Genomic DNA, 57,486 nt, shown 5'->3' on the forward strand with positions numbered 1-57,486 from the left:
ATACGATAAACAGGCCCTTTCCAATCTAAGGCATCAATGACCGCCTGACAGCGCTCTTCACGCTCCTCTTCGGTCACCATATCAAGCTTATTTAACACCAACCAACGGGGCTGCTCTGACAAAGTCGCACTAAATTTAGTTAACTCATTCACCGCCACTTCTGCCGCCTGTGCGGGTGTTACATCATCCCAAGGCGCCATATCAACCAGATGCAATAACAAACGGTTACGGGCAAGATGTTTAAGGAAACGAATCCCTAAACCTGCACCTTCAGCCGCGCCTTCGATAATGCCCGGAATATCAGCAATAACAAAGCTACGCTCCTGTTCAATACGAACAACACCAAGGTTAGGCACTAAGGTGGTAAAAGGATAATTCGCCACTTTAGGCTTAGCCGCAGAAACCGCACGAATCAATGTAGACTTACCCGCATTAGGCAAGCCCAACAGACCAACATCCGCCAACACTTTAAGCTCTAACTTAAGGTTACGAATTTCACCCATTGACCCTTTCGTTGTCTGACGAGGGGCGCGATTCACACTGCTTTTAAAACGGGTATTACCTAAACCATGAAAACCGCCCTGAGCAACCTTTTCTAGCTGACCAATCTCGGTCATATCAGCTAAGATCTCTTCAGTATCCGTATCAATAATAGTCGTACCTACAGGAACCTTTAAAACAAGGTCTTCGCCTTTAGGACCGGTGCAATTTCGGCTTGTACCATTCTTACCATTATCCGAACTATAATGCCGGGTGAAACGGAAATCGATTAGCGTATTTAAGTTCTCATCTGCCTCAAAAAAGATAGAACCGCCATCACCGCCATCACCGCCATCAGGGCCACCCCGGGGGATATACTTCTCACGCCGAAAGCTCATACAACCGTTGCCGCCCTTACCGGCTTCCACCGTAATGACCGCTTCATCGACAAATTTCATTTCATCTCCCAAAAGTTATCACTAGGATAATCTACAATTAAGCCCTGCCTTTATTCTCAAGACTCAGCGGTAGATACCCTAAATTTTATAAAAAAACATCATAAACAAAAAAGCTCCGCCATAGCGGAGCTTTTTAAAAAGCAAAAACCCTTACTTACGCATCTACAACAGAGATGTATTTGCGTTTTTGTGGGCCTTTAACTTCAAATTTAACAACGCCATCTGCTTTCGCAAACAATGTGTGGTCTTTACCACAACCTACGTTCGCACCTGCATGGAATTTAGTTCCACGCTGACGAATAAGGATGTTTCCAGCAATTACAGTTTGTCCGCCGAAACGCTTGACACCAAGTCGTTTCGACTCGGAATCGCGACCGTTCTTAGTAGAACCACCAGCTTTCTTATGAGCCATCTATCTGTCTCCCAGATCGGTTATAGTTAGGCAGAAATGCCAGTAATTTTAACTTCAGTAAACCACTGACGGTGGCCCTGACGTTTCATGTGATGCTTACGACGCTTGAACTTGATGATCTCAACTTTCTTAGCGCGGCCATGCTGAACAACTTCAGCAGTCACTTTAGCACCTTCTACAACAGGCGCGCCGATTTTTAAATCGTCGCCATTGCCTACTAATAGAACACGATCAAAATCTACATTTGATCCTGCATCTACTGGCAGCTTTTCCAGTTTAAGGGTTTCACCTTCCTGGACACGGTACTGTTTACCACCGCTTACGATTACTGCGTACATGTCTTTCTCCGTTTATTGCCCAACCAGCTACTATGAAAAAGGCCTACTTCTAATGGATACACCATATGGTAGGGAGCCATTTTGGATGGGTCAGGGCGCGCGATTATAATTCAAACAGAAAACAGACACAAGCAGGAATCTACCGTAAAAGCCAATCCATACCGCAAACACCATGTCGTCAAAATCAATACAGCAAAGGTTTACTGGAGCATTTCTTGACAGTATCCGGCCCGCCCCCTAGCATTCGCGCTATAATTCCAATATTCGCCAAGTAAGTAGCAGCCAATATTATGCAGCCACACCAACTCAATCCAGCCATTGAACCACAATTTGAAGCCGTTAATGATTTTATTATCAACCACTTAGGTTCCAATGTGCCGTTGGTGGAAAAAATTGGCCACTATATAGTCGAAAGTGGCGGAAAAAGAATTCGCCCACTGCTCGTTTTGTTAGCCGCTAATGCTGCAGGCTATCAAGGCACGGCTCACATATCTCTGGCCGCGATAATTGAATTTATCCACACTGCAACACTACTCCATGATGATGTTGTAGATAATTCTGATTTACGCCGAGGCAAAGACACCGCAAACGCAAAATGGGGCAACGCTCCTAGCGTTTTAGTGGGTGACTTTCTTTACTCTCGCGCTTTTCAAATACTGGTTGATATAGGCTCAATGGAGATCATGTCAGTTATCTCTAATGCAACCAACGTCATTGCTGAGGGCGAAGTATTACAGTTACTCAACACTAAAAATCCTGACACAACCGAAGAAGCCTATATGCAGGTCATCCTCGGAAAAACTGCCATGCTATTTGAGGCAGCAACTGAAGCGGGTGCCATTCTAGCCGAAAGCACGACTGATGAACGTGAAGCATTACGCTTATATGGGCTCCATTTAGGCATAGCCTTCCAGCTTATTGATGATGTCATGGATTACCTATCCACAGCAGAAGAGATGGGAAAAAATGTTGGGGATGATCTAGCCGAGGGAAAAGCAACTCTACCTCTTATTCATGCCATGCGTGCAGGCTCGGAAGAACAGCGGCTCTTAGTTCGCCAAGCGATCCGCAAAGGCGGCCTAGACGATTTACAACCCATCATGAATATCGTCAAAGAGACTGGCGCCATAGAATACACTCAAGAAAAAGCTCAAACTGAAGTAGACGCCGCAATTGACGCCTTATCAGCTTTGCCTGACAGCTCATTTAAGGAAACGCTTATTCAATTAGCTAATATAGCTGTTAAGCGGAAAAACTAATTAGTTGCCTTATCGGATAACAACCAAACCACCTCGGTACGCCCAGCATCCTTAGGATCAGTTGGGCGCTCTTCATGCAACCGATTTATATGAAATCGAGGAGCAAAGAGCTCATTTATCTCGTTCGCAGGCACATTAAAAGGCGGGCCTTGTTCACCCTCAAACTCCAAAGTAATTAGTAAGATTTTTACCCCAGCCGGCAAAATATCCAATAACCGTTGCACATAGCGTAATCGCATCTCTTTTGGCAACGCAATTAAAGCAGCCCGATCATAAACAGCAGAAACTTTCGCCAATTCATCTGCAGTTAGTCTAAAAAAATCACCACATAACAGTCTGATGCTATCCACTTCTCTAACTGAAAAAGCCCCATGAGGGTAAGCTTCAATATCAATACCGTTTTCTGAAAAAAAACCAGTACAGGCAGTCTCACTGATTTCAACACCTAAAACACTGCAATCTTGCTCTCGCAACCACAGCATATCTAAACTTTTTCCGCATAAAGGCACAAAAACCTGCTCAAAATCGGCCACATTCAGCCTTTCAAAAAACGTTTGTAGATATTTATTTACCTCTGGCTGATGAAAGCCAATACGCTGTTCAGCCCAGCGCTCATGCCAAAATTCGTGTTCCATAGCTACTTTTACACCTTAAGTCGCAAGCTTTTTACTCAATTAATATGACACAGATCGTGCCTCAAGCCGATCAAGTCTGTATAATCACGCGATATTTTTACTATAACTTCCGGATAAACAGAAGCTAATGACAAGACCTTCCTCTTTTAATCGCGACGAGCTGCTCTCTTGCGGCCACGGCGAGATGTTTGGACCAGGTAATGCACGCCTTCCTGTTGGCAACATGCTAATGATGGATCGCATCCTGGAAATCACCGAAGATGGTGGAGAGTTCGGCAAAGGCGAAATTATCGCTGAACTGGATATAAACCCTGACCTTTGGTTCTTCGGCTGTCATTTTGAAGAAGATCCGGTTATGCCTGGTTGTCTAGGGCTAGACGCCATGTGGCAGATCGTTGGCTTTTTCCTAGGCTGGAAAGGCAACCCTGGTCGCGGTCGAGCACTAGGTTCAGGTGAAGTAAAATTCTTCGGCCAAGTGCTACCAACAGCGAAAAAGGTTACTTATCGCATCCAACTGAAGCGTGTTATCGAACGTAAGTTGGTTATGGGTATTGCTGACGGCAGCATGTCAGTTGATGGCCGTGAAATCTACACCGCACAAAACCTGCGGGTAGGTCTATTCACCTCTACTGACAATTTCTGATCAGAATAGACCCTTAAATATAAGGGTCTTCTCCTATTTTTCGTCGAGTTTTTTAATAAATCCGCTAGCCAAACGCTGCCGATTCACGGAAAATAAGTACCTCAATTTAGAATAAGAGAGAGAAGCATATGCGTCGCGTTGTTGTTACCGGTATGGGAATTGTTTCTTGTCTGGGTACAGACAAAGAAACTGTTCTGGAATCACTGCAGCAGGGTCGTTCTGGCATCAAGTTCCAGGAAGATTACAAAGAGCGCGGTTTCCGTAGCCAAGTGGCCGGCAGCATCGATATCGATTTCACTGATAAAATCGATCGCAAACTGCTACGCTTTATGGGTGATGCTGCAGCATACACTTACATTGCTATGCAAGAAGCTATAGCTGATGCAGACCTAAGCGAAGATCAAGTTTCCAATGAACGCACAGGCTTAATTGTAGGTTCTGGTGGTGCATCCGCTGACAACATTGTAGAGACAGCAGATATTACCCGCACTAAAGGCGTAAAACGTGTTGGCCCTTACCGTGTTACTCGCACAATGGGTTCAACCGTTTCAGCTTGCCTAGCAACACCTTTTAAAATTAAAGGCGTTAACTATTCAATTACCTCTGCATGCGCAACAAGCGCTCACTGTATAGGGAATGCCGTAGAGCAGATCCAACTAGGCAAACAAGATATGGTTTTTGCTGGCGGTGGTGAAGAACTACATTGGGTACAAACAGCAATGTTTGACGCAATGGGGGCTCTATCTAACAAATATAATGAAACACCTGAAAAAGCATCACGCGCATACGACGCAAACCGTGATGGGTTTGTTATCTCTGGCGGCGCCGGCGTCCTCGTGGTTGAAGAGCTAGAACACGCTAAAGCACGCGGCGCTAAAATCTACGCTGAAATTGTTGGCTACGGTGCAACGTCTGACGGCTACGATATGGTTGCCCCTTCAGGTGAAGGTGCTGCACGCTGCATGAAGCAAGCTATGGCTACAGTTGATGGTGGCATTGATTACATCAATGCACATGGTACATCAACGCCTGCAGGCGACATGCAAGAACTCAAAGCGATGAAGGAAGCCTTTGGCAACAACATGCCAACAGTCACTTCAACTAAATCACTTTCCGGTCATTCTTTAGGTGCAGCTGGCGTTCAAGAAGCGATATACTCTCTGCTTATGCAAGAAAATAACTTTATCGCTGCATCCGCCAATATTGACGAGTTAGATGATGAAGCAAAAGGTCTACCGATTGCTGTTGAGAAACAGGATAATGTTGACCTTAAGCGAGTAATGTCTAACAGCTTCGGCTTCGGTGGTACTAACGCTACATTGGTATTTGAAAAACTTGATAGCTAATTACATCAAGCATAAAAAAACCGCCATATGGCGGTTTTTTTATGCTTTAAAAACAGATGCACGGATTAAACTAAATCTAACTCTTTCATATGCTTTTCAAGCCAATTCACTACATCAGTATGCACTTCATCAACTGTCCGTCCTTCAACAGGAATAGGTTCACCTACATGCACCTGTACAACCCCTGGAGTTTTAGTGAAACTTTTGCCTGGCCAATAAATACCTGCATTATGAATTATAGGTACGACAGGCACCCCTGCACTTAAGGCCAGCATAGCGCCACCTTTATTAAATTTTCCCATTTCCCCTACTGGAACTCGTGTTCCTTGCGGAAATATCACAACCGGAATACCCTCTTCTAGACGCGACTTACCTTCAGTAAGCAGCTGTTTAAGCGCGCCTCTACGTTGTTTACGATCAATCGCGATAGGCTTTAGCAACCCGAGAGCCCAACCAAAAAAGGGTATACTCAGGAGCTCTTTCTTTAACACTGCACACTGAGGTCGTACAAATGTTTGTAAAAACAGGGTTTCCCATTCACTAGAATGATTAGCTACAGCGACATAAGCTCCATCTTTAGGTAAGTGCTCACGACCTGTTATTTTTACATCTACACCGCAGCAAATTCTCAACCAAAAGATATAAAAGTAGTTAATTAAGGTAATAAATTTAAAGCGCTGCTGAAAGTTAAGCACTGGACTAACAATTAGACTCAACGAGGAGTGAATAATCGTTAGCGGATAAAAACCTAAATAGTAGATAGAGGCACGTATATATTGCAATACACTCGTTTTTTGCTCTGACATGTTAGCCCCCCGTTACCGGTGGGAAAAAGGCCACCTCATCATTATCTGAGACAGGCTGCAGAAGATTACACATCTCTAAATTAACCGCAGTCAATACCTGACCCTCTTTTAGTATTTTTTTCCATTGATCGCCATGTCGGTCCACCAACCTATCAATTACGCCGGCAACTGTAGCCTCCGCAGGTAGCTCTAACAGCTCCTGCTCAATACCTAAACGTTCTCGCAAACTAGCAAAGTATAGAATTTTTATCATTTCTACTTCTCTACCTTCCAATCACCGCTTTTACCACCCGACTTTGCAAGCACTTTTACAGAGCCAATAACCATCTCTTTATCAACAGCCTTGCACATATCATAGATCGTCAAACCCGCAACCGAAGCAGCAGTTAGTGCCTCCATCTCAGCACCAGTTTGCCCTGACAGCTTACAAGTTGCAGTGATTTCTACTAAATTACGTTCATAATTAGGTTGCAAATCCACAGCAACTTTACTCAACATCAAAGGGTGACAGAGAGGTATAAGATCACTGGTTCTTTTCGCTGCCTGAATACCCGCGATACGTGCAACAGCTAACACATCGCCCTTTTTATGCCCTTTATCAACAATAAGTGCCAAAGTCTCTGGACGCATCTGGATTTCTGCATAAGCGACAGCTTCACGGAATGTAACCTGCTTTTCTGAGACGTCCACCATATTTGCATGACCTTGATCATCCAAATGACTCAGCTTACTCATGTTTACTCCTGGATTTTTCTTTGATTAAACACGGGGTTAGCGTACATTTTTCGCAAAATATCTTCCGCGCCTTTAGCTGTATTATTCAATCGCTCCTCCAGCCCTTGTCGCGTCTCTTCTGTCACTTCACAATCTTCGCCCGCCGCTAACAAATTAGACGGATGCAAATAATAATTAGAGATAATTTGGCGATCGATCTCTTCAGCTAATGCTTCAGGTGTTTCAAAGTCTCCCTCTATTGGATCACCAAACGCCACATGAACATGTCCTTTGTGGCCGGTAATCCCTCTCACAATGCTTTCAATATCTTCAAACTTAGATTTTTCATAATTTCCTTCCGCTTCTTTGGCATATAATTCATTTGCCTTCAGCGAATCACAAGGATCATATTCATAAGAGATTGAGACTGGAATAATATTTAAGCGTTTAGCCTGTTCAGAGAAGCTTCTAACTTTACGGTGCGCCATATATAGCATTTTTAAAATGGCGGGATCAGTTGTATCGTTACCATCTTTTGCGCGCCCCTCCCTCTGAGCCAGCCAAATAGAGTGACCGCTTTGAATACTATGATCAATATAAGAGGATAACTGAGTTAAAGCCTTCATCATCTCACGGCCTGTTGCTGAGCGATTAACAATGAAGCTTTTGTTCAGGCGCATAATATCAGAGACATAAGGCTTACTGAGTAAGTTATCGCCTATTGCGATACGTACAGTATCCATTCCATACTGATAACGCACCCAGTTAACAAACGCTGGATCCATTGCGATATCACGATGATTAGAGATAAAGAGATAGGAGTCTTCGGGATCAAATTGGTCAATCCCACTACAGGTTAGCTTAGTCGTACTACGAGCGATCATCTTTTTCATATAATCACCCACCAGTGCCTGAAAATCAGCAACACTTTCCACATCACCCACTTTACGGGCAAGGGCAATTCGCACAAATGGCTTAAGTAACCAGCCTAAACGCTTAGACAGATTAGGAAACTGGTATCGCGTAACCGCTGAGATGAACTCATCATCATGTAATATATGAGTGAGGGCACCGGCTACTTCAGTATCGTTAAATGGTCTTATATCTTTATACGGATCCTGCTGGTCTGTCATGTGTTCCTCAGCACTGCGCTTAATGAAGCGCCATATTTTACAGTTTTCCCATCGACTCTGCAGGAAAATTAAGTAATGCCCACAATAAACTAAGTCAGTAATTCTGAGAAAGAAATAAAACCAATACTATCGTCTATTTGAACCCGTGTATTCGGCGGTACAACCGCTAAACCGTGAGCCCAGCTTGCTGACGCTAAAACGCCTGAGCTCTGATTCACGTGCGGGATCAGTTTTCCATCCTCGAAACGCACTCGGAGATATTCTTGACGCTGAATCGCTCTATCCCGGACAAAACCGGAGGGCACAGAAAGCATTATAGGTGATTGATAAGCCGCTCCCTGTAATCCAAGTAGACAGGGCCTAGCTAATAGACAGAATGTAATTAAGGTAGAGGTAGGATTACCCGGTAACCCTATAAAGGGAGTGTCTTTTACTCGGCCATAAGCAACCGGCTTACCGGGCTTGATACGTATTTTCCACATATCAAGTTCACCTAAGGCTTCAATACAACCTTTAACATGATCCTCTTCACCAACAGAGACGCCTCCCGTACTTACAATGGCATCCGCTATATTTGCTGCTCGTTCGAGTGCTTCTAATGTCGCTTCTCGTGTGTCCGCAATACAGCCTAAATCGACCACGTCCATACCTAGGCTTTGCAGCAAGCCGGTAAGAATATATCGATTAGAGTTATAAATTTGCCCTGAAGCTAAAGGCGAACCAGGCTCTACCAACTCATCTCCGGTGGACAAAATAGCCACTTTTAAGCGCTTATAAACATTAACCTCGGCTAAACCCACTGAGGCTAAAACACCGAGATCAGCAGGTTGTAAACGAACACCCTCTGCCAAAATAGAATCGCCAGTTTTTATATCTTGCCCTTCTCGGCGAATATTACTCCCAACAGAGACCCCTTCAGGAAACACCGCAACATCACCGTCGAGCGTAACATTCTCTTGCATCACAACAGTATTGGCTCCAGCAGGTATTTCCGCACCCGTAAAAATGCGAGCACAACTTCCCGGCTTTATAGGCTGAGGAGATGAACCAGCAGGAATCCGTTGGCTGACCACCAGCCGAGTAACCCCATCTGTGAGATCTGCCGTATTCAGTGCATAACCATCCATGCCACTATTGTCTGCAGGTGGTACTGATACTGAAGCTATAGGTGATTCTGCAAGTACACGGCCCAATGCTTCCGTGATGGTAATAGTTTCAACGCCCGCTATTGGTTTGGAATTTTCAATCAAGCGCTCTAATGCGGTTTCAATAGGTAGTAAACCTGATTGTGTATCACAACTATTCATACCCTCACCACCTACTGATTATCCGCACGGTGCTTCATGAGCATAGTAACAAAGTTACAGGGTCTATGGCGGCTATCCAGTTGATCAGAAATAACATCATCCCAACCCGTCCGACAAGCGCCAGTGGAACCCGGCAGACAGAAGATAACAGTACCATTGGCCAAGCCACCTAGTGCTCGTGACTGAATAGTAGATGTGCCGATTTGTTGGGCTGAGATCTGACGGAATAATTCACCAAATCCCTCAATCGTTTTATCAAATAATGGCTGCATCGCTTCTGGTGTAGAGTCACGTCCAGCGAATCCCGTTCCTCCAGTTGAAATAATGACATGTATCTCAGGATCTACGATCCACTTGGAAGCAATCGCCCGCATCTCATAAACGTCATCAATAACAATCTGGCGTGCTGCCAATTGATGGCCCGCGCTCTCTAAGCGTTCAATTAAAGCCTGCCCTGATGTATCTGTATCAATCGTTCTTGTATCAGAGACAGTCAGTACCGCTATATTTAACGGTGTAAATTCAGCATCTTTAGGTGTATGTGACATTCGGGAATAATCCTAAAACTAAATTATTAAAAATAGGGGACGGTCTAACCGCCCGTCATATTCATAAAACGGACAATTTGGGGCTCTTCATCCAGATCAAACTCATGTTTCTCCGGTTTTAAATCCATCGCCTTCACAATAACCTGCTGCAAACGCTCTATATCATCCGGGTATTGACGTAGGGTTTCACGCAGATCAACTGAGTGTTCATTACCTAAACAAAGTAACAATCGACCTTCAACCGTCACTCTAACGCGATTACATTCTGAACAAAAATTATGGCTATGGGGGGAGATAAAACCAACTCGACTTTCCGAGTCTTGCATACGGTAATAACGGGATGGACCAGCGGTTCGCTCAGTGGTTGGCTCTAGCTGATAACGCTCACTAATAAGTGCGCTTACCTCATCACTTGAGCAATACACTTTGGCACGATCATGCTCAGAGATATTACCTAGCGGCATCTCTTCAATAAAGCTGATATCAACTCCAGCGTCGCGCGCATATTCAACAAGATCCAGCACCTCGTCGTCATTGCGACCTTTCATCACGACTGTATTCAGTTTTATACGGTCGAAGCCAATTTTTACAGCAGCATCAATACCCGCCAATACTTGAGCTAACTTGCCGGTACGGGTCATCTCTTTAAAGCGGTCGGCTCTAAGGCTATCGATACTAATATTTAAGCGATTCACACCTGCACTTTTCAGATCCGTTGCCATATCTAATAATTGCGAGCCATTAGTGGTGATGGATAACTCCGCATCGAGCTGCCCAACCCCACGAATCAGTTTTATAACATCCCTACGTACAAGCGGTTCACCTCCTGTCAGGCGAATTTTCTTTACACCTAACCCGACAAAAGCTGCGGCAACTTGCTCAATCTCTTCTAAAGATAAAACCTGAGCATGGGGTAAAAATGTCATATTCTCAGCCATACAATACACGCACCGAAAATCACACCTATCGGTAACCGATAAGCGGATATAATCAACAGTGCGTCCAAAACGATCGACGAGAGTAGTGTGTTTTGAAGTATTAGGCATGAATCTCTTGCATACGCAGTATAAAGCTTTATTTTAGAGGCCTAAAATAGCATAGAATGCAGGAAAGCTGTGAATAAGTCAGGCACTACGCCTATTTATTCAAATAAGGCGCGAACAGAAAGCTTTCCCTTGTAAACTTTGTTATACAAAACACTACAGAGAAGATAAACACTATTATGTACATAGCAATAAAACATATACACCTAACAGCCGTAGTATTAAGTATTAGCTTTTTTCTATTAAGAGCTTTTTGGGTTTTTCTAAAACCTAAAATGATGGAAAAACGTTGGGTAAAAGTTGCGCCCCATATTATTGACTCTGTATTGCTTATTAGTGCAATAACGCTAACCATTTTACTACAACAATATCCCTTTGTGGATCACTGGCTAACCGCAAAATTACTCGCTTTAGTCTTATATATAGTCTTAGGCACAATCGCATTAAAAAGAGGGAAAACAGCACTCATCAAACTAGGGGCCTTCTGTGCTGCTGTTGCGACATTTGCGTACATACTGACAGTCGCTTTTACACATTCAGCAATACCTTGGAGCTAAAAGCTCTAAGGCTTTGATGAACTGTAGATAATACGCATCAGCCATTTCAACTCTTGTCGCCATGGCCGTTGCCGTATACCAAAAACGCTCAAAAGCTTTTTACAAGTCAGCACTGACGTATTAGGCCTTTGAGCTTCAGTTACATAATCTTTACTTGAGATCGGCACTAGCGTTTCAACTTTGAAATTTTCATAGCTACCCGCGGTGATCAAAATTTCTTTGCAAAAGTCATAACGGTTTGTGATCTCTGCGCCACAGTAATGATAAGTGCCCCAAGCCTCAGCTCCACTATGAACCTGTTTCAGCATAGCCAAAATAACTCTAGCGACATCAGATGCTGATGTTGGGCAGCCCCGACGATCACTTACCGCCTCAAGGGCATCCTGTGTTCTAGCCGCACCTAAGGTTCTTAGTACAAAGTTATTCCCTTGCTCACTAAACAACCAGCTCACCCGCAAAATAAGATGCTTTGGTAATACCTGTCGCAGAAGCTCTTCACCTTGCCACTTACTATCACCATAGATACCTAGCGGCGCAACCTCATCATCTTCTGTATAGCCACTCGCATAGTGGCCATCAAACACATAATCGGTTGAGAGGTGAAACATTGGAATGGAAAGATCACCACAGGCCAAGGCTAACTTCTCTACACCTTTTGCATTAACCGCATAACATAAATCAGCTTTATGCTCCGCCTCATCAACATGATCGAATGCAGCACAATTAATAACGTAATCAGGTAGATAATGCGCTAACTGATCTCTGATCTGCTCTTCGTTGGTGATATCCAAAGCAGACTTATCTAACGCAATAATTTCAAAAAATGAATCCGTTTCCCCTAAGCGAGTAAGACCCGTGCCAACTTGTCCTTTAGCACCGGTGATTAAAATTTTGACAGGTTTAAGAAGTAATTCCAGATCCATTCGTTTATTTAGACAATACCTACTTGTTAGGTAAGTACTGCTGCACTGTAGATTGAAGACAAAAAGCTATTCCATAAGATCGCTAGGGAATAAGTAAAAGATATACCTTAATCCGCTCATTAGGCTAGCGAAACTTTCCACATTGACCAATAAGGAATTAAAAGATCTTATACATATACAGTAACAGCCCCTAGAAAAAGAAAACCTCGCAATGCGAGGCATTCAATCTAAAACTGATTTATGAGTTTCGAGTTTATGGAAAACAATTAATGAAAGCAACGAAGTAAACCGCTCAATCGCGCGTTACTGAATAATCATACTTTCAAACAAACAGATCCAACCCAAAAGTCCATGATCTATACCGCAGCCCCACTAATCGGTAGAGCAAAAAACGGTTTATACTTAACCTTTTTATATTGAATAAAAAAGCCCCTATTAAGGGGCAAATATAGCAATACGGACGGCACAAGCTATAAAGTTAAATCAACTAATCCCCATGCAGAGATACTTAATCTCAACATAGTCATCGATACCATACTTAGAACCTTCACGGCCTAATCCTGATTCTTTAATACCACCAAATGGCGCGACTTCTGTAGAAATGATACCTTCGTTAATACCCACCATACCGTATTCCAGTGCTTCAGAGACGCGCCAAACACGTCCTATATCTCGCGAATAGAAATACGCAGCCAACCCAAATGGTGTGTCATTAGCCATCTGTACTACATCTTGCTCTTCAGTAAATGGGATCAAAGTCGCCACTGGGCCAAAAATCTCTTCCTGAGCAATACGCATATTATTATCAACGTTACTTAAAATCGTTGGGCGATAGCCGTTTATTACAGTCGTAAAGCGTTCACCACCACTCAGCAATGTTGCGCCATTATCCAACGCATCATTAACTAGGCTTTCAACTTTATTCAACGCACGGTCATCAATAAGTGGGCCTATTGCGACACCTTCATCAAATCCATTACCTACCGCTAGCGCTTGTACCGCTGTCTTTAATTTCTCAGCAAAAGTGTCGTAAACCGCTTCATGAACAAAGATCCGATTAGTACAAACACAAGTCTGCCCCGCATTACGGAATTTTGAAGCAATCACTCCGCTAATCGCTGCATCTAAGTCAGCATCATCAAAGACAATAAAAGGTGCATTACCTCCCAACTCCAACGAAACCTTCTTAACATTGCTAGCGCACTGCTCCGCTAATAACTTACCTACAGGTGTAGAGCCGGTAAACGATAGCTTACGTACACGAGAGTCCGCACACAGTACTTTGCCCACTTCCGGTGCATTCGTGGATGTAACAACATTAAACACCCCTTTAGGGAATCCCGCTTCGAGTGCAAGCTGAGCAAGTGCCAGCGCTGACAAGGGTGTAAGCTCCGATGGTTTAATGACTACCGGACAGCCCGCCGCTAGGGCCGGAGCCACTTTACGAGTAATCATCGCTATAGGGAAGTTCCACGGCGTGATGGCTGCAGCAACACCAATCGGCTGCTTAAGTACTAGCAGACGCTTATCACGACCATGTGGCGGAATAATATCCCCATAGACACGCTTCGCTTCTTCGGCAAACCATTCAACAAACGATGCGCCATACAGCACTTCACCACGTGCTTCATTAACCGGTTTGCCTTGCTCTGACGTCATCAAAACAGCAAGATCATCTTGCGCTTCAATAATCAGATCAAACCATCGACGTAGCAATGCGCTGCGCTCTTTACCGGTATAAGCACTCCAATCGGAACGAGCCGCTTCAGCAGCGGTAATCGCACGACGAGTATCATCAGCACCTAAGTCCGCGACTTCTGCAAGAACATCCCCTGTCGCTGGATTCTTAACGACAAAAACATCGCCGTTACTTGCATCACACCACTGCCCATCAATAAAGGATTGCTGTTGTAATAAAGTAGAATTATTTAATTGCATTTAAAGGCCTCATACGGCAATTTTCTGTAACCTTGAACCTAACACGAACAAAGTTACTGGCATTTAGTTGGCTCTATCAATATAGACATGAATAAGCTGTTTTTAAGACGAAGTTTTTACCCCCCCAAAAAAAGCACTCCAATTTCATATCAAAATGAGCTATCACCACGCCGCTTGATAGATAGCTGTTGCATCCTCAAGGCTAACTTCACGTGGATTATTGACTAATAAACGAGTCTGCTTCATGGCATCCCGGGCTAAAGTAGGTATTGCCGACTCTTCGATATCGTAATCACGTAGTTGCGGTAATATTCCTAGGGAGCGGTTTAGCTTATCTAGCGCTTCGATGAATGCATTGCTTCGCTCTACAACATCAGCAATTTCTGCTAACTGAGGAAAAACCAACGGCGCTAACTCAGCATATTGCTCAGCACACTCAGACTGGTTAAAACGCATCACATGCGGTAACACTAGCGCATTGGTCAAACCATGAGGCAGATGATAGATACCACCCAATGGATAAGCCAATGCATGGACAGCAGCCACTGGGGAGTTAGCAAACGCTTGCCCAGCTAGCATTGATCCCAATAACATATTTGAGCGTACTTGAAGATCCGTACCATCATGAACCGCCGACTCAATGTTAGCACCTAAGAGCAGTAAGGCCTCTTTGGCGGAAGCATCAGAAATCAAATTATGGTTAGGACTTGCAGAGGTATAAGCTTCAATAGCATGCACCATCGCATCGACACCAGTTGTAGCAGTCACCATCGCCGGTAAGCCTAAGGTCAATTCAGCATCCAACAGAGCCAGATCAGGTAGTAATTGAGAGGAGACAACCCCTTTTTTCTCCCCTTCCCCAACCGTAATGATAGATACAGCAGTCACTTCAGAACCAGTACCAGCCGTCGTAGGGATCTGAATCAGTGGAAGGCGCTGACCTTTCACCATATTAACCCCATAAATATCAGCTAATGATTCTTCGCCTTTTGCGAGTAATGCAACAAGCTTAGCAACGTCCATCGAGGAACCACCACCTAAACCGATCACACCCTCAACACCGGCATCTACAGCTTGCTGAGTTGCGGCTAGTACAATCTGTTCCGCTGGATCCGCTAGAACCTGATCAAAAACTAAAGCTTCAACATCTGCAGCTTTAAGCGTGTCCAATATAGGTGCTAGCAAACCAGCATTAACAATTCCTTGGTCAGTAACCACCATCACCCGCTGACCTATAGTACGCAGGCAAATCTCACCCAGCTCTTTTGCTGCACCTGGTTTACAAATCAGTTGCTTAGGAAAATTAAAAACAAAATCAGTCATTACTCTTCTCCTACCTGCTTCTGTGCAGATACTTCGCCACGCTCTATAGTGTAAATTTTATCGACCAAATCAGCCGAGTGACTATAATCCGATTCAGACAGTAATACCGTTAGACCTTCATCTTTTAAGGTATGTAAAACACTCGCCAATCGACGGGATAACGCCGGCGCTACACCTTCAAAAGGCTCATCTAATAGTAATAAGTGGCTACCCGTCATCAACGCCCTAGCAAGAGCTACCAATTTTTGCTGGCCACCGGACAACTGCAGTGCTTTTCGGTCTGCAAATGCTTCTACTTCTGGCATCAACTCATAAACCCAAGCCAAACGCGCTTCAGCGCCTGGTAAAGTATTAGCCCAAGCAGGAATAAGAATATTTTCCTCTACCGTTAGCGTTGGCACGAGCTGTCGATCTTCAGGCATGTAGCCCACTTTCGCCTGCGATCTGAAATGAGGCGCTAACGTCGTCATATCTTGACCGTGGATCGTAATACCGCCCGACTCTGGCGCAAGCAAGCCCATTACGGTCCGCATCAGTGTCGTTTTACCTGCACCATTGCGGCCAATCAGACCCACAAGCACACCAGGCTCAATGGATAAATTAACGTCACGCAGTATTGGCGTACCGGCAATATTCGTGTTGATCGAGGACAGCTTAAGCATGTTCCACCTCTCGTTCGTAATCGATATCTAGGTGATGCCCAGTAACCAGTTCTTTTACCTTTTCATCACCCATAACTTCACTTACTGCGCCATCGGCTAATACTCGGCCGTCATAAAAAGCAATAAGGCGGGTTGAATAACGCGCAATCACTTCCATATCATGTTCAACGAACAACACAGCCGCCCCTGACTTACGTACAGCACGCATCACGGTATCCATCAACTCAAACTTATCATCAATGGCCACACCTGAAGTCGGCTCATCAAGTAGCAAGATTTCAGGTTTACGCAACATCGCTAAAGCAATATCAAGTAACTTCCTAACACCCTGAGGCAAGGTCACAACCGTTTCAGCCATATAGCTGGTAATGCCGTACTCTTCCAATAACTGCTCAGCCTGCTGAATATTGGCTTTTGTTGCTAAGGGGCTCATCAACGGTAAAATCTTGTGCTTCATGATGCCGTAAGCGATCAAGACATTATCGAGTACCGTCAATTCAGGAAATAGTTGTGCAACCTGAAACGAACGGCAGATACCCGCACGCATCACTTGCCGAGGGTTTTTCCCAACGATGCTTTTTCCTTTAAACAATATTTCACCGCTACTAGGTGCAAGATAGCCAGTTACCATATTGATAAAGGTTGTTTTACCCGCGCCATTTGAGCCAATGACACCGACTATTTCACCCGCATTAATCGTGACATCGATATCTGCAGCTGCTGTAACAGCGCCAAAATTACGCGCTAATGAACGTGTTTCTAATAAAGCATTCATAATGGCTTACCTTTCGTTACGCGCTCGACCAGAGACCAAACACCTTTAGGTAGATAAAGAATGATGACCAGTAACGCTATACCTAAAATCATCTGCCATGTGTAAGGGGATATTTGGAATGCATAAGTTCGCAACAACTCAAATAGCACCGCGCCAATAACGGGACCCGCAGCATGACCAACGCCACCCATTAAGGCAATAAAGACAAACTCACCGGAAGTAGTCCAATACGCCATTTCAGGATCTATATGACCCGCTGCTAGCGCTGTAATACCACCACCAAGTCCAGCCATTGCAGCAGCTAACAGGTATTTCGTATAGATAATCCTACGCACTGAAGCACCTAGATATTCGACACGAATTTCATTCTCACGAACCGCCTCACCAGCATAACCCATTGGAGAACGAAGATAGCGCCACACAAAGATACCTACCCCAACAAGCGCAACTACGGCTAAACCGTAAGCGAGGAAGGGGCCGCTTTCACCTGTAGGCGTCCAACCGAATAACAATGGAGGCTTAACATTAAAGCCATCGGATGAACCAAAGGCAGAGCTTTTAACCAGCACACCATAAAGGATCATCGAGAAAGCCATAGAAAACATGGCGAAGAATATATCCCTGTAACGGCATAGCAGCAGCCCAATAACTGCCGCTAAAGCGACACAAACCACAATCGCAAGTAAGAGCAGGAGCAGTGCATTTTGGGTTTCAAAATAATCGCCCGCGATACCAACACAGTAAGCACCTAAGCAGTAATACAAACCTTGCCCGAAAGAGACAAGCCCCGCACGCATCAGTAGCAAGAGCCCCATCACAACAAGCCCTTTAGCGAATGCCAAGGTCAATAAAAAGGTCAACCATCCAGGCATAAAGAGGCCAGCCGCTAGTAACGCGATACCTGCCCCTACAATCATCGTCGTTGCATATTTCATGTTAAATTTTCCTCGCGGTAGCAATGGCAAAGAGACCCTGAGGACGGAACGCAAGTACTAAGCCCATCACACCATAAATAACAAACAACTCAGCATCAGGATAAAGATGTACCGCCGCAGAACGGGCCAGTCCAACAATTAAGGCGCCCAGTAACGCGCCCCCTACACTACCCAAGCCGCCAATTACCACAACAGCAAACGCCAAAATAATTACTTCAACACCTATGCCCGGCATGACAGAGATACCTGGAGCCGTCAACGCACCCGCCAAGGCACCTAAAACAGCGCCAATAACAAAGGTGACAGTAAACATACGTGTGACGTTAATACCGAGGAAAGCAGCAGTATCACGGTCATGAATAACCGCTTGTAATAACTTACCTTTGCGGGTTCTATTTAGGCCCCACCAAAGTACAAAACAGATCAGTGCTGATACAAAAATCAACAATATGTCATAATTTGCAAACGACAAGCCCGCCAGCTTTGTTCGTCCTAAAAGGGTATATGGCTGATAAGCGAAATACGCATCAACGCCCCAGATCAGCTTAATAACATCTTCCAGTATTAATAAAATCGCATAGGTCACTAGAATCATGACCACTTCGTCACGACCGTACATCATCCTTAACAGACCGCGCTCGATCAGAAGTCCTACTACGGTTCCGCCGATGAGGGCAGCCCCTAGCAGCATAAAATAAGCTCCCCAAGGTGGATAACCACCCGCTAAATAAAACCCCACCAGCGAGGCACCGCCGTAAGCACCAATGGCGTAAAAACTACCATGGGCCATATTAAGAATTCTCATCACACCGTAGATGAGAGTTAGGCCGGCTGCGATTACAAAAAGCCAGGAGGCGTAAATAACGCCATCCATCAACATCGCAATTACCAATTTCATGAGCAACGCTCCAGATTTACAAAAAAAGGGCAAAAAAAAGACAAGCCAGCGTGACGCCAGCTTGTCGGATGCGCATTTAGTTACATTTAGCGCCAGGCATGCCTTTTTCAATCCATTCATTGGCAGGCATATCATCGGAAGGGTTAACACATTCAGCTGCATAGCGACGAACATCAGTTACAGCAGGTTTACCATCTTTAAGCGCATAACGGCCATAAACCATTTCCATGCTTGCCTGATGGCCTTTACCCATATTCATCGAAACCTTGCCGCCCGGACCTTCATATTCAAGGTACTCAAACGCGGACACAACATCTTCGGTTGTCGGCTGGCCAGAAACCTTAGCCGCTGCTTGCTCTGTCGCAAGTTTCAAACCAAGAATACCTTGCACCATTTTATAAGCTGGGTAGGTTGGCTGAGTGCCGAAACGTTTACTGTAAGCATCACGGAACCAACGGTTCAGCGCATTATCCGGTGCATAAATACCAAATGGACCACGGCCGCCTAAAATCGTGCCTTCAGGGATCTGATCAGACAAACGGTACATCGCACTTTCACCGGTTGTCAGCAGGGCTGTCTGATCTTCAAACAAACCACGTGCAGCACCCTGAAGTAGGAAGGCTTCCATATCACCGCCCCAGAAAGAGGAGTGAATAACATCAGCTGAGTTCACCATCAGTGCAGAGATCTCTGCACCATACTGGCCTGCGTATATTTTAGGGAACTGCTTAGTTGGAACATCTATATCAGCCTGTAGACCTTTTAATGAACCGTAGAAATCAGCCCAAGACTCATGCCCAAACGAGTAGTTCTGGTTAATACCAGATACCGCGTTTAAATTAGGGAAAATATCTTTGATATAGTAGGACGCAGCTACGCTATCCATCGTTGTTGTCGGACCCGTACGGAAAACGTATTTGAATGAGTTATCTTCAAATACACGCGGCGTACCACAGTCAAACAATACCGTTAAGGTTTTTAGCTCTTCTGCAACCGCAGGTACCGCTAGGCAATCCCCTGATGAGATATAACCCACAACCGCATCAACACCTTGACGCTCAACCAAGTTGCGATATTCTGAAGATTGCTTAGTTGCACCACCCGCTTCATCTACATAGATAGGTTTAATGGTACGACCATTAATCCCTTTAGCGTTATACGGCGCAGGTAAGGCCCCTTCATTCAACGTTTCTAATAAAAGGTTCGCAGCGTTCTGCGCTGGTACACCAAAAGGTCCGGCAGCACCGCCAGAAAGAAAAGTAACCAAACCTAATTTGTATTCATCAGCAGCCAGAACAGGCTGAGCAACGGCTGAGGCTACAAGTAACCCCACTAAAGCAGACTTTTTAGCAAATGGTATAAACATTATTTTTTCGCCTTTTCATTCTTATCGTTATGGTTGTGAATAAAATGAGCGGCTTATGCGCGCCCATTCACTGCACTACTCGACAGGATTGAGCAAGCCATGTGCCAAGAAAAAACAAAACACCTAACCATTTGTTTAAAAAGGAAATTTTATAAATAAAAAGGGCAATTTCGATCACAGCAACAAGCCAATGATCGCTACCCGCTCAATCATGAGCGCTTAAAAAAGACGCTACCGATCAAGCAAAGGCTAATTAAGGGAAGCCCAAAAAAACGGATAGAACACAAAGAAACGGGGGCAAGCCCCGCAAAAACTACTTAGGCTCAGCTTGCTCTGACAAACTAGGATGATAAATCATCCAATTTCCCAGCATCATGCGGGCGGGTAAGAATCGATGATCAGGTATAGTTTCACCTATGGCTATGACCTGCTGCAATTGGTGATTAAGTGGATTCATAAATGAAACAAAACCATCAGGATCTTCCGGCAACTTAAGCCGCAAAGAACTAAAAGCCTTCCTTACATCTTCATCACTTGCCTCAGGTCCCGCTAAACGAAGCGCTTCAGAGATAGCTAAAATACCGGAATATGCTCCCTCTGCAGCGTAAGAGGGATAACGCCCTGTTAACTCATGGAAACGCTCAACAAACCATCTGTTGTAATCTGTTTCCGGCCAGTTATTATGATGCCTCGACGATAAAATAAGCCCTGCAGGCATATCCTCCCCTAAGGCTGCTAGCACTTCATAATTACCACCCGTATCAAAATTAGCAAAACGAGCATGCTTAAACAGTGTTGTTTGATTCGCCTGCTGAATGAATGCAACCAGATCTCCACCCCAAAGGGCATTGACGACTAAATCAACTTTCTTATCAACAAGTGCTCTGAGGTAAGAGGAATAATCAGGCTCATAGAGCTTAGGCCAAAGAACAGTTTCAACTTGATAATTAACACCTTCATAATCAAGCCGATCTCGTAAGTCTCTCCATGCCTGATAGCCATAGTCATAGTCCGGACCTATATAGGCAAGACGTAAGGGCTTAGCACGCGCATCCTTATTAAATTTTTCCTTAATATAGAGTGCCGCAGCCTGCATCGATTGCTGAGCATTATTGCTGACACGAAAATAGTAATCCCGTGCCTTTCCACTTGTTAACTTTGAGGACGCATGGTCAGTCCCAATAAAGAAGATTTTTTCCTCTTCAGCCACTTCCGCCACTTGTAAAGCTATGGAAGAATTCACGACACCACAAATAAAACGCACACCATCTTTCCGAACGAAATCCCGCACCTGACGCGCAGCCTTTGATGCTTTAGAACTACTATCTGCTACCAACACGCGAATAGGTGGATAAGATATAGAGGGCTGTTGTAAACGCTCAAACGCGAGCTTAATACCTACAACGCTATCTTGCCCATAAATACCTCCTCGCCCCCCCATAGGAAAGAGACAACCTACGCTAGCTTGAGCATCAGCCTTCGATGCACCCAATACCAACTCCCCAGCTTCGACTCGGCTAATGAGTAACAAACAAACACAGATAAGCCTGAGCATCATGCCCCATTCTCCAGATTTAAGCGCTGTATTCTTCGCTTGAGTGCATGACGAGAGATACCTAATTTCTCTGCTGCTAATCCTTTTCTCCAATCGGACTCTTTAAGTGCATCTAAAATCAACTGCCGTTCATGATCCTCAACAGCCTCACGATAATCATCTTTAACCACTGGCGCTATATGTGAACCTTCATCAAACTCTGCCGGAAGCATCTTGACCGTAATACGCTGGCCAGAATAGAGGATGGTTAATCGCTCCATCAAATTTTTTAACTCTCGAATATTACCCGGCCAATCATACTTCTCAAGCACACCAAGAACCTCGTCATCAAGCTCAATCGGATCGCAATGCTCTTGACGCGCAAACAACTCACTAAAGTGGGCGACCAATAAAGTCACATCTCGGTCCCGCTCAGACAACCCCGGAATATCTACAGGTAATACATTTAAACGATAAAAGAGATCGGCTCTAAAAGTACCGGCCTCGACATTCGCTTTTAAATTACAGTTAGTAGCAGCCACTACAAATACATTCGCCTGCCGCTCACGGCCAGCACCAACTGGGCGATAATTACGGTTTTCTAAGAAACTCAGTAATTTGGCTTGTAGATGAAGAGGAATTTCACCAATTTCATCTAAAAATAACGTACCGCCGTCCGCTAGATCAATCAAACCTGCGCGACGCTGATTCGCTCCCGTATAAGCGCCCCGCTCCGCACCAAACAACTCAGCCTCAATCAATTGTTCCGGCAGTGCTGCACAGTTCACTTCAATAAAGGGTGCATCAGTAAAGCGAACATCATGTAACGCGCGCGCCACTAGCGCCTTACCTGTACCAGAAGGCCCTGTTATCAACACCGTTTTCCCCGAACTTTGCCCTACACGCTCAATCGCATCGCGCAAGGCGGTCATCTCTCTACTACTACCCACTAGAGGACCCGTTTCTGTACTTTTTTCTCTTAAAAAACGGATCTCTCGCAGCATACGAATACGCTCAGTGCTACGACGAATGAGTAAGATCAACTCCTCAATATCAAACGGTTTAGTTATATAATCTATAGCCCCCTCTTTGACCGCCTTAACAGCCGAGCGTGTATCCCCATGGGCTGAAATCATAATGACAGGAAGATCAGGGTTCTGTGCTCTCAGTTGTACGAGCACTTTTATACCCGATATATCCGGTAAGCCTAAATCTAATAGCACAACATCAGGGTTTAATATTTTAGCTTGCTCTATCCCTTCGTTACCGGTGTAAGCTCCACTGACAAGCATCCCCTCATCACGGAGGGAAAAACTGATACTACGAACTAAATTACGTTCATCATCAATAACTAGAACTGATATTGCCTTATTCATAACTACTCCTGAGCCTCTGCAACAGGTAAAAACACGGTAACCGTTGTGCCTTCACCCTTGGTACTCTCAATGCTCATTCGCCCGCCATTACTTTTAATCAGCGTATTACAAATCGCTAACCCTAACCCTGTACCGGCAGATTTCGTTGTATAGAAAGGCTCCATAATATGAGCCAAAATATCTTCTGGCATTCCTTGCCCATTATCTCGGACAGATAACGCAATTTCTGCACCCTTTTGACATCCATCCAGTGCGATCAAATCACCTTGAACAGACATCGCCTCGAGCGCATTCAATAACAGATTCATTAATACTTGCCGAACATGCCCTTCATCAGCTATCAAAAACATAGATGGAGGACACTGCATGCGTAACTCTATATTTTGATTGCGAGCAGATGCTCCAACCAATGCAACAACACTACTAAGTAGCTCCTTCGCATCAATTCGGCTTGCTAAAGGGTCCCGAGGTCGAGCAAAGTTAAGTAGATTTTCAAGCACATAGTTCACACGATCGATCTCTTCCTCTACGAGGCTCATCATCTCTTTATTTTCTGGATTTTTTTCTCGTCGAGAGAGCGCTGCTACAGTTGTGCGGATAGTCGTTAAGGGGTTGCGTATATCATGCGCTAGGCCTGCCGCTAGCTGGCCCAAAGTCGCCTGTCGCTCTATAGCTAAAGTAGACCGAATGAATTTTTTCAATTGAAGTCTCATTCGCTCAATCGACTGGGTGAGGCGCAGCATCTCCATCCCTTGAACATGGGCAACTGGCGCCTCCAAATTACCAAGGGCCACCTGCTCAACACTATCAATCAGACTTTCAACTTGTCGATTTAAACGCCGTGAGATGCTCATATGCAACCAAAATAACCCAGCTACGGTGAATATCATCAGAAGAATTAGCCAATAACGCATCCTTTCAACCGGCGACATGACCAACTCTCGATCTTGTATTACCTGTAACGACCATCCCGGTAGCAAACTAAATTTTTGCACTGAATTTTCAGTAACGTTTACCGGCTGACCAACCACATCGTAGGTATTGCCATCCCCAGCCTTTAGCAAAACCCGAAACGTGGTTCCCTGATCCAAACCATGCAATATCTCTGTAAATGAATTGAATCGAAGAACCAGACCAATACTACCCTTTTGATCTGTATTAACATTCAGCTGTCGTGAAGTCCGTAAAACAACGCCCGAAGGCCGCTCAATAGAGTATGCTGACGGACCTATCAATTCTGCACCTTCAAACTCATAAACATTATTCTTAGAGATTAAACCTATTTCCCGTTTATCCGGAAAGCTCCACGCAACTTCACCCTTCTCATCGAAAAAGACAACCCCATAGACACTTCTCGCATCCACTTGCAGCCGCAGGAAGCTCTCAAGCTCAGAGGAGATATTCTGTCGACCCTCTGGAACAAAGTATTCAGGACTATCAAATTGATCCGTCAATGACTGAATTTCAAATTTACGTTCACGAATAAAAACACGAAACTCATTTTGAGTAGCAGCGACCCTTGTCGCCAGTTGCTCTTCCGTTAAGCGGGTGACTAATTGAGAGAAGTAGGAATCGTACAGGCTCGCAAATCCAATCAAAGGGATTAGCGCAACGAGAAGAGATAGCCATAGATATTTCGATGTAAGGCGATTTTTTGAAACCCCATGGGGTAACATTTCAACTTCAATTGCCGTTTCACTTTCTTGTGATCTTATATGCCGAACTACTGAATGATCACTGTTCAAAGAAATATCCTATTATTGGACAATATTATTTTTATCGATCAAATGTGTAAGCAAGAATAACACCATGCCATAGAAAGAAAGGAACAGGCTTATAAGAGTAGCTCATTTAGGCGCGATGAGCGAAAAGCGATCAAAAATACATCTTTGAGCGATCGAAAACCGCTCAAGACTATCAGGCAATAATTACAACGCAAAAAAACAAAAAGCCCCGCAATAGCAGGGCCTTTTGGAGTCATACTTATATAAAACGTTACATTTTACACAAGTGGTATCCTAAAACGGAATATCATCATCAAAGTCATCAAACCCAGGAGCGGCTTGCGGTGCCGGAGCTGGTTGTGGCGCTGGCGCTGCAGAACGCTGAGCAGGTTTAGATTGCTGAGGCGCATACTGAGGCTGAGATGCTGGTTGTTGAGGGGCCGGTGCAGACTGCTGAGGCGCATAACCACCTGCTTGCGGCTGCTGCTGATAGCCACCGCCATCTCCAGCACCACGACTATCAAGCAACTGCATTTCGCTGGCGACGATCTCAGTCGTGTAACGATCAGCACCACTTTGGTCCTGCCATTTACGCGTTCGCAAAGCACCTTCGACATAAACTTTACCGCCTTTGCGCATGTACTCGCCGGCGATTTCAGCTAAGCGGTTAAAAAAGACAACACGGTGCCACTCTGTACGCTCTTGCTGCTGACCTGTCTGCTTATCTTTCCATGATTCAGACGTTGCAATTGTTACGTTAGTTACAGCATTACCGTTAGGCATATAACGTACTTCTGGATCCCCGCCCAGATTACCGACCAAAATTACTTTGTTAACACCACGTGCCATTTTTCTCTCCAAAATCTTTGTTCGCGTAAGATGCTAAAAAGCTACGCATATAACAGCAAAGCTTACCACGCGATCAGTTGAACTCCCATAGCAAACAGTAATCATAATTTATCTATCTGTATAGAAATAAAGATAGAGCTTCAGGCAACCGCAAAAGTCTTTATAATGATATGTTTGCTCGGCCTTAGGTATACACTAAGCAAGTAAATATTGAGTAAGATTTAGCTAAATAGCTCACAGTAACAAGTGGTTTGCACCGTTACTGATTCACTGAACAAAAACAGGCGTAAACATGGATAAGATTCTGGTCCAAGGTGCTCGCACCCATAACCTGAAAAACATTAATATTGAAATACCACGCGATAAGTTAATCGTGATCACTGGCCTTTCAGGTTCTGGTAAGTCTTCTCTTGCTTTCGACACCCTATATGCAGAGGGACAGCGCAGATATGTAGAGTCACTATCAACTTATGCGCGCCAATTTCTATCGATGATGGAAAAGCCTGATGTTGATCATATCGAAGGGCTATCGCCCGCCATCTCTATCGAGCAGAAATCGACTTCTCACAACCCCCGCTCAACAGTAGGCACTATTACAGAGATCTACGATTATCTACGTTTACTCTTTGCCCGCGCAGGCGAACCGCGCTGCCCCGATCACAATCTTCCTTTGGCGGCTCAAACAATTAGCCAAATGGTTGATCAAGTTCTTGAAAAAGAAGAAGGCACTAAGCTTATGCTTCTAGCACCTGTAGTTCAGGGCAGAAAAGGTGAGCAGCTCCACACGATTAGCAACCTGCGTGCAGAAGGCTTTATCCGTGCCCGCATCGATGGCATAGTCGTAGATTTAGATTCAGCGCCCGAATTAGATAAAAATAAAAAGCACGACATTGAAGTCGTTATAGACCGTTTTAAAGTACGTCCTGATTTGCAAACTCGTTTAGCAGAATCTTTTGAAACCGCTCTCAATTTAACTGACGGCATTGCAAAAGTAGCTAACATGGAAGACGAGACAGATGAACTGATCTTCTCAGCTCGTTTCGCATGCCCCACCTGCGGACACAGTATCCAGGAGCTAGAACCCCGTTTATTCTCTTTTAACAATCCTCACGGTGCTTGCCCAAGTTGTGATGGTTTAGGCGTAAAGCAATATTTTGATAAAAGCAAAGTAGTGCATGATGCCAGCTTAACACTATCAGAAGGTGCTATTAGAGGCTGGGATAGAAGAAGCCTTTATTACTTTCAACAGCTTAAAGCCGTAGCAGAGCAGTATGGTTTTGATATGGACACACCGTTCAATAAATTAAAACCAGCGCACCAAGACCTGATTCTTGAAGGAACAGGTAAAGAGACGGTCACATTTAAATATCTGAATGACCGTGGCGATATTATTAATAAAGCGCACCCTTTTGAAGGCGTCCTCAATAATCTACAGCGCCGATACAAAGAAACAGAGTCAGATACCGTTCGTGAAGACCTTGCTAAATATCTAAATATGCAACCTTGCTCCTCCTGTGATGGCAGTCGTTTACGCAGAGATGCTCGCCACGTTTTTATTGATGAACATACATTACCGCAGATAGTCAAAAAACCTATCGGCGACAGTTTAGATTATTTCAATCAACTAGAATTAGTTGGAAAACAGGGCGAGATAGCAGACAAGATACTTAAAGAGATTCGAGAGCGTCTAAGTTTCTTGGTTAACGTAGGTCTTGAATACCTCTCTTTAGATCGTAATGCAGACACTCTTTCTGGCGGCGAAGCACAACGTATCCGATTGGCCAGTCAAATTGGCGCAGGACTCGTTGGGGTTATGTATATTCTAGATGAACCCTCTATAGGTCTTCATCAGCGTGATAATGAGCGCTTACTTAAAACTCTGATTCACCTTAGAGATCTTGGAAACACCGTTATTGTGGTCGAACATGACGAGGATGCAATTAGACTAGCAGATTATGTAATTGATGTAGGTCCCGGTGCGGGCGTACATGGCGGTGAGATTATCGCACAAGGATTGCCAGACGAAGTGATGAACAATCCAAATTCAATTACAGGCCAATACCTCAGCGGTGTCAAAAAAATAGCGATCCCCGAAAAACGGGGAACCTACAATCCTGATAAAGTACTTGAACTTGAAGGAGCAACAGGGAATAACTTAAATGAAGTGAATTTAACTATTCCTGTAGGCTTACTCACTTGTATTACGGGCGTATCCGGTTCCGGAAAGTCGACTCTGATCAACAACACTTTATACCCAATTGCTGCAACCGAGCTAAACCGTGCAACAACACTTGATCCTGCCCCTCATAAGGCGATCAAAGGTCTGCAGCACTTTGATAAAGTAATCGATATTGATCAGAGCCCTATTGGTCGTACACCAAGATCAAATCCAGCAACATATACCGGCATATTTACACCCGTACGCGAACTCTTTGCCGGCACACAAGAAGCCCGCTCTCGCGGTTATAAACCAGGAAGGTTTAGTTTCAATGTTAAAGGCGGCCGTTGTGAAGCTTGCCAAGGTGACGGTGTTATTAAGGTTGAGATGCACTTCCTTCCGGATATCTATGTCCCTTGTGATGTATGTAAAGGTAAACGCTATAACCGTGAAACCCTCGAAGTAAAATACAAAGGGAAAAATATACATGAAGTGCTCGACCTTACCGTTGAAGATGCACGTGTATTTTTTGACGCAATTCCAGCCCTAGCTCGTCGCTTACAAACCTTGATCGATGTAGGTCTCTCTTATATCCGATTGGGGCAAGCAGCTACCACACTATCAGGTGGCGAAGCCCAACGTATCAAATTAGCTAAAGAGCTATCAAAACGTGATACAGGCCAGACGCTCTATATACTCGACGAACCAACTACAGGGCTTCACTTTTATGATATCCAACAACTTCTCAATGTGCTCAACCGCTTACGGGATCACGGCAATACCATTGTCGTTATTGAACATAACCTTGATGTCATAAAAACGGCTGACTGGATAGTAGATTTAGGCCCAGAAGGCGGGATAAAAGGAGGTTACATCATCGCAGAGGGCATCCCAGAAGATGTAGCCAAAAACAAAAATTCCTATACCGGACACTTTTTGAAAGCGATGCTTAAATAGAAGAGGATTTGATAAGCGCCTGCGGGCGCCTTGAATATTTGAATAAAGGCACCTATTTTTAAAATAGTATAGGTAATAAAAAACCCGGCAAAAGCCGGGTTTTTTTGATCAAGAAAACTTAACCTTCTGACGCATCTTCAGCTACAGCTTCAGGGCGGTCAACTAATTCAACATAAGCCATTGGCGCATTGTCACCTGGACGGAAGCCACATTTAAGAATGCGAACATACCCACCAGGACGACCGTTATAACGCGGGCCTAATTCATTGAATAGTTTACCAACAGCAACTTTGCTGCCAGTACGTGCGAATGCCAAACGGCGGTTCGCAACAGTGTCGTTTTTAGCTAGAGTAATCAGTGGCTCAGCATAGCCGCGCAGTTCTTTCGCTTTAGGCAGAGTTGTACGAATCAACTCGTGCTCAAACAAAGAAACTGACATGTTTTTAAACATGGCTTTGCGGTGCGCACTGGTACGACCTAACTTACGACCAGATTTACGATGACGCATGATAAATACCTACCAAACTAGTCAGTTTTATCGCCGAATCAGGAAGCGACTTTATCGTCGTTCTTAAGGCTAGCCGGTGGCCAGTTCTCAAGACGCATACCAAGAGACAAGCCCTTTGATGCCAAAACGTCTTTAATTTCTGTCAGCGACTTCTTACCTAAATTCGGAGTCTTAAGCAGCTCAACTTCTGTGCGCTGAATCAGATCACCAATATAGTAAATCTGTTCTGCTTTCAGACAGTTGGCGGAACGTACAGTCAACTCCAGATCATCTACAGGGCGCAGAAGAATTGGATCAATTTCCGGTTCTTCTGGAACATCCTTAGCCTGATCAGCACCATCTTCAAGGTCAACAAATACAATCAATTGCTGCTGCAAGATAGTAGCTGCGCGACGGATAGCTTCTTCTGGGTCGATCGTACCGTTAGATTCGATGTCGATTACCAGTTTATCCAAGTCAGTACGCTGCTCTACACGTGCGCTTTCTACTACGTAAGAAACGCGACGCACAGGACTGAATGTAGCATCCAGCTGTAGACGACCGATTGCACGAGTCTCTTCTTCTTCAGAAACACGAGAGTCTGCTGGAACATAGCCACGGCCACGTCCAATAGTCAGCTGCATGTTAAGACTCGCACCTTCATTTAGGTGAGCAATCACATGGTCCGGATTAGCAATTTCAACATCCTGATTCAGTTGAATATCACCAGCAGTCACAGGACCTGCTTCAGATTTGCTCAGAGTCAGGGTAACTTCGTCGTTGTTGTGCAACAACACAGAAACCCCTTTAAGGTTCAGGAGGATTTCAATCACATCTTCCTGAACACCTTCAATTGTGCTGTACTCATGCAATACGCCTTCAATTTCTACTTCTGTTACGGCACAACCCGGCATAGAAGATAAAAGAATACGGCGTAATGCATTGCCCAGCGTATGGCCAAATCCACGCTCAAGTGGCTCAAGAGTCACCTTAGCACGCGTTTTGCTGATTTCTTGTACGTCGATATGACGTGGACTTAGAAACTCATTTACCGAACGCTGCATATTTCCACCAAATTAAAGTTAAAATTACTTCGAGTACAGCTCAACAATAAGCTGCTCGTTGATATCTGCAGATAGATCAGAACGCTCTGGAGTGGCTTTGTAAGTGCCTTCCATTTTAGCAGCGTCGACTTCGACCCATTCAATTGCTGTACGTTGGCCAGCTAATTCAAGTGCGTTTTTAATACGCAACTGAGCTTTAGCTTTTTCACGAACCGCAACAACATCACCTGCTTTAACTTGGTAGGATGCAATGTTCACAACCTGGCCATTAACAGTGATCGAACGGTGAGATACGATCTGACGAGCTTCAGCGCGAGTAGCACCAAATCCCATACGATATACAACGTTGTCCAAACGGCCTTCTAGCAGCTGCAGCAAGTTTTCACCTGTTGCACCACTACGACGAGCCGCTTCTTTATAATAACTACGGAACTGACGTTCCAGTACGCCGTACATACGACGAACTTTCTGTTTTTCACGTAACTGCAGGCCATAGTCGGATAACCGACCACGACGTGCGCCGTGAACACCAGGGACAGTCTCAGCTTTACACTTGCTGTCCAGTGCACGAACACCGCTCTTCAGGAAAAGGTCTGTACCTTCCCGGCGAGACAGTTTGCACTTAGGTCCAAGATAACGAGCCATATTACCGTCTCCAGGTTAAACGCGACGTTTCTTCGGAGGACGACAACCATTGTGTGGTATAGGCGTCACATCCGTTATATTTGCGATTTTGTAGCCACATGAGTTCAGTGCACGAACTGCAGATTCACGGCCGGGTCCAGGACCCTTCACAAATACGTCGAGGTTTTTCAGGCCATACTCAAGTGCAGCCTGTCCAGCGCGCTCAGCAGCAACCTGAGCAGCGAATGGGGTGCTCTTACGAGAACCGCGGAAGCCGGAGCCACCTGCAGTTGCCCAAGAAAGAGCATTACCCTGGCGATCAGTAATTGTAATGATCGTATTGTTGAAAGAAGCATGAATATGGGCGAACCCATCCGCAACCTGCTTCTTCACTTTTTTGCGTGTGCGATTACCTGGCTTTGCCATATTGGGAATTCCTATCGCTTACCACTTATTTACGGATCGGCTTACGCGGGCCTTTTCGAGTACGCGCGTTAGTCTTACTACGCTGACCGCGAACCGGAAGGTTACGACGGTGGCGAATACCGCGGAAACAACCAAGATCCATCAAACGTTTGATGCTCATGGATACTTCGCGACGCAGATCGCCTTCAACAGTCAACTTAGCAACTTCTCCACGAATGACGTCCAATTGTTCATCGGACAAATCAGCAATTTTAACAGTTGGTGTAATACCAGATGCTTCAAGAATGCTGGAGGCAGTCGTGCGGCCAATACCGTAAATGTAAGTCAGAGAAATTACCGCATGCTTATTGTCAGGAATGTTGACGCCAGCTATACGGGCCATTCTATTACTCCGTTAAAAAAAGGTATATGTAGTTATTTACATACACCAGTAAAATATATGTTCTGTTCGCAGAAGGCGCGAAATAATACACACTGAACAAAATTAAATCAAGTGTTTTGCGCCTTCTACGCCCAAATCAGCAATTAATCTAACGATTAACCCTGACGCTGTTTGTGACGCGGCTCTACTTTACAGATCACGCGAACTGAACCGTTACGACGAACGATTTTGCAGTTACGACAGATCTTCTTAACAGATGCACGTACTTTCATGATCTACTCCAGTTGTGGCCTTTAGCGCGAGCTTCCTGCGCTACCACCTTTAAGATTAGATTTCTTCATCAGGGACTCGTATTGATGGGACATCAGGTGAGATTGCACCTGCGCCATAAAGTCCATCACAACGACTACCACGATCAAGAGTGAGGTGCCACCGAAATAAAACGGTACGTTAGCGGCAACTACAAGGAACTGAGGCATCAAAGATACCGCAGTAATATATAGCGCCCCAAACAAGGTCAATCGGCCTAACACAGTATCAATATACCGCGCAGACTGTTCACCTGGACGAATACCCGGAATAAAGGCACCTGATTTTTTCAGGTTATCTGCTACATCTTTTGGATTGAAAACAATCGCTGTATAGAAGTAACAGAAAAATATAATTGCAACCGAGAACAGCAAAATATAGAGCGGCTGACCTGGGCCAAGCGCTAAAGCAACATTTTGCAGCCAATCCATACCTTCACCTTGACCAAACCATTGGCCCATGGAGGCAGGGAACAGCAATATACTCGAGGCAAAAATCGGCGGAATCACACCAGCCATATTCACTTTAAGTGGAAGGTGGCTAGTCTGTGCCGCAAATACACGGTTACCTTGCTGGCGCTTAGCATAGTTTATGGTGATACGGCGCTGGCCTCTCTCCATAAACACGACAAAACCAACAGTAGCAACCGCCATAAAAGCGATAGCTAACAGCGCAAGAATATTCAAATCACCCTGACGCGCTGCTTCAAAGGCCTGACCGATCGCACTTGGCAACCCAGCCACAATACCAGCAAAGATCAGAATAGAAATACCGTTACCGATACCCCGTTCTGTAACCTGCTCACCTAACCACATCAAGAAAACAGCACCCGCAACCAATGTAACAACAGCAACAAAATAGAAGCTGATATCCGCACTGAACGCGATACCTTGATTAGCAAGGCCGACAGCCATACCAAATGACTGAACGGTTGCAAGTAGCACAGTGCCGTAGCGAGTGTACTGGTTGATCTTACGACGACCAGCCTCTCCTTCCTTCTTCAACTGAGCAAGCGTAGGACTTACCACCGTCATCAGCTGCATAATAATAGATGCAGAGATGTACGGCATAATACCTAATGCCAGAATACTCATTCTTTCCAGCGCGCCGCCGGAGAACATGTTAAAGAGACTCAGGATAGTGCCCTGATTCTGATCAAATAAAGCGGCTAGGCGATCTGGGTTAATACCAGGAACAGGTATATGAGCCCCTATACGGTATACCACAATCGCGATCAAAACGAACAACAAGCGAGACTTAAGCTCACCTAGTCCATTTTGTACTCCAGCCGGTATTGGTCCTTTCTTAGCCATTTACGCCTCGACTTTACCGCCAGCAGCTTCGATAGCAGCCTGTGCACCTTTAGTCACTTTAAGACCTTTAACGGTGACAGCCTTCGTGATCTCACCAGACAGAATCACTTTAGCAGTTTTAATTTCCTGCTTGATGATATCTGCAGCCTTCAAAGCTTCAAGATCAATTACTTCTGACTCGATTTTAGCTAGTTCACCAAGACGAATCTCAGCAACATAGCGAGCAATACGAGAAGTAAAACCAAATTTTGGCAGACGACGCTGCAAAGGCATTTGACCACCTTCAAAACCAGGTTTTACAGATCCGCCGGAGCGGGATTTCTGACCTTTGTGACCACGGCCACAAGTCTTACCCAAACCAGAACCAATACCACGACCAACACGCTTAGGTGCTTTACGTGAACCGTCTGCTGGACTTAGAGTGTTCAGACGCATGTTGTGAACTCCCTTATTAGTCTTCTACACTAACCATGTAGTTAACTTTGTTTATCATGCCACGGACAGATGGAGTATCTTCTACTTCAACTGTGTGTCCAATACGGCGTAGCCCAAGACCCTTAACACACAATTTGTGGTTAGGAAGGGTACCGATAGGGCTACGTACCAATGTTACTTTTACAGTTTTAGCCATTGTCGATTACCCCAGAATGTCTTCTACGGACTTACCACGCTTAGCGGCTACATCATCAGGTGATTTCATTGTTGCAAGACCTTTAACAGTCGCACGAACAACGTTTACCGGATTAGTAGAACCGTAGCACTTAGCAAGTACGTTATGGACACCCGCCAATTCAAGAACTGCACGCATCGCACCACCTGCGATAACACCAGTACCCTGAGAAGCAGGCTGCATGTAAACTTTAGAAGCACCATGACGTGCTTTAATTGGGTACTGCAACGTGTCGCCGTTCAGTTCAACTGAAACCATGTTACGACGAGCTTGTTCCATTGCTTTTTGAATAGCAGCAGGAACTTCACGAGCTTTACCACGACCGAAACCTACACGACCTTTACCATCACCAACAACGGTTAGTGCAGTAAAGCCGAAGATACGACCACCTTTTACTACTTTAGCGACGCGGTTAACCTGAACCAGCTTTTCCTGCAGATCGCCGTCTTTCTGTTCATGATTTGACATATTCGATCCCTTTAGAATTCCAGGCCGCCATCGCGGGCTGCATCAGCCAAAGCTTTAACACGACCGTGATACTGATAACCAGAACGGTCGAAAGCTACTTTAGATACACCAGCTTCTTTAGCGCGCTGAGCGATCAAAGTACCAACCGTTTCAGCAGCCGCAACATTACCGCCAGTTGTCTCGCGTAGATCTTTTTCTACTGTAGAGGCTGCCGCAAGGACTTTACCACCATCTGCAGAGATAACCTGAGCGTAGATATGACGCGGTGTGCGTGTAACACACAAACGTGTTGCACCTAACTCACGCATTTTCAGACGGGAGCGGCGAGCACGACGAATACGAGATTGTTTCTTAGTGTTCATAACCCTGCCCTATTTACTTTTTCTTCGCTTCTTTACGACGAACATACTCATCAGCATAACGAACACCTTTACCTTTATAAGGTTCTGGCGGACGGAACGCGCGAATTTCAGCTGCAGCCTGACCTAGGACCTGTTTGTCAGCACCTGACAAAATGATCGTAGTAACGTTAGGCGTCTCAGCAGAAATACCTTCCGGTAGTTCGTAATCGATTGGATGTGAGAACCCAAGGCTAAGATTAAGCGTTTTACCTTTAGCGGCAGCACGATAACCAACACCTTGAAGCTGAAGAGTCTTTTTGAAACCTTCAGTCACACCAATAACCATGTTGTTTACTAGTGAGCGAGTAGTACCAGACAGAGCAAGAGACAGCTTAGTACCTTCTTTAGCAGCAAACTTCAGTCCGTCATCTTCTTGAGACACGGAAACAGAAGAATGAACGTCTAAAGAAAGCTGACCATTCTTACCTTTAACGTTAACGGACTGGCCGTCAACCTTAACTTCAACACCTGCAGGTACAACTACGGGGCTTTTCGCAATACGTGACATTGAAATACCTCTTAGAATACCGTGCAGATTACTTCGCCACCCACACCAGCACTACGTGCTGCGCGGTCGGCCATGACACCTTTACTTGTAGAGATAATCGCTACACCCAGACCAGCAGAAACCTTTGGCAACTCTGATGCGTTCTTATAGATACGCAAACCTGGACGACTTACACGTTTAATCTCTTCAATTACCGGCTTACCTTCAAAGTATTTAAGCTCGATGTTCAGAACTGGTTTTACATCGCCTTCTACAGAGTAGTCAGTGATGTAACCTTCTTCTTTTAGAACTTCGGCAACAGATACTTTTACTTTGGAAGACGGCATAGATACGGCCTGCTTTTCAGCCATATGACCGTTACGAATACGTGTGAACATATCCGCTAGAGTATCTTGCATGCTCATGCATTTACTTCCTCATTGTGCAGCACAATGCGGTACCCTTAAGAGGGCCAGACCACTGCGCTTACCATTTTACTAACTGGAGATTACCAGCTAGCCTTTTTCAAACCTGGAACATCACCACGCATCGCTGCTTCACGCAACTTAATACGAGACAAACCAAACTTACGGTATACACCGTGTGGACGGCCTGTTACTTGACAGCGATTACGCTGACGAGAAGAACTGGAATCGCGAGGCAACTTCTGAAGTGCCATTGCTGCATCCCAAATTTCGTCTTCTGATGAATTAGGGTTACTAATAATTGCTTTAAGCTCAGAACGTTTTTGAGCGAACTTAGCAACAAGTTTTGCACGCTTATCTTCGCGCGCCTTCATAGATTGTTTAGCCATGATGTATGCCTATCACTTACGGAACGGGAAGTTCAGGGCAGCCAACAGGGCGCGACCCTCATCGTTATTTTTAGCAGTAGTCGTGATAGTAATATCCATACCACGCATTTTATCTACCTTATCGAATTCGATTTCAGGGAAGATAATCTGCTCTTTAACACCCATGCTGTAATTGCCACGACCATCGAAAGATTTTGGGTTCAAGCCACGGAAGTCACGAACACGAGGGATAGAAATATCTACCAAACGATCCAAGAATTCCCACATACGCTCGCCGCGTAAAGTAACCTTACAGCCGATCGGCCAACCTTCACGAACTTTAAAGCCCGCGATAGATTTACGTGCAAGACAAACAACAGGTTTCTGACCTGCAATTGCAGTCATATCTGCAACAGCATTTTCCATCTGCTTCTTGTCCCCTAACGCCTCACCAACACCCATATTAAGAGTAATTTTGGTCAAACGTGGAACAGCCATTACGTTAGGGCAGTTCAGCTCATCTTTAAGCTGCTGCTTAACGGAATCATTATAAAGCGCTTTTAATCTAGACATGATATCAGCTCCCCTTATCCGCCAATTATTTCGCCGGTAGACTTAAAGATGCGAGATTTAGTGCCGTCTTCAAGAATCTTGAAGCCTACACGATCGCCCTTACCAGTCTGCGGGTTGAAGATAGCTACGTTAGAAACAGCAATTGCCGCTTCTTTTTCAACGATGCCGCCAGCTTTGCCCAACATTGGGTTCGGCTTAGTATGCTTCTTCACCATGTTGATACCAGAAACGACCAAACGATCGTCCAGAACTCGCATGACAGTGCCACGCTTGCCCTTGTCTTTTCCTGCGATGACAATTACTTCATCGTCACGTTTAATTTTGCGCATAATATACCTATATCGCTTCCTGCTACCCTCTCATGCTCAAAAACGCCAACACTTCTCAGTGTTGGCGTTTTTACATAAATTGAACAGTTAACTGTTCAACCTTTATAGCACTTCAGGCGCCAGGGAAATGATTTTCATAAACTTCTCATTACGAAGCTCACGCGTCACTGGGCCAAAGATACGAGTACCGATAGGCGCGTCACTTGCGTTCAATAAAACCGCTGAGTTTGTGTCAAAGCGGATTACTGAGCCATCAGAACGACGAACACCTTTACGGGTACGTACCACTACGGCGTTAAGTACTTGGCCTTTCTTCACTTTACCGCGAGGAATCGCTTCTTTAACAGTGACTTTAATAATGTCACCTACAGAAGCGTAGCGGCGGTGAGAACCACCAAGGACCTTAATACACTGTACTCGCTTAGCACCGCTGTTATCAGCGACATCAAGCATAGATTCAGTTTGAATCATGGTCTACTCCATAAACATTCAAAGGCCGTCCGTTAAACGGACGGGCCGGCTTAATGGAGCAAAGGCGCAATAGTTTACACCTTTGCTGCACGCTCTTCAATACGAACAAGCGCCCAAGATTTATTCTTGGACAAAGGACGAGTTTCTGCAACAGTAACTAAGTCACCTTGCTTACACTCATTTTTCTCATCGTGAGCATGCAGTTTAGAAGAGCGCTTCATGAATTTTCCGTAAATCGGATGCTTCTCTTTGCGCTCAACCAGAACTGTGATGGTTTTATCCATCTTGTCGCTAACAACGCGACCAGTAACAGTTCGAGTACGTTTTTCGGCGCTCATACTTAGTTACCTGCCTTTTCGTTGAGTATTGTCTTCACACGAGCAATGTCACGACGAACCTGACCTAAAAGGTGGTTCTGTGCTAGCTGGCCAGTAGACTTCTGCATGCGCAGATTAAACTGCTCTTTTAGAAGACCTAATAACTCTTGCTGAAGCTCATCAACGGACTTTTCACGTAGTTCAATTGCTTTCATTACATCACCGTCCGCTTAACAATGGTTGTAGCAACAGGTAATTTAGCAGCAGCAAGCGTGAATGCTTCAGAAGCAAGCTGTTCAGGTACACCGCTCATTTCGAACAGAACTTTACCCGGCTTAATCTGAGCAACCCAATACTCAACTGCACCTTTACCTTTACCCATACGTACTTCAAGCGGTTTCTTAGAGATTGGCTTATCTGGGAAAACACGGATCCAGATTTTACCACCACGCTTAACGTGACGTGTCATGGTACGACGCGCTGCTTCGATCTGACGTGCAGTGATACGACCACGACCGGTCGCTTTCAGTGCAAATTCACCAAAACTTACAGTGCTACCGCGTTGTGCTAGGCCGCGGTTGCGACCTTTCATCATCTTGCGGAACTTAAGACGTTTAGGTTGTAGCATCGACGTCTACCTCACTTACCTTTCTTCTTAGGTGCATTTTTCTCAGCACGCACCTGTTCGATGCCACCAAGAATCTCACCTTTGAAGATCCAGACTTTAACGCCGATCACACCGTATGTAGTGTGCGCTTCATATGTAGCGTAATCGATATCAGCACGCAATGTGTGCAATGGCACACGGCCTTCACGATACCACTCACTACGAGCAATCTCGGCACCACCTAGACGACCACCCAACTGAATCTTGATACCTTTGGCACCAAGGCGCATTGCGTTTTGTACTGCGCGCTTCATAGCACGACGGAACATAACACGACGCTCCAGTTGACTAGCAACACCTTGGGCTACCAAGCGTGCGTCTAGCTCTGGCTTACGAATTTCTTCGATATTGATATGTACCGGAACACCCATCATTTCTGATACAGCATTACGTAGCTTCTCAACATCTTCGCCTTTTTTACCAATCACAATACCCGGACGAGCCGTATGAATGGTAATTTTTGCATTCTGTGCAGGACGCTCGATTTCAATGCGGCTCACAGATGCTTTCTCAAGCTGCTTATCTAGGTACTCACGCACTTCTAGATCATTTAGCAGCTTGCTTGCGTATTCGTTCTTGTCGGCATACCACACAGACGTGTGATCTTTAACAATCCCGAGACGAATACCGGTCGGATGTACTTTCTGACCCATAACGAACTCTCCTAGCTGTCAGCTCAGTCGGCCACTTTAACAGTGATGTGACAGGAGCGCTTCAAAATTCGATCAGCGCGACCTTTCGCACGCGGCTTAATACGTTTCATCGTCATTGCTTCATCAACAAAAGCCGTTGAAACGTGTAGCTCGTCAATATCTGCACCGTCGTTATGCTCTGCATTAGCAATAGCTGACTCCAGTACTTTCTTGACAAGATCCGCACCCTTTTTTGGACTAAACGCCAGGATGTTCAGAGCTTCACCTACAGATTTACCACGGATCTGGTCAACGACCAGACGTGCTTTCTGTGCGGAGATGCGGGCGCCCATGTGCTTAGCGGCAACTTCCATCATCTAACTCCTTATCGCTTGGCTTTTTTGTCTGCTACGTGGCCACGATATGTACGTGTCACGGCAAACTCGCCCAGTTTATGACCAACCATGTCTTCGGTAACAAATACCGGAACATGCTGACGGCCGTTGTGTACTGCAATTGTAAGACCTACGAAATTCGGAAAAATCGTAGAACGACGAGACCAAGTTTTGATTGGACGTCGCTCGTTGCTTTCAATCGCAGCTTCTACCTTTTTCAACAGGTGAAGGTCGATAAATGGACCTTTCTTCAGTGAACGTGGCACAGCTGTATCCTCTTACTTAGCGTTACGACGGCGTACAATTAACTTATCAGTACGCTTGTTCTTACGAGTTTTATAACCCTTAGTCGGAAGACCCCATGGCGACACTGGGTGACGACCACCGGAAGTACGACCTTCACCACCACCATGCGGGTGATCAACTGGGTTCATCGCAACACCACGTACGGTAGGACGAACACCACGCCAGCGTGTAGCACCAGCTTTACCAAGCTGACGCAAGGAATGCTCACTGTTGCTCACTTCACCCAGAGTAGCGCGACACTCAACAAGGACTTTACGCATTTCGCCAGAACGTAGACGAAGAGTAGCGTAAGCACCTTCACGTGCCACTAACTGTGCAGACGTACCCGCAGAACGAGCAAGCTGTGCACCTTTACCTGGTTTTAGCTCAACACAATGCACAGTAGAACCTACTGGGACATTGCGAAGCGGCATAGTATTACCTGGTTTAAAATCTACAGAATCACCAGAAACAATCTTAGCGCCTGCAGAAACACCTTTTGGTGCGATGATATAACGACGCTCACCATCTGCATATACAACTAGTGCGATATGTGCGGAACGGTTCGGGTCGTATTCCACGCGCTCAATTGTCGCTGGAATACCGTCTTTATTACGACGAAAATCAATAACACGGTACTGCTGTTTGTGACCACCGCCAATATGACGAGTAGTGATGCGACCATGGTGGTTACGACCACCACTTTTGCTCTTCTTCTCAACAAGAGCTGCATGCGGCTTGCCCTTGTGTAGCTCAGAGTTAGTCACTGTCACTACATGACGGCGTCCAGCAGAGGTCGGCTTAGTTTTAGTCACTGCCATTTTTCAAACCCTCTTTTACTCGCCACCCAAGAAATCAATCTCAGAGCCATCAGCTAGAGCAACGTATGCTTTACGCACATCGCTACGCTTGCCAAGACCACGCTGCGTGCGCTTGGTCTTACCCTTAGCATTAAGAACGTTGACGCCTTTAACTTTAACGTCAAACAATTCTTCAACTGCCGTTTTGATTTCTGGTTTAGTAGCGTCTTTTGCTACACGAAAAACAACCTGCTGAGAACCATCCGCTACAATAGTAGCTTTCTCGGAGATGTGCGGACCCAGCAGCACTTGATAAATGCGTTCCTGTTTCATGACAACTTCTCCTCGATTTTCTTCAGAGCAGCAACAGTAACAAGTACCTTATCGAAGCCAACCAGTGACACTGGATCAACTCCTTGCGCGTCACGAACATCCACATGTGGAACGTTTCGTGCAGCTAGGAACAAATTCTGTTCTACATCTGCAGTAACCAGCAGCGCGTTAGACAGCTCAAGCTCATTAAGTTTAGCCACAAACTGTTTTGTTTTTGGAGACTCCACAGTGAAATCTTCAACCACAACCAGGCGATCTTGACGAACTAGCTCAGAAAAGATGCAACGCATAGCAGCGCGATACATTTTTTTGTTAACTTTCTGAGAATGGTCGCGCGGCTGAGCCGCAAAAGTTACACCACCGGCACGCCAGATTGGAGAACGGCTTGTTCCCGCACGCGCACGACCTGTACCTTTTTGACGCCATGGTTTAGCACCACCACCAGAAACCGCAGAACGGTTTTTCTGTGCTTTAGTGCCTTGACGACCGCCAGCCATATAAGCAGTAACTACTTGATGGACTAGCGTTTCGTTGAATTCTTTACCAAAAGCAAGTTCAGAAACTTCTACCGAACCATTAGCTCCAGCTAAATTCAGATTCATTTCAAACCCCCTTGGCGCCAGCTTTAACAGCTAGTTTAACGATTACGTCACCGCCAGTAGCGCCTGGAACAGCACCCTTGATCAATAACAAGTTACGTTCAGCATCAACACGCACAACTTCAAGGGTCTGAACAGTTACCTGCACATTACCCATCTGTCCTGCCATTTTTTTGCCTTTCCAAACACGACCAGGAGTCTGACATTGACCAATTGAACCCGGAGCACGGTGAGAAAGAGAGTTACCGTGAGTCGCATCCTGCATGGAGAAGTTCCAACGCTTAACGCCGCCTTGGAAACCTTTACCTTTGGATTGACCCGTTACATCTACTTTCTGACCAGCTTCGAAGCGCGCAACAGTTAGCTCGTCGCCAACGTTGACTTCGTCGCCACCCGACAGGCGGAACTCCCATAAACCACGCCCTGCTTCTACGCCAGCTTTAGCGAAGGCACCAGCTTCTGGTTTAGTCAGGCTGTTAGCCTTCTTAGAACCAGTAGTAACCTGCACTGCTGCATAGCCGTCAGCTTCTTCTGTTTTAACAGAAGTAACACGGTTCGGTTCCACTTCGATGACGGTGACTGGCACGGATACGCCGTCTTCAGTGAAGACACGAGTCATACCCGCTTTACGTCCGATTAAACCTACAGACATTTCTTTAAAACCTCTTGCCAGTTGTGTACGGGGCTGTTACCCACTACGGCTGCCCTTTCCAGAGCATTCCACACTAATAAAGCGCTTCATTAATAAATATTAATTCTGCGCAGTTGCCTTTAGCCAAGGCTGATCTGCACTTCAACACCCGCTGCAAGATCTAGTTTCATTAGAGCATCCACTGTTTTTTCAGTTGGCTCAACGATATCTAGAACACGTTTATGAGTACGGATTTCATATTGATCACGTGCATCTTTATTCACGTGAGGAGAAACCAGAACTGTAAAACGTTCTTTACGGGTAGGAAGTGGGATCGGACCACGTACTTGAGCGCCAGTTCTCTTTGCAGTATCTACGATTTCCTGCGCAGAAGAGTCGATCAAGCGATGATCAAAGGCTTTCAGACGAATACGAATTTTCTGATTCTGCATTTCGATCACACATTTCCAAAAAATTTTATTTACGGCACAATGCCGACCTCCCCCTACTATAAGGGGGACGCAAATTCTACTGACACAAAACCCTTAGGTCAAGACCAGCAACCATTTATTTGCTCAATAATCAGCCAGCACCACAACATCAGCAGTGCAAACTAGTTATGAACAAAAAAAAGCCCTCCAAAGAGGGCTTTCTTAAATTAAAGAGCTATTACTCGATAATTTTAGATACAACACCAGCACCTACTGTACGACCGCCTTCACGGATCGCAAAACGCAGGCCTTCTTCCATCGCAATCGGGTTGATTAGCGTAACATCCATCTGAACGTTATCGCCTGGCATTACCATTTCAACACCGTCTGGAAGCTCACATGCACCCGTGATATCCGTTGTACGGAAGTAGAACTGTGGACGGTAACCTTTGAAGAAAGGAGTATGACGACCACCCTCTTCTTTGGATAGCACGTACACTTCGCCTTCGAAACGAGTATGCGGTGTAATAGAACCTGGTGCAGCTAGAACCTGACCACGTTCAACATCTTCACGCTTAGTACCACGTAGAAGCGCACCAATGTTCTCACCTGCACGACCTTCGTCAAGCAGTTTACGGAACATTTCAACACCCGTACACGTTGTTGTCTGTGTTTCACGAATACCAACGATCTCAACTTCAGAACCTGTATTAATAATACCGCGCTCTACACGACCTGTTACTACAGTACCACGACCTTGGATAGAGAATACGTCCTCGATAGGCATAATGAATGCACCATCAATTGCACGCTCAGGCTCAGGAATATAAGAATCTAGCGTCTCAACCAGCGTCTTAACTGCTGTCGTACCCAGCCCATTATCATCTTCACCATTCAACGCCATTAGCGCAGAACCTGCGATAATTGGTGTGTCATCACCTGGGAAGTCATACTGCTCTAGAAGCTCACGAAGCTCCATTTCAACCAATTCAAGCATCTCTTCGTATTCTTCAGAATCAGCACCGCCACAATCTTCTGCAAGAAGATCAGCTTTGTTCAAGAATACTACGATGTAAGGTACACCTACCTGACGAGAAAGCAGGATGTGCTCACGAGTCTGTGGCATAGGACCATCAGTCGCGCCACATACTAGAATCGCGCCATCCATCTGCGCAGCACCTGTGATCATGTTTTTTACATAATCCGCGTGTCCTGGGCAATCAACGTGTGCGTAATGACGATCTGGAGAATCATACTCAACGTGTGAAGTCGCGATTGTGATACCACGCTCACGCTCTTCTGGAGCGTTATCGATACCATCGAATGCAACTGCATCACCACCCCAAACCTCAGCGCATACGCGAGTCAGAGCAGCAGTAAGTGTAGTTTTACCGTGGTCAACGTGGCCGATTGTACCAACGTTAACATGCGGTTTTGAACGTTCAAATTGTTCTTTAGCCACGTCTATTTCCTCTATCAGCTATCATTAGCAAATAAATAATTAAGTAAAGTTAATTACAGCATCGGCAACCTTTTTGGGTGCTTCACCGTATTCGTCAAACTCCATCGAATAAGTTGCACGCCCCTGCGTAGCTGAACGAAGATCGGTTGCATAACCAAACATCTCCCCCAACGGTACAAGCGCATTAACAATCTTACCCGAAGAACTATCTTCCATACCCTGAACAAGGCCACGACGACGATTAAGATCGCCCATCACATCACCCATATAATCTTCAGGGGTTACTACTTCTACCTTCATGACAGGCTCAAGCAGACAAGGATCTGCGTCTTGCGCAAATTTCTTTAATGCCTGAGAAGCCGCAATTTTAAACGCCATCTCGTTAGAGTCAACATCATGAAACGAACCATCATATAGACGAGCCTTAAGCCCAATCAAAGGATATCCGGCAATGACGCCATTATGCATCTGCTCTTCAATACCTTTCTCTATTGCTGGTATAAATTCTCTTGGGATCGCACCGCCCACGATCTCATTGATAAATTCCAATCCTTCTTCATCAGAAGGAGTAAATTCAATCACTACATGACCATACTGCCCGCGACCGCCCGATTGACGAATAAACTTGTGATTCGCATTAACCGGTTTACGTATCTTTTCTCTATAGGCAACTTGTGGCTTACCAATATTTGCCTCAACCTTAAATTCTCGTTTCATTCGATCAACAAGAATATCAAGATGCAGCTCGCCCATACCTGAAATAATGGTCTGGCCTGTTTCTTTATCTGTCTCAACCTTAAAAGAAGGGTCTTCTTGCGCCAATTTACCTAAGGCAATACCCATCTTCTCTTGATCAGCTTGAGATCTAGGCTCAACTGCAACCGAGATAACCGGCGCAGGAAACTCCATACGCTCTAGCACTATTCGATTATCACCATCACACAGCGTATCGCCGGTGGTAACATCTTTCATACCAATAAGTGCAGCTATATCGCCCGCTCGAACTTCTTTAATCTCTTCGCGGTTATTCGCATGCATTTGCACCATACGACCCACACGCTCTTTCTTACCTTTAACCGAGTTATAAACCCCATCACCAGATTTCAGAACGCCCGAATAAACACGCACAAACGTCAACGTACCCACAAAGGGATCTGTCGCAATTTTAAATGCTAAAGCAGAGAATGGAGCATCATCATCAGCATGACGCTCAGCAGGCGTTTCATCTTTATCGTCCAATATACCCTCAATCGCTTTAACTTCGATTGGCGATGGCATGAACTCAATCACCGCATCCAACATTGCTTGAACGCCTTTATTCTTAAAAGCGGAACCCGCCAACATAAGAACAATATCGTTATCAAGCGTGCGTGAACGCAAGCCTTGCTTAATCTCTTCTACAGACAAATCACCCTCTTCGAGGTATTTATCCATTAATTCTTCATTTGCCTCTGCAGCTGCTTCAACTAATTGCTCACGCAATTTTTCAGCAGTTTCCTGCAGATCAGCTGGAATATCTTCCAGCTCATAAGTCATGCCTTGATCTGCTTCATTCCACATAATGGCTTTCATACGAATCAGATCAACCACACCTGCAAAATCTTCTTCCGTGCCAATAGGAATATTGATAGGTATAGCATTTGCCCCAAGACGCTCTTTTAGCTGATCAACAACCATAAAGAAATCAGCACCCATACGATCCATCTTATTGACGAATACCATGCGCGGCACTTCATATTTATTAGCCTGACGCCAAACAGTCTCAGTCTGAGGCTGAACACCAGAAGAGGCACAAAGCACAACAACAGCACCATCTAACACACGCAAAGAACGCTCTACTTCAATGGTGAAGTCAACGTGCCCCGGCGTATCAATAATATTAATTCGATGGTCTTCGAATTGTTGGCTCATGCCCTTCCAGAAGCAGGTAGTTGCAGCAGACGTGATAGTAATACCACGCTCCTGCTCCTGCTCCATCCAGTCCATAGTTGCAGCACCGTCATGCACTTCACCAATCTTATGAGAAAGACCGGTGTAAAACAGAACACGCTCCGTAGTCGTCGTTTTACCGGCATCCACATGTGCGCAGATACCGATGTTGCGATAACGTGATATAGGAGTCTTACGAGCCACAACTTAGTCCTCAGCTTTTTAGAAGCGGTAGTGAGCGAACGCTTTGTTCGCTTCAGCCATACGATGCACGTCTTCACGTTTCTTAACAGCCGCACCGCGGCCTTCAGAAGCATCAACAAGCTCACCTGCCAAACGTAGAGCCATGGATTTCTCACCACGACCACGTGCAGAGTCAACCGCCCAACGCATAGCAAGAGCCATACGACGAGCAGGACGCACTTCTACAGGCACCTGGTAAGTTGCACCACCAACACGGCGAGATTTAACCTCAACCGCTGGCTGGATCGCTTCCAGAGCTTTTTCAAAAATTTCCAATGGATCTTTGTCTGAGCGCTCTTGGATTTTATCCAAAGCACCGTAAACAATTTTCTCAGCAACTGATTTCTTACCGTGAACCATTACATGGTTAATAAACTTGGCAAGAACAATGTTACCGAACTTAGGATCCGGTAGTATTTCGCGCTTTGCAGCGACGCGTCTTCTAGGCATGATAAGCCCTCAATTCATTAAAAGGTCTTCAGGTTTTCCAAGTATGTAAACTTGGCCTTACTCTTACCGCGTATCCGGTTTAGCTTCTTAGTCTTACAAGAAAGCTGCGCCGCAGGGACTACGATTAAGATTTAGGACGCTTAGCACCGTATTTAGAACGGCCTTGCTTACGCTCACTAACACCTGAGCAGTCCAGTGCACCACGTACCGTATGGTAGCGAACACCTGGAAGGTCCTTAACACGACCACCACGAATTAGAACAACACTATGCTCCTGTAGGTTGTGACCTTCACCACCAATGTAGGAAGCAACCTCGAAGCCGTTGGTCAAACGAACACGACATACTTTACGTAATGCTGAGTTCGGTTTTTTCGGAGTAGTGGTGTAAACACGGGTACATACGCCACGACGCTGAGGACAAGCCTGCAATGCACGAACATCGCTAGGTTGAACTTTGCGTTTACGCGGTTTACGTACCAACTGGTTAATCGTTGCCATTTAAGCAAACTCCACGTTTTGATTTAACACCATAAAAATTGGATATTTTTCAATCCAACCACAAAGGGGCCGGAATTTTAATAAATTCCGGCCCCAACATCAAACACTGAGTACTATTTATTCAATAAAAATGAAAAAATAGTTATTCAGCGTCTGGCATAGACGCATTTAATGCTTCAGTTAGTGCTTGTTGCACATCTTCTGCACTTACAGTCGCACTTTCACCTTCAGCAGGTTGAGCACGCTTGCGTTTGCGTTCTTCGTGGTAAGCCAGACCTGAACCCGCTGGGATCAGACGACCAACCACGACATTTTCTTTCAAGCCGCGCAAGAAGTCCTGCTTGCCTGTTACTGCACCTTCAGTCAATACACGCGTTGTCTCTTGGAAGGACGCGGCAGAGATGAAGGACTCAGTTGCAAGTGATGCTTTAGTAATACCCAGCAACACACGGTCAAACTTAGCAGGGATCTTACCTGCTGCTTCAAGCTCTTCGTTCTCAGCCAATACCGCTTGGTATTCAACCTGATCACCTGTAATAAAGCTTGAATCACCTGAGGAGACGATTTCAACTTTACGCAACATCTGACGAACAATAACTTCGATGTGCTTATCGTTGATACCTACACCCTGTAGGCGGTATACATCTTGAATCTCGCTGGTAATGTACTTAGCCAGCTCTTCAACACCCAGAATACGCAAGATGTCATGTGGGTTAGATGGGCCATCAGAGATAACCTCACCTTTATTCACTTGCTCACCTTCGAAGACGTTTAAATTACGCCATTTCTGGATCATTGTTTCGTGTGGCTCAGCATCGCTTGGCGAGATAACTAAACGCTTTTTGCCTTTAGTTTCTTTACCGAAGCCGATGATACCTGATACTTCAGCTAAGATAGAGGACTCTTTTGGCTTACGTGCTTCAAATAAGTCAGCAACACGTGGTAGACCACCGGTGATATCCTTGTTCACAGAACCTTCCTGCGGGATACGAGCCAGTACATCACCCACCTGAACATCAGCACCATTACTTAAGTTCATAATCGCTTTCGCAGGTAATAGATACTGCGCAGCAGAATCTGTACCTGGGTGCATTACATCATTACCTTTAGCATCCAATAACTTGATCATTGGGCGGATATCTTTACCTGCCGCTGGACGATCTTTGTTATCAAGTACTTCGGTTGTAGACAAACCGGTCAATTCATCAGTCTGACTCTTAACGGTAATACCATCATCCATACCTGATAATTCAACGCGACCCGCCACTTCAGAGATAATTGGATGCGTATGCGGATCCCAATTAGCAACAATGTCGCCCGCTTCAACTTTACTGCCATTCTTAACTTTGATTACAGAACCGTATGGAAGCTTATAACGTTCACGCTCACGACCATGCTCATCAGTCACACCAAGTTCACCCGAGCGCGAAGTTGCAACTAATGCACCATCTGGACGCTCAACAAACTTAAGATCATGTAGACGAATCTCACCGCCATTCTTAACTTGGATACTATCCACTGCTGCAGCTCGCGAAGCTGCACCACCTATATGGAACGTACGCATGGTAAGCTGTGTACCCGGCTCACCGATTGACTGAGCGGCGATAACACCTACAGCCTCACCTGGGTTAACCAGGTGACCACGGCCTAGATCACGACCATAACAGCTTGCACAGATACCGTGACGAGTACGACATGTAATAGCACTACGCACAATGATCTCATCAATGGATGAATAGATATCTTCGTTTTCTAAACGATGCTTCCATGCCTCATCAATTAATGTACCTGCAGCAATAAGAACATCTTTACCTGATGGATCAAGAACATCCTGAGCTACAACACGACCTAACACTCGATCAGCCAGCGCAACTACAACATCACCGCCTTCGATTAGAGGAATCATTGACAAACCTTCCTCTGTGCCACAATCAGCTTCCGTGATCACAACATCCTGAGCAACATCAACCAAACGACGCGTCAAGTAACCAGAGTTTGCTGTTTTCAGTGCTGTATCCGCTAGACCTTTACGTGCACCATGGGTTGAGATGAAGTACTGAAGTACGTTCAAACCTTCACGGAAGTTCGCAGTGATCGGCGTTTCGATAATTGAGCCATCTGGCTTAGCCATCAAACCACGCATACCGGCAAGCTGGCGAATCTGCGCAGCACTACCACGGGCACCGGAGTCGGCCATCATATAAACAGAGTTAAATGACTCTTGCTCTGATTCTTTACCGTCTTTAGTAATAACCGGTTCAGTTTTCAAGTTATCCATCATCTTCTTAGCTAACAGTTCATTAGCACGAGACCAGATATCGATAACTTTGTTGTATTTCTCACCTTGAGTTACCAAACCATCAGCAAACTGACGTTCGATATCTACAACTTCGGTTTCCGCCTCTTCGATAATCAGCGTTTTTTCTGCTGGAATCTCGAAATCGTTCACACCGATCGATACACCAGACATAGTTGCCTGACGGAAGCCGGTATACATCAGTTGGTCGGCAAAGATAACCGTATCTTTCAAACCACAACGACGATAGGCTTCATTCAATAGACGGGAAATAGCTTTCTTCTTCATTGGCTGGTTAACCAGCTCATAAGGAAGGCCGTTTGGAACGATAGCAAACAATAAAGCACGACCAGCCGTTGTTTCTTTCAGCTCAGTGATAACTTCAACATTACCTTCGATATCACGAATCGTTTCAGTAATACGTACTTTAATTCCAGCCTGAAGATCTAACTGACCTGCACCTTGGGCACGAGCGATCTCATCAATATCCGAGAACACCATGCCTTCACCTTTCGCATTTACACGCTCACGAGTCATGTAGTACAGACCCAATACAACGTCTTGCGAAGGAACGATAATCGGCTCACCGTTAGCAGGAGATAACACGTTATTGGTCGACATCATCAATGCCCGTGCTTCTAGCTGCGCTTCAATAGTCAACGGTACGTGTACCGCCATCTGGTCACCATCGAAGTCGGCGTTGTATGCCGCACATACTAATGGGTGCAGTTGAATTGCCTTACCTTCGATTAGCACAGGCTCAAACGCCTGGATACCTAAACGGTGAAGTGTTGGTGCACGGTTAAGCAGTACCGGATGTTCACGGATAACTTCATCCAAGATATCCCATACTAATGCTTCTTCGCGCTCAACCATCTTCTTAGCAGCTTTAATCGTAGTAGCGTGACCACGAAGCTCTAGTTTAGAGAAGATAAAAGGCTTAAATAGCTCAAGTGCCATCTTCTTAGGAAGACCACACTGATGTAAACGTAGGTATGGACCTACCACGATTACAGAACGACCAGAGTAATCTACACGTTTACCCAATAAGTTCTGACGGAAACGACCCTGCTTACCTTTGATCATATCAGCCAAAGATTTCAGAGGGCGCTTGTTAGAACCGGTAATAGCACGACCGCGACGACCGTTGTCTAACAACGCATCAACAGATTCTTGCAACATACGTTTTTCGTTACGTACGATGATATCCGGAGCATTAAGATCCAACAGACGCTTAAGACGGTTGTTACGGTTGATAACTCGACGGTACAGATCGTTAAGATCAGACGTTGCGAAACGGCCACCATCAAGAGGAACCAATGGGCGAAGATCTGGCGGAAGAACCGGCAGCACTTCAAGAATCATCCACTCAGGTTTGTTACCTGATTTGTAGAATGCTTCTAGCAACTTAAGACGCTTAGATAGCTTCTTAATTTTTGTTTCAGAGCTAGTCTGTGGCAACTCTTCACGTAAACGGTCAACTTCTTCTTTTAACTCAATTGAAGAAAGCAGCTCACGTACCGCTTCAGCACCCATACGGGCATCAAAGTCATCACCAAACTCTTCAAGCGCTTCAAAGTATTGCTCATCGTTCAACATCTGACCACGCTCAAGGGTAGTCATACCTGGATCGATAACAACGAAAGACTCGAAGTAAAGAACACGTTCAATATCACGCAACGTCATATCAAGCATCAAGCCAATACGGGACGGAAGTGATTTAAGGAACCAAATGTGGGCAACTGGAGATGCTAATTCGATGTGCGCCATACGCTCACGACGAACTTTAGCCAGCGTAACTTCTACGCCACACTTCTCACAGATAACACCACGATGCTTCATACGCTTGTATTTGCCGCATAAGCATTCGTAATCTTTTACTGGGCCAAAAATTTTGGCACAGAATAAACCTTCGCGCTCAGGCTTGAAGGTACGGTAGTTAATGGTTTCTGGCTTTTTAACTTCACCATAAGACCATGAACGGATCATCTCAGGGGAAGCCAGAGTGATCTTGATCGAGTCAAACTCTTCAGATTGACCCTGTGTTTTAAGCAGATTCAGCAGATCTTTCATTCTTTCAAGCTCCTAACGGAGTTCTTGCTTAAGGCCGCCCTAATGGGCGACCCCCGCCTGGTATACAGTTTTGTGCTTATTCGGATTCGAGCTCGATGTCGATACCCAGAGAACGAATCTCTTTAATAAGTACGTTGAAGGATTCCGGCATACCCGGCTCCATACGATGATCGCCATCCACAATGTTTTTATACATTTTGGTACGACCATTAACGTCATCGGACTTAACTGTGAGCATCTCTTGCAGAGTATATGCAGCACCATAAGCTTCTAGTGCCCACACCTCCATCTCACCGAATCGCTGACCACCGAACTGAGCTTTACCACCCAGCGGCTGCTGAGTAACAAGGCTATAGGAGCCAGTTGAACGCGCATGCATCTTATCATCAACCAAATGGTTCAATTTCAGCATATACATGTAACCAACGGTTACAGGGCGATCAAACTGATTACCTGTACGGCCATCAAACAATGTTGTCTGACCTGTATCACTTAAGCCCGCTAAACGTAGCAACGACTTAAGCTCAACCTCTTTAGCGCCATCAAATGCAGGCGTTGCCAGTGGAACACCACCGCAAAGGTTTTTAGCCAGTTCAAGAATCTCTTCATCAGTAAAGCCATCTAAATCTTCAGTGCGGCTATTCACACCCGCACCTAAATCAGCGTTGTAGATCTGATGCAAAAATTCACGAATCTCTTTAACCGTTTCAGCACGCTCACGCTCTTGATCTAGCATCTGATTGATGCGACGACCAAGGCCTTTAGCGGCCATACCCATATGAGTCTCTAGAACCTGACCAACGTTCATTCGCGATGGTACACCTAACGGGTTCAGCACAATATCTACTGGCTCACCATGCTCATCATAAGGCATATCTTCAACAGGCATGATTACGGAAATAACACCCTTGTTACCATGACGACCGGCCATCTTGTCACCCGGTTGTACGCGGCGCTTAGTAGCCACATAAACCTTAACAATTTTCAGGACGCCAGGCGCAAGATCATCACCTGTTTGCAACTTGTTCTTTTTATCTTCGAAACGCTTATCAAGCGATTCTTTACGCTCTTCTAAATGCTTCTCTGCAAGCTCAAGCTGTTCCGCCGCTGTTTCATCAGAAATACGAATATTGAACCAATCGGTTTTAGACAAACCATCTAGGAATTCAGCGGTGATCTCTTCACCTTTTCCAAGACCTGCGCCACCATCAGCTTTTAGACCAACAAGCACTTTACCTAAACGTTCAAACGTCGCTTGTTCAACTATACGAAGCTCTTCATATAGATCCTTACGAATAGAATCTAGCTCAGACTTCTCGATTGCTAATGCACGCTCATCTTTCTGAACGCCGTCACGTGTAAATACTTGTACATCGATAACTTTACCAACCGTACCTGTCTTAACACGCAGGGAAGTATCTTTAACATCCGATGCTTTCTCACCAAAGATAGCTCTTAGTAGCTTCTCTTCTGGTGTTAGCTGGCTTTCACCTTTAGGCGTCACTTTACCAACAAGGATATCGCCAGGACCTACTTCAGCACCTATATGCACGATGCCAGCCTCATCTAGCTTAGCTAGAGCAGACTCACCTACATTCGGAATATCAGAGGTAATTTCTTCAGAACCCAGTTTAGTATCACGTGCAACACAAGTAAGTTCTTGAATATGGATAGTTGTGAAACGATCTTCCTGAACGACACGCTCAGAGATAAGGATCGAATCCTCAAAGTTATAACCATTCCAAGGCATAAACGCGATACGCATGTTCTGGCCTAGGGCTAGTTCACCCATATCCACAGATGGACCATCTGCCATAACATCGCCAACATTAACCTGATCACCTGGGTTCACGATAGAACGCTGATTGATACATGTATTTTGGTTGGAGCGTGTATATTTAGTCAGGTTATAGATATCTACACCTGCATCGCCGGCAGTCACTTCGTCATCTCTAACACGAACCACTATACGGCTCGCATCAACTGACTCAATCACACCACCACGACGGGCAACAACACATACACCGGAATCCTGAGCAACGTTACGTTCAATACCTGTACCTACAAGCGGTTTATCCGCACGTAGCGTTGGTACCGCCTGACGCTGCATGTTTGAACCCATCAATGCACGGTTAGCATCATCATGCTCTAAGAACGGAATCAATGAAGCCGCTACAGACACAACCTGACGCGGTGAAACGTCCATGTACTGTACTTTTTCAGGCTGCATAACCGTTGTTTCATTCAAGTGACGAACAGTAACCAACTCATCAAGTAAGCGACCCTCTTCGTCCATTGTTGCTGATGCCTGTGCGATTACGAAGGTGTTCTCTTCGATTGCAGACAGGTAATCCAGCTCGTCAGTTACTTTGCTATCAACAACACGGCGATATGGTGTTTCAAGGAAACCATAATCATTTGTGCGAGCAAAGGTAGCCAAAGAGTTAATCAAACCAATGTTTGGCCCCTCTGGCGTTTCGATTGGACATACACGACCGTAATGTGTCGGATGTACGTCTCGTACTTCAAAACCAGCACGTTCACGCGTCAAACCACCTGGGCCTAAAGCAGAAACACGACGCTTATGGGTAACTTCAGACAACGGGTTGTTCTGGTCCATAAACTGAGAAAGCTGAGAAGAACCAAAAAACTCTTTAATCGCTGCAGCCACAGGCTTAGCATTAATAAGATCCTGTGGCATTAAGTTATCAGATTCAGCCATACTTAGACGTTCACGCACAGCACGTTCAACACGAACAAGACCAACGCGGAACTGATTCTCTGCCATTTCACCAACAGAACGGATGCGACGGTTACCTAGGTGATCTATATCATCTACCGTACCCTTACCGTTACGGATATCAATTAAGGTTTTCATCACCTCAAGGATATCTTCTTTATCTAGAACACCAGAACCTTCAACCTCATCACGACCTAGGCGACGGTTGAATTTCATACGACCTACAGCCGAAAGGTCATAACGGTCTTCACTGAAGAACAGGTTTTCAAACAATGCTTCAGCAGATTCTTTTGTTGGTGGCTCACCAGGACGCATCATACGGTAGATTTCTACCAGAGCTTCTAACTGGTTACGCGTTGGATCGTTGCGCAATGTATCAGAAACAAACGGACCACAATCCAACTCGTTTGTGTATAGCGTTTCAAACGTTGTGATATTAGCAACGCGTAACTGCTCAACCAATTCTTCTGTAATTTCAGCATTACTACCACAGATCAGCTCACCGGTTGCAGGATCAACAACGTCTCGTGCAATCGCTCTGCCTACAAGATACTCCATAGGCACTTCTAGCTGCTCCATGCCTACTTTCGCCATTTGGCGAATGTGACGTGGTGTAATACGGCGTCCGGCTTCAACTACTACATTGCCATCAGTATCTTTTACTTCAAAAGATAGGGTTTCACCACGCAGACGGTCAGCGATCAAATGCATTTTGATCGATTCGCTACCTAAACTCCAAGTCGTATTCTCGAAGAAAATATCAAGAATCTCTTCAGTCTGGTAACCCAAAGCACGCAACAAAATAGTTGCAGGCAATTTACGACGACGGTCAATACGGACAAATAAACTATCTTTAGGGTCAAATTCAAAATCCAACCATGAACCACGGTAAGGAATAATACGCGCAGAATAAAGCAGTTTCCCAGATGAATGGGTTTTACCTTTATCATGGTCAAAGAATACACCTGGTGAACGATGAAGCTGTGAAACAATCACTCGCTCAGTACCGTTTACAACAAATGTACCGTTATCAGTCATCAAAGGCATCTCGCCCATGTAGACTTCTTGTTCTTTAATATCTTTAACAGCCTTATTGCTGGATTCGCGGTCATAAATAACCAAGCGAACTTTCACGCGCAGTGGAGCTGCATACGTAATACCGCGTATCTGACACTCTTTAACGTCAAATACAGGCTCACCCAGACGGTAGCCCACATATTCCAGAGATGCATTTCCAGAATAGGACACGATTGGGAAGACAGAGTTAAATGCTGCATGCAGACCAGCATCCAAACGATCTGCTGCTTCAACTCCTGTCTGCAAAAACTTTTTATAGGAGTCGAGCTGTATTGCTAGCAAGTAAGGCACATCCATTACTTGCGGCAATTTACCGAAGTCCTTACGGATGCGTTTCTTTTCAGTGTATGAATAAGCCATCAGTGTTCCCCAGCAAGTGCACCAAATTATAAGCAGACCGAAACCCGTTTCGGACTGTGTTACCGCAATTTATTTGCTGTCTATAAATAACGGAAAAAGGCCGGTGGCACTTTGCCACCAGCCATCAGCACCTCGAACAGAAAACTGCTCGAATTAGCATTGAAGTAATTACTTAACTTCAACAGAAGCGCCAGCTTCTTCCAGTGCTTTCTGTAGTTCTTCAGCTTCTTCTTTGCTAACGCCTTCTTTAACAGCAGCAGGAGCGCCGTCAACAATGCCTTTAGCTTCTTTCAAGCCAAGACCTGTAGCAGCACGAACTGCTTTGATTACGTTAACTTTCTTATCGCCAACAGCAGTTAGGATAACGTCAAATTCAGTTTTCTCTTCAGCAGCACCAGCGTCACCGCCAGCAGCGCCACCTGCAACAACAGCAGCAGCTGCAGTTACACCGAATTTTTCTTCCATTGCTTCAATAAGAACAACAACGTCTTTAACAGACATTTCAGCAATTGCGTTTAGGATATCTTCGTTAGTCAGAGACATTTTCTAATTCCTGATATTTGTAAGCCCACAGGCTCATTAAAACTTGTGTGAAAAAGGATGCGTATAAAATTACGCAGCCTGTTCTTCTTTCTGATCGCGAACAGCTGCAATTGTGCGGACAAGTTTGCCAGCAGCAGCTTCTTTCATGCACATCATCAACTTAGCAATAGCTTCGTCGTATGTTGGCAAGCTTGCCAACATTGCGATATCTACTACTTCACCTTCAAATGCAGCCGCTTTCAGTTCAAAGTTGTCATTACCTTTTGCAAAATCCTGCAGAATACGAGCGCCAGCGCCCGGGTGTTCTGTAGAAAAAGCAATGATACTTGGACCTTTGAACGTGTCCTGTAAGCATGCGTAATCAGTGCCTTCAACTGCGCGTCGAGCAAGCGTGTTACGTACAACTTTAAGCCATACGCCGTTTTCACGTGCCTCTTTACGCAATGCAGTCATGTCGCCAACTTCAACGCCGCGGGAATCCGCGACAACAGCAGACAAAGCATTGTTAGCAGCTTCTTGGACTTCAGCGACGATCGCTTTTTTATCTTCGAGTCCTAATGCCACGATTTACTCCTGGAGTAGTCTTTCGACTTGTTACCAACCCCCCAATCAATGGGGATTCCGAGTACGGTGGTTTGATTCAAATTCAGAATCTCACCGTCTGCGCAGGCTGGTCAGCCCATTAAGATAAAGTTACCTTTATCACCTGCGGTCTTTGACGGCCTTCGTCTCTGCATTACAGTCACAGAAGACCCTCAAAAAACCTTTCATTGATTAAACTTCCAAAGAAGCCTGATCAACAAGTAGACCTGGACCCATTGTAGTGGACA

65 protein-coding genes (2 of these 65 only partly in view) are annotated in these 57,486 nt (G+C 45.3%); 5 read left to right on the forward strand and 60 right to left on the reverse strand.

All coding sequences use genetic code 11. From position 1 onward, the window contains the following. The 3 genes from cgtA to rplU form a co-directional block, all read right to left on the reverse strand. Positions 1-938 carry the 5' portion of an Obg family GTPase CgtA gene (cgtA, locus tag A3774_RS02675; RefSeq protein WP_067862778.1) on the reverse strand. It extends 262 nt beyond the left edge of the window, so 938 of the gene's 1,200 nt are visible here — the first part of the coding sequence; it begins with the start codon at positions 936-938; the stop codon falls past the left edge of the window. 154 nt (positions 939-1,092) lie between these two features. Next, positions 1,093-1,350, reverse strand: a complete 258-nt coding sequence (rpmA, locus tag A3774_RS02680) for a 50S ribosomal protein L27 (RefSeq protein WP_067862782.1) — start codon at positions 1,348-1,350, stop codon at positions 1,093-1,095. Positions 1,351-1,376: 26 nt separating this feature from the next. Next, positions 1,377-1,688, reverse strand: coding sequence for a 50S ribosomal protein L21 (gene rplU / locus A3774_RS02685; RefSeq protein ID WP_067862785.1), 312 nt, complete (start codon positions 1,686-1,688; stop codon positions 1,377-1,379). 290 nt (positions 1,689-1,978) lie between these two features. On the opposite strand from rplU, the gene ispB reads away from it, so the two are divergent. Next, positions 1,979-2,947: an octaprenyl diphosphate synthase gene (gene ispB, locus A3774_RS02690; RefSeq protein WP_067862786.1), complete on the forward strand. Its 969-nt coding sequence runs from the start codon at positions 1,979-1,981 to the stop codon at positions 2,945-2,947. On the opposite strand, the gene A3774_RS02695 is transcribed toward ispB, so the two are convergent. Then, positions 2,944-3,582 carry a thiopurine S-methyltransferase gene (locus A3774_RS02695; protein ID WP_067862788.1) on the reverse strand — a complete coding sequence of 213 codons (639 nt, stop codon included), beginning with the start codon at positions 3,580-3,582 and terminating at the stop codon, positions 2,944-2,946. The two genes, ispB and A3774_RS02695, sit on opposite strands and share 4 nt — an antisense overlap. A gap of 127 nt (positions 3,583-3,709) precedes the next feature. Here A3774_RS02695 and fabA point away from each other — a divergent pair, with 127 nt between their 5' ends. Together fabA and fabB are read left to right on the forward strand one after the other, a co-directional pair. After that, a complete protein-coding gene (gene fabA, locus A3774_RS02700; RefSeq protein ID WP_067862790.1) occupies positions 3,710-4,225 on the forward strand; it encodes a 3-hydroxyacyl-[acyl-carrier-protein] dehydratase FabA in 516 nt (171 codons plus the stop codon). 128 nt (positions 4,226-4,353) lie between these two features. Beyond that, complete coding sequence (fabB, locus tag A3774_RS02705; RefSeq protein ID WP_067862792.1) at positions 4,354-5,571, forward strand: beta-ketoacyl-ACP synthase I; 1,218 nt, start codon at positions 4,354-4,356, stop codon at positions 5,569-5,571. A gap of 65 nt (positions 5,572-5,636) precedes the next feature. Here the strand turns inward: fabB and A3774_RS02710 are convergent, their stop codons facing one another. The 7 genes from A3774_RS02710 to moaA form a co-directional block, all read right to left on the reverse strand. Continuing rightward, the gene (locus A3774_RS02710; RefSeq protein WP_067862794.1) at positions 5,637-6,377 is read right to left on the reverse strand and encodes a lysophospholipid acyltransferase family protein; all 741 of its coding nucleotides are present in this window, start codon (positions 6,375-6,377) and stop codon (positions 5,637-5,639) included. A 1-nt stretch (position 6,378) separates the two neighbouring features. Beyond that, a complete protein-coding gene (gene moaD, locus A3774_RS02715; RefSeq protein WP_067862795.1) occupies positions 6,379-6,630 on the reverse strand; it encodes a molybdopterin converting factor subunit 1 in 252 nt (83 codons plus the stop codon). 2 nt (positions 6,631-6,632) lie between these two features. Beyond that, entirely contained in the window at positions 6,633-7,112 is a 480-nt protein-coding gene (moaC, locus tag A3774_RS02720; protein WP_067862796.1) for a cyclic pyranopterin monophosphate synthase MoaC, read from the reverse strand. Between the two features lie 2 nt (positions 7,113-7,114). Beyond that, positions 7,115-8,224 (reverse strand): 1-acyl-sn-glycerol-3-phosphate acyltransferase, encoded by a 1,110-nt coding sequence (locus A3774_RS02725; protein ID WP_067862798.1) that lies wholly within the window; start codon positions 8,222-8,224, stop codon positions 7,115-7,117. A gap of 89 nt (positions 8,225-8,313) precedes the next feature. Beyond that, positions 8,314-9,531 carry a molybdopterin molybdotransferase MoeA gene (locus A3774_RS02730; protein WP_067862800.1) on the reverse strand — a complete coding sequence of 406 codons (1,218 nt, stop codon included), beginning with the start codon at positions 9,529-9,531 and terminating at the stop codon, positions 8,314-8,316. Positions 9,532-9,542: 11 nt separating this feature from the next. After that, complete coding sequence (gene moaB / locus A3774_RS02735; protein WP_067862802.1) at positions 9,543-10,079, reverse strand: molybdenum cofactor biosynthesis protein B; 537 nt, start codon at positions 10,077-10,079, stop codon at positions 9,543-9,545. Between the two features lie 44 nt (positions 10,080-10,123). Further along, positions 10,124-11,125: a GTP 3',8-cyclase MoaA gene (gene moaA / locus A3774_RS02740; protein ID WP_067862803.1), complete on the reverse strand. Its 1,002-nt coding sequence runs from the start codon at positions 11,123-11,125 to the stop codon at positions 10,124-10,126. Between the two features lie 176 nt (positions 11,126-11,301). Here moaA and A3774_RS02745 point away from each other — a divergent pair, with 176 nt between their 5' ends. After that, a complete protein-coding gene (locus tag A3774_RS02745; protein ID WP_067862804.1) occupies positions 11,302-11,679 on the forward strand; it encodes a SirB2 family protein in 378 nt (125 codons plus the stop codon). A 5-nt stretch (positions 11,680-11,684) separates the two neighbouring features. On the opposite strand, the gene rfbD is transcribed toward A3774_RS02745, so the two are convergent. The 12 genes from rfbD to ssb form a co-directional block, all read right to left on the reverse strand. Further along, positions 11,685-12,602, reverse strand: a complete 918-nt coding sequence (gene rfbD, locus A3774_RS02750; protein WP_067862805.1) for a dTDP-4-dehydrorhamnose reductase — start codon at positions 12,600-12,602, stop codon at positions 11,685-11,687. A gap of 483 nt (positions 12,603-13,085) precedes the next feature. Continuing rightward, on the reverse strand, positions 13,086-14,540 hold the full coding sequence (locus tag A3774_RS02755; protein WP_067862806.1) for an NAD-dependent succinate-semialdehyde dehydrogenase: 1,455 nt from the start codon (positions 14,538-14,540) through the stop codon (positions 13,086-13,088). A gap of 162 nt (positions 14,541-14,702) precedes the next feature. Further along, positions 14,703-15,863 (reverse strand): iron-containing alcohol dehydrogenase, encoded by a 1,161-nt coding sequence (locus tag A3774_RS02760; protein WP_067862808.1) that lies wholly within the window; start codon positions 15,861-15,863, stop codon positions 14,703-14,705. Beyond that, positions 15,863-16,525: an ATP-binding cassette domain-containing protein gene (locus A3774_RS02765; RefSeq protein WP_067862810.1), complete on the reverse strand. Its 663-nt coding sequence runs from the start codon at positions 16,523-16,525 to the stop codon at positions 15,863-15,865. The genes A3774_RS02760 and A3774_RS02765 overlap by 1 nt, the downstream gene beginning before the upstream one ends. Then, on the reverse strand, positions 16,518-17,300 hold the full coding sequence (locus A3774_RS02770) for an ABC transporter ATP-binding protein (RefSeq protein ID WP_067862811.1): 783 nt from the start codon (positions 17,298-17,300) through the stop codon (positions 16,518-16,520). The genes A3774_RS02765 and A3774_RS02770 overlap by 8 nt, the downstream gene beginning before the upstream one ends. Next, the gene (locus A3774_RS02775) at positions 17,297-18,235 is read right to left on the reverse strand and encodes a branched-chain amino acid ABC transporter permease (protein ID WP_067862813.1); all 939 of its coding nucleotides are present in this window, start codon (positions 18,233-18,235) and stop codon (positions 17,297-17,299) included. The genes A3774_RS02770 and A3774_RS02775 overlap by 4 nt, the downstream gene beginning before the upstream one ends. Position 18,236: 1 nt before the next feature. Further along, positions 18,237-19,133 carry a branched-chain amino acid ABC transporter permease gene (locus tag A3774_RS02780; protein ID WP_067862815.1) on the reverse strand — a complete coding sequence of 299 codons (897 nt, stop codon included), beginning with the start codon at positions 19,131-19,133 and terminating at the stop codon, positions 18,237-18,239. A 76-nt stretch (positions 19,134-19,209) separates the two neighbouring features. Further along, entirely contained in the window at positions 19,210-20,499 is a 1,290-nt protein-coding gene (locus A3774_RS02785; RefSeq protein WP_067862816.1) for an ABC transporter substrate-binding protein, read from the reverse strand. 313 nt (positions 20,500-20,812) lie between these two features. Next, positions 20,813-22,057 carry an ABC transporter substrate-binding protein gene (locus tag A3774_RS02790; protein WP_231867922.1) on the reverse strand — a complete coding sequence of 415 codons (1,245 nt, stop codon included), beginning with the start codon at positions 22,055-22,057 and terminating at the stop codon, positions 20,813-20,815. Then, entirely contained in the window at positions 22,054-23,409 is a 1,356-nt protein-coding gene (locus A3774_RS02795) for a sigma-54-dependent transcriptional regulator (RefSeq protein ID WP_067862818.1), read from the reverse strand. Before A3774_RS02795 ends, A3774_RS02790 begins: the two co-directional genes overlap by 4 nt. A 2-nt stretch (positions 23,410-23,411) precedes the next feature. After that, on the reverse strand, positions 23,412-25,154 hold the full coding sequence (locus A3774_RS02800; RefSeq protein ID WP_067862821.1) for a sensor histidine kinase: 1,743 nt from the start codon (positions 25,152-25,154) through the stop codon (positions 23,412-23,414). A gap of 273 nt (positions 25,155-25,427) precedes the next feature. After that, a complete protein-coding gene (ssb, locus tag A3774_RS02805) occupies positions 25,428-25,982 on the reverse strand; it encodes a single-stranded DNA-binding protein (protein WP_067862823.1) in 555 nt (184 codons plus the stop codon). Between the two features lie 292 nt (positions 25,983-26,274). On the opposite strand from ssb, the gene uvrA reads away from it, so the two are divergent. Next, on the forward strand, positions 26,275-29,097 hold the full coding sequence (gene uvrA, locus A3774_RS02810; RefSeq protein ID WP_067862825.1) for an excinuclease ABC subunit UvrA: 2,823 nt from the start codon (positions 26,275-26,277) through the stop codon (positions 29,095-29,097). 118 nt (positions 29,098-29,215) lie between these two features. Here the strand turns inward: uvrA and rplQ are convergent, their stop codons facing one another. From rplQ to rplA, 37 genes are all read right to left on the reverse strand, one after another. Beyond that, on the reverse strand, positions 29,216-29,605 hold the full coding sequence (gene rplQ / locus A3774_RS02815; protein ID WP_067862829.1) for a 50S ribosomal protein L17: 390 nt from the start codon (positions 29,603-29,605) through the stop codon (positions 29,216-29,218). A gap of 38 nt (positions 29,606-29,643) precedes the next feature. Beyond that, positions 29,644-30,648, reverse strand: coding sequence for a DNA-directed RNA polymerase subunit alpha (locus A3774_RS02820; RefSeq protein WP_067862830.1), 1,005 nt, complete (start codon positions 30,646-30,648; stop codon positions 29,644-29,646). A 24-nt stretch (positions 30,649-30,672) separates the two neighbouring features. After that, entirely contained in the window at positions 30,673-31,293 is a 621-nt protein-coding gene (rpsD, locus tag A3774_RS02825; RefSeq protein ID WP_067862831.1) for a 30S ribosomal protein S4, read from the reverse strand. A 15-nt stretch (positions 31,294-31,308) separates the two neighbouring features. Next, positions 31,309-31,698: a 30S ribosomal protein S11 gene (gene rpsK / locus A3774_RS02830; protein WP_067862832.1), complete on the reverse strand. Its 390-nt coding sequence runs from the start codon at positions 31,696-31,698 to the stop codon at positions 31,309-31,311. Between the two features lie 25 nt (positions 31,699-31,723). Continuing rightward, complete coding sequence (rpsM, locus tag A3774_RS02835; RefSeq protein WP_067862833.1) at positions 31,724-32,080, reverse strand: 30S ribosomal protein S13; 357 nt, start codon at positions 32,078-32,080, stop codon at positions 31,724-31,726. Between the two features lie 155 nt (positions 32,081-32,235). Then, positions 32,236-32,352 carry a 50S ribosomal protein L36 gene (gene rpmJ / locus A3774_RS16305; RefSeq protein WP_007021200.1) on the reverse strand — a complete coding sequence of 39 codons (117 nt, stop codon included), beginning with the start codon at positions 32,350-32,352 and terminating at the stop codon, positions 32,236-32,238. A 21-nt stretch (positions 32,353-32,373) separates the two neighbouring features. Next, complete coding sequence (gene secY / locus A3774_RS02840; RefSeq protein WP_067862834.1) at positions 32,374-33,702, reverse strand: preprotein translocase subunit SecY; 1,329 nt, start codon at positions 33,700-33,702, stop codon at positions 32,374-32,376. Further along, complete coding sequence (rplO, locus tag A3774_RS02845) at positions 33,703-34,137, reverse strand: 50S ribosomal protein L15 (protein ID WP_067862835.1); 435 nt, start codon at positions 34,135-34,137, stop codon at positions 33,703-33,705. It lies immediately after the preceding gene. Between the two features lie 16 nt (positions 34,138-34,153). Continuing rightward, positions 34,154-34,333 (reverse strand): 50S ribosomal protein L30, encoded by a 180-nt coding sequence (gene rpmD / locus A3774_RS02850; protein WP_067862839.1) that lies wholly within the window; start codon positions 34,331-34,333, stop codon positions 34,154-34,156. 6 nt (positions 34,334-34,339) lie between these two features. After that, positions 34,340-34,840, reverse strand: coding sequence for a 30S ribosomal protein S5 (gene rpsE, locus A3774_RS02855; protein WP_067862841.1), 501 nt, complete (start codon positions 34,838-34,840; stop codon positions 34,340-34,342). Between the two features lie 11 nt (positions 34,841-34,851). Further along, positions 34,852-35,202 carry a 50S ribosomal protein L18 gene (rplR, locus tag A3774_RS02860; RefSeq protein ID WP_067862842.1) on the reverse strand — a complete coding sequence of 117 codons (351 nt, stop codon included), beginning with the start codon at positions 35,200-35,202 and terminating at the stop codon, positions 34,852-34,854. A gap of 13 nt (positions 35,203-35,215) precedes the next feature. Continuing rightward, entirely contained in the window at positions 35,216-35,749 is a 534-nt protein-coding gene (gene rplF, locus A3774_RS02865) for a 50S ribosomal protein L6 (RefSeq protein ID WP_067862844.1), read from the reverse strand. 11 nt (positions 35,750-35,760) lie between these two features. Further along, the gene (rpsH, locus tag A3774_RS02870) at positions 35,761-36,153 is read right to left on the reverse strand and encodes a 30S ribosomal protein S8 (RefSeq protein WP_067862846.1); all 393 of its coding nucleotides are present in this window, start codon (positions 36,151-36,153) and stop codon (positions 35,761-35,763) included. 83 nt (positions 36,154-36,236) lie between these two features. Then, complete coding sequence (gene rpsN, locus A3774_RS02875; RefSeq protein ID WP_067862848.1) at positions 36,237-36,542, reverse strand: 30S ribosomal protein S14; 306 nt, start codon at positions 36,540-36,542, stop codon at positions 36,237-36,239. Between the two features lie 12 nt (positions 36,543-36,554). Next, complete coding sequence (rplE, locus tag A3774_RS02880) at positions 36,555-37,094, reverse strand: 50S ribosomal protein L5 (RefSeq protein WP_067862850.1); 540 nt, start codon at positions 37,092-37,094, stop codon at positions 36,555-36,557. A 14-nt stretch (positions 37,095-37,108) separates the two neighbouring features. Next, positions 37,109-37,423 (reverse strand): 50S ribosomal protein L24, encoded by a 315-nt coding sequence (gene rplX, locus A3774_RS02885; protein WP_067862852.1) that lies wholly within the window; start codon positions 37,421-37,423, stop codon positions 37,109-37,111. 102 nt (positions 37,424-37,525) lie between these two features. Next, the gene (gene rplN / locus A3774_RS02890; RefSeq protein ID WP_067862854.1) at positions 37,526-37,894 is read right to left on the reverse strand and encodes a 50S ribosomal protein L14; all 369 of its coding nucleotides are present in this window, start codon (positions 37,892-37,894) and stop codon (positions 37,526-37,528) included. 74 nt (positions 37,895-37,968) lie between these two features. Next, positions 37,969-38,232, reverse strand: a complete 264-nt coding sequence (rpsQ, locus tag A3774_RS02895; RefSeq protein WP_067862856.1) for a 30S ribosomal protein S17 — start codon at positions 38,230-38,232, stop codon at positions 37,969-37,971. A gap of 2 nt (positions 38,233-38,234) precedes the next feature. Beyond that, a complete protein-coding gene (gene rpmC / locus A3774_RS02900) occupies positions 38,235-38,426 on the reverse strand; it encodes a 50S ribosomal protein L29 (protein ID WP_067862863.1) in 192 nt (63 codons plus the stop codon). Continuing rightward, complete coding sequence (gene rplP / locus A3774_RS02905; RefSeq protein WP_067862864.1) at positions 38,426-38,839, reverse strand: 50S ribosomal protein L16; 414 nt, start codon at positions 38,837-38,839, stop codon at positions 38,426-38,428. The genes rpmC and rplP overlap by 1 nt, the downstream gene beginning before the upstream one ends. Before the next feature lie 11 nt (positions 38,840-38,850). Continuing rightward, the gene (gene rpsC, locus A3774_RS02910; protein WP_067862867.1) at positions 38,851-39,531 is read right to left on the reverse strand and encodes a 30S ribosomal protein S3; all 681 of its coding nucleotides are present in this window, start codon (positions 39,529-39,531) and stop codon (positions 38,851-38,853) included. A gap of 23 nt (positions 39,532-39,554) precedes the next feature. Continuing rightward, the gene (gene rplV, locus A3774_RS02915; RefSeq protein ID WP_456264837.1) at positions 39,555-39,887 is read right to left on the reverse strand and encodes a 50S ribosomal protein L22; all 333 of its coding nucleotides are present in this window, start codon (positions 39,885-39,887) and stop codon (positions 39,555-39,557) included. A gap of 8 nt (positions 39,888-39,895) precedes the next feature. Next, positions 39,896-40,171, reverse strand: coding sequence for a 30S ribosomal protein S19 (gene rpsS / locus A3774_RS02920; protein WP_067862871.1), 276 nt, complete (start codon positions 40,169-40,171; stop codon positions 39,896-39,898). Between the two features lie 12 nt (positions 40,172-40,183). Beyond that, a complete protein-coding gene (rplB, locus tag A3774_RS02925; RefSeq protein WP_067862873.1) occupies positions 40,184-41,011 on the reverse strand; it encodes a 50S ribosomal protein L2 in 828 nt (275 codons plus the stop codon). Between the two features lie 15 nt (positions 41,012-41,026). After that, the gene (rplW, locus tag A3774_RS02930; RefSeq protein WP_067862875.1) at positions 41,027-41,323 is read right to left on the reverse strand and encodes a 50S ribosomal protein L23; all 297 of its coding nucleotides are present in this window, start codon (positions 41,321-41,323) and stop codon (positions 41,027-41,029) included. After that, complete coding sequence (gene rplD / locus A3774_RS02935; protein ID WP_067862878.1) at positions 41,320-41,925, reverse strand: 50S ribosomal protein L4; 606 nt, start codon at positions 41,923-41,925, stop codon at positions 41,320-41,322. The genes rplW and rplD overlap by 4 nt, the downstream gene beginning before the upstream one ends. A gap of 1 nt (position 41,926) precedes the next feature. Continuing rightward, entirely contained in the window at positions 41,927-42,574 is a 648-nt protein-coding gene (rplC, locus tag A3774_RS02940) for a 50S ribosomal protein L3 (protein WP_067862879.1), read from the reverse strand. Between the two features lie 119 nt (positions 42,575-42,693). Continuing rightward, positions 42,694-43,005 carry a 30S ribosomal protein S10 gene (gene rpsJ / locus A3774_RS02945; protein ID WP_067863320.1) on the reverse strand — a complete coding sequence of 104 codons (312 nt, stop codon included), beginning with the start codon at positions 43,003-43,005 and terminating at the stop codon, positions 42,694-42,696. A 217-nt stretch (positions 43,006-43,222) separates the two neighbouring features. After that, complete coding sequence (gene tuf, locus A3774_RS02950) at positions 43,223-44,446, reverse strand: elongation factor Tu (protein ID WP_067862880.1); 1,224 nt, start codon at positions 44,444-44,446, stop codon at positions 43,223-43,225. A 39-nt stretch (positions 44,447-44,485) separates the two neighbouring features. Next, positions 44,486-46,579, reverse strand: coding sequence for an elongation factor G (gene fusA, locus A3774_RS02955; RefSeq protein WP_067862882.1), 2,094 nt, complete (start codon positions 46,577-46,579; stop codon positions 44,486-44,488). 18 nt (positions 46,580-46,597) lie between these two features. Beyond that, entirely contained in the window at positions 46,598-47,068 is a 471-nt protein-coding gene (gene rpsG, locus A3774_RS02960; protein WP_067862884.1) for a 30S ribosomal protein S7, read from the reverse strand. 124 nt (positions 47,069-47,192) lie between these two features. Beyond that, the gene (rpsL, locus tag A3774_RS02965) at positions 47,193-47,567 is read right to left on the reverse strand and encodes a 30S ribosomal protein S12 (protein ID WP_067862891.1); all 375 of its coding nucleotides are present in this window, start codon (positions 47,565-47,567) and stop codon (positions 47,193-47,195) included. A 142-nt stretch (positions 47,568-47,709) separates the two neighbouring features. After that, entirely contained in the window at positions 47,710-51,936 is a 4,227-nt protein-coding gene (gene rpoC / locus A3774_RS02970) for a DNA-directed RNA polymerase subunit beta' (RefSeq protein ID WP_067862892.1), read from the reverse strand. A gap of 76 nt (positions 51,937-52,012) precedes the next feature. Then, the gene (rpoB, locus tag A3774_RS02975) at positions 52,013-56,113 is read right to left on the reverse strand and encodes a DNA-directed RNA polymerase subunit beta (RefSeq protein ID WP_067862896.1); all 4,101 of its coding nucleotides are present in this window, start codon (positions 56,111-56,113) and stop codon (positions 52,013-52,015) included. A gap of 168 nt (positions 56,114-56,281) precedes the next feature. After that, the gene (rplL, locus tag A3774_RS02980; RefSeq protein WP_067862899.1) at positions 56,282-56,656 is read right to left on the reverse strand and encodes a 50S ribosomal protein L7/L12; all 375 of its coding nucleotides are present in this window, start codon (positions 56,654-56,656) and stop codon (positions 56,282-56,284) included. 69 nt (positions 56,657-56,725) lie between these two features. After that, positions 56,726-57,220 carry a 50S ribosomal protein L10 gene (rplJ, locus tag A3774_RS02985; RefSeq protein ID WP_067862901.1) on the reverse strand — a complete coding sequence of 165 codons (495 nt, stop codon included), beginning with the start codon at positions 57,218-57,220 and terminating at the stop codon, positions 56,726-56,728. Between the two features lie 210 nt (positions 57,221-57,430). Further along, on the reverse strand, positions 57,431-57,486 hold the end of the coding sequence (gene rplA, locus A3774_RS02990) for a 50S ribosomal protein L1 (protein ID WP_067862902.1). It continues 640 nt past the right edge of the window; the window shows 56 of its 696 coding nt (coding positions 641-696); its start codon lies off the right edge, out of view; its stop codon occupies positions 57,431-57,433.

This window comes from Neptuniibacter marinus, assembly GCF_001597725.1.
GTDB lineage: Bacteria > Pseudomonadota > Gammaproteobacteria > Pseudomonadales > Balneatricaceae > Neptuniibacter > Neptuniibacter marinus.

What these genes read in the sequence shown, in the direction of transcription:
- rpmA (WP_067862782.1), bottom strand. Translation starts at nt 1,350, where the DNA reads ATGGCTCATAAGAAAGCTGGTGGTTCTACTAAGAACGGTCGCGATTCC.
- rplU (WP_067862785.1), bottom strand. Translation starts at nt 1,688, where the DNA reads ATGTACGCAGTAATCGTAAGCGGTGGTAAACAGTACCGTGTCCAGGAA.
- ispB (WP_067862786.1), top strand. Translation starts at nt 1,979, where the DNA reads ATGCAGCCACACCAACTCAATCCAGCCATTGAACCACAATTTGAAGCC.
- A3774_RS02695 (WP_067862788.1), bottom strand. Translation starts at nt 3,582, where the DNA reads ATGGAACACGAATTTTGGCATGAGCGCTGGGCTGAACAGCGTATTGGC.
- fabA (WP_067862790.1), top strand. Translation starts at nt 3,710, where the DNA reads ATGACAAGACCTTCCTCTTTTAATCGCGACGAGCTGCTCTCTTGCGGC.
- fabB (WP_067862792.1), top strand. Translation starts at nt 4,354, where the DNA reads ATGCGTCGCGTTGTTGTTACCGGTATGGGAATTGTTTCTTGTCTGGGT.
- A3774_RS02710 (WP_067862794.1), bottom strand. Translation starts at nt 6,377, where the DNA reads ATGTCAGAGCAAAAAACGAGTGTATTGCAATATATACGTGCCTCTATC.
- moaD (WP_067862795.1), bottom strand. Translation starts at nt 6,630, where the DNA reads ATGATAAAAATTCTATACTTTGCTAGTTTGCGAGAACGTTTAGGTATT.
- moaC (WP_067862796.1), bottom strand. Translation starts at nt 7,112, where the DNA reads ATGAGTAAGCTGAGTCATTTGGATGATCAAGGTCATGCAAATATGGTG.
- A3774_RS02725 (WP_067862798.1), bottom strand. Translation starts at nt 8,224, where the DNA reads ATGACAGACCAGCAGGATCCGTATAAAGATATAAGACCATTTAACGAT.
- A3774_RS02730 (WP_067862800.1), bottom strand. Translation starts at nt 9,531, where the DNA reads ATGAATAGTTGTGATACACAATCAGGTTTACTACCTATTGAAACCGCA.
- moaB (WP_067862802.1), bottom strand. Translation starts at nt 10,079, where the DNA reads ATGTCACATACACCTAAAGATGCTGAATTTACACCGTTAAATATAGCG.
- moaA (WP_067862803.1), bottom strand. Translation starts at nt 11,125, where the DNA reads ATGCCTAATACTTCAAAACACACTACTCTCGTCGATCGTTTTGGACGC.
- A3774_RS02745 (WP_067862804.1), top strand. Translation starts at nt 11,302, where the DNA reads ATGTACATAGCAATAAAACATATACACCTAACAGCCGTAGTATTAAGT.
- rfbD (WP_067862805.1), bottom strand. Translation starts at nt 12,602, where the DNA reads ATGGATCTGGAATTACTTCTTAAACCTGTCAAAATTTTAATCACCGGT.
- A3774_RS02755 (WP_067862806.1), bottom strand. Translation starts at nt 14,540, where the DNA reads ATGCAATTAAATAATTCTACTTTATTACAACAGCAATCCTTTATTGAT.
- A3774_RS02760 (WP_067862808.1), bottom strand. Translation starts at nt 15,863, where the DNA reads ATGACTGATTTTGTTTTTAATTTTCCTAAGCAACTGATTTGTAAACCA.
- A3774_RS02765 (WP_067862810.1), bottom strand. Translation starts at nt 16,525, where the DNA reads ATGCTTAAGCTGTCCTCGATCAACACGAATATTGCCGGTACGCCAATA.
- A3774_RS02770 (WP_067862811.1), bottom strand. Translation starts at nt 17,300, where the DNA reads ATGAATGCTTTATTAGAAACACGTTCATTAGCGCGTAATTTTGGCGCT.
- A3774_RS02775 (WP_067862813.1), bottom strand. Translation starts at nt 18,235, where the DNA reads ATGAAATATGCAACGACGATGATTGTAGGGGCAGGTATCGCGTTACTA.
- A3774_RS02780 (WP_067862815.1), bottom strand. Translation starts at nt 19,133, where the DNA reads ATGAAATTGGTAATTGCGATGTTGATGGATGGCGTTATTTACGCCTCC.
- A3774_RS02785 (WP_067862816.1), bottom strand. Translation starts at nt 20,499, where the DNA reads ATGTTTATACCATTTGCTAAAAAGTCTGCTTTAGTGGGGTTACTTGTA.
- A3774_RS02790 (WP_231867922.1), bottom strand. Translation starts at nt 22,057, where the DNA reads ATGATGCTCAGGCTTATCTGTGTTTGTTTGTTACTCATTAGCCGAGTC.
- A3774_RS02795 (WP_067862818.1), bottom strand. Translation starts at nt 23,409, where the DNA reads ATGAATAAGGCAATATCAGTTCTAGTTATTGATGATGAACGTAATTTA.
- ssb (WP_067862823.1), bottom strand. Translation starts at nt 25,982, where the DNA reads ATGGCACGTGGTGTTAACAAAGTAATTTTGGTCGGTAATCTGGGCGGG.
- uvrA (WP_067862825.1), top strand. Translation starts at nt 26,275, where the DNA reads ATGGATAAGATTCTGGTCCAAGGTGCTCGCACCCATAACCTGAAAAAC.
- rplQ (WP_067862829.1), bottom strand. Translation starts at nt 29,605, where the DNA reads ATGCGTCATCGTAAATCTGGTCGTAAGTTAGGTCGTACCAGTGCGCAC.
- A3774_RS02820 (WP_067862830.1), bottom strand. Translation starts at nt 30,648, where the DNA reads ATGCAGCGTTCGGTAAATGAGTTTCTAAGTCCACGTCATATCGACGTA.
- rpsD (WP_067862831.1), bottom strand. Translation starts at nt 31,293, where the DNA reads ATGGCTCGTTATCTTGGACCTAAGTGCAAACTGTCTCGCCGGGAAGGT.
- rpsK (WP_067862832.1), bottom strand. Translation starts at nt 31,698, where the DNA reads ATGGCAAAGCCAGGTAATCGCACACGCAAAAAAGTGAAGAAGCAGGTT.
- rpsM (WP_067862833.1), bottom strand. Translation starts at nt 32,080, where the DNA reads ATGGCCCGTATAGCTGGCGTCAACATTCCTGACAATAAGCATGCGGTA.
- rpmJ (WP_007021200.1), bottom strand. Translation starts at nt 32,352, where the DNA reads ATGAAAGTACGTGCATCTGTTAAGAAGATCTGTCGTAACTGCAAAATC.
- secY (WP_067862834.1), bottom strand. Translation starts at nt 33,702, where the DNA reads ATGGCTAAGAAAGGACCAATACCGGCTGGAGTACAAAATGGACTAGGT.
- rplO (WP_067862835.1), bottom strand. Translation starts at nt 34,137, where the DNA reads ATGCGTCTGAACACTCTAAGTCCAGCAGACGGTTCACGTAAAGCACCT.
- rpmD (WP_067862839.1), bottom strand. Translation starts at nt 34,333, where the DNA reads ATGGCTAAAACTGTAAAAGTAACATTGGTACGTAGCCCTATCGGTACC.
- rpsE (WP_067862841.1), bottom strand. Translation starts at nt 34,840, where the DNA reads ATGTCAAATCATGAACAGAAAGACGGCGATCTGCAGGAAAAGCTGGTT.
- rplR (WP_067862842.1), bottom strand. Translation starts at nt 35,202, where the DNA reads ATGAACACTAAGAAACAATCTCGTATTCGTCGTGCTCGCCGCTCCCGT.
- rplF (WP_067862844.1), bottom strand. Translation starts at nt 35,749, where the DNA reads ATGTCACGTATTGCGAAAAGCCCCGTAGTTGTACCTGCAGGTGTTGAA.
- rpsH (WP_067862846.1), bottom strand. Translation starts at nt 36,153, where the DNA reads ATGAGCATGCAAGATACTCTAGCGGATATGTTCACACGTATTCGTAAC.
- rpsN (WP_067862848.1), bottom strand. Translation starts at nt 36,542, where the DNA reads ATGGCTAAACAATCTATGAAGGCGCGCGAAGATAAGCGTGCAAAACTT.
- rplE (WP_067862850.1), bottom strand. Translation starts at nt 37,094, where the DNA reads ATGTCTAGATTAAAAGCGCTTTATAATGATTCCGTTAAGCAGCAGCTT.
- rplX (WP_067862852.1), bottom strand. Translation starts at nt 37,423, where the DNA reads ATGCGCAAAATTAAACGTGACGATGAAGTAATTGTCATCGCAGGAAAA.
- rplN (WP_067862854.1), bottom strand. Translation starts at nt 37,894, where the DNA reads ATGATTCAAACTGAATCTATGCTTGATGTCGCTGATAACAGCGGTGCT.
- rpsQ (WP_067862856.1), bottom strand. Translation starts at nt 38,232, where the DNA reads ATGAGCGCCGAAAAACGTACTCGAACTGTTACTGGTCGCGTTGTTAGC.
- rpmC (WP_067862863.1), bottom strand. Translation starts at nt 38,426, where the DNA reads ATGAAAGCAATTGAACTACGTGAAAAGTCCGTTGATGAGCTTCAGCAA.
- rplP (WP_067862864.1), bottom strand. Translation starts at nt 38,839, where the DNA reads ATGCTACAACCTAAACGTCTTAAGTTCCGCAAGATGATGAAAGGTCGC.
- rpsC (WP_067862867.1), bottom strand. Translation starts at nt 39,531, where the DNA reads ATGGGTCAGAAAGTACATCCGACCGGTATTCGTCTCGGGATTGTTAAA.
- rplV (WP_456264837.1), bottom strand. Translation starts at nt 39,887, where the DNA reads ATGATGGAAGTTGCCGCTAAGCACATGGGCGCCCGCATCTCCGCACAG.
- rplB (WP_067862873.1), bottom strand. Translation starts at nt 41,011, where the DNA reads ATGGCAGTGACTAAAACTAAGCCGACCTCTGCTGGACGCCGTCATGTA.
- rplW (WP_067862875.1), bottom strand. Translation starts at nt 41,323, where the DNA reads ATGAAACAGGAACGCATTTATCAAGTGCTGCTGGGTCCGCACATCTCC.
- rplD (WP_067862878.1), bottom strand. Translation starts at nt 41,925, where the DNA reads ATGAATCTGAATTTAGCTGGAGCTAATGGTTCGGTAGAAGTTTCTGAA.
- rplC (WP_067862879.1), bottom strand. Translation starts at nt 42,574, where the DNA reads ATGTCTGTAGGTTTAATCGGACGTAAAGCGGGTATGACTCGTGTCTTC.
- rpsJ (WP_067863320.1), bottom strand. Translation starts at nt 43,005, where the DNA reads ATGCAGAATCAGAAAATTCGTATTCGTCTGAAAGCCTTTGATCATCGC.
- rpsG (WP_067862884.1), bottom strand. Translation starts at nt 47,068, where the DNA reads ATGCCTAGAAGACGCGTCGCTGCAAAGCGCGAAATACTACCGGATCCT.
- rpsL (WP_067862891.1), bottom strand. Translation starts at nt 47,567, where the DNA reads ATGGCAACGATTAACCAGTTGGTACGTAAACCGCGTAAACGCAAAGTT.
- rpoC (WP_067862892.1), bottom strand. Translation starts at nt 51,936, where the DNA reads ATGAAAGATCTGCTGAATCTGCTTAAAACACAGGGTCAATCTGAAGAG.
- rpoB (WP_067862896.1), bottom strand. Translation starts at nt 56,113, where the DNA reads ATGGCTTATTCATACACTGAAAAGAAACGCATCCGTAAGGACTTCGGT.
- rplL (WP_067862899.1), bottom strand. Translation starts at nt 56,656, where the DNA reads ATGTCTCTGACTAACGAAGATATCCTAAACGCAATTGCTGAAATGTCT.